We start from the raw sequence: 56,893 nt of genomic DNA on the forward strand, positions 1-56,893 counted from the left end.
TTCCTTGAGCAACATGACGCTCACCCCGGTCGCGGGTGCGCCGTCGGCCCGGGTCAGCCGCCCGGAGATGGTCACCTCGGCGTCGTCCGGAACGCTGCTGCTGGTGGTGGTGCAACCCGCGACGAGCAGGGCGACCAGGGTGGCAACGGTGAACGACCGGCGGAGACGGGCGGGGCGGCAGGGGTGCATGGCGGGATCGTATATACCAGCGCACACCCGCGTGAGGCGTCGTACGGGCGCATGTCAGGATCTGCGTCTGAATGGATCTCCCGCGACGCCTTCGGCCAGCGGGTCGACCCGTAGGCCCCCGCCCCTCGGCACACGAACCCGGAGGAGCCGCACATGCGTGATCGCCCGCATCCCCTGTCGCCGCGGCTGCCCCGGCGGACGCTGCTGCGCGGCGTGGCCGGCTCGGCGGCGCTGCTGGCGACGACCGGGCTGGCCGGCTGCGGCACCCGAGGGGCCCGGCAGACCGAGGCGAGCTGCGCCAGCGAGGACCTCTCCGGCACCGAGAAGACGCTGGTCTTCTCCAACTGGCCGCAATATCTGGACGTGGCGGAGGACGACGAGTCGAGGCGGCCGACCCTGGAGGCGTTCCAGCGGCGGTCCGGGATCCAGGTCAGCTACACCGAGGACATCAACGACAACAACGAGTACTTCGGCAAGATCCGTAACCAGCTCGCCGCCTGCCAGCCGATCGGCCGGGACATCATCGTGCTCAGCGACTGGATGGCGGCCCGGGTGATCAACCTCGGCTGGGTGCAGCGGCTCGACGCGGGCCGGCTGCCCAACGTGGGCCGCAACCTGCTGACCTCGCTGCGCGGCCGCTCCTACGACCCCGACAACGTGCTCGCCATCCCGTGGCAGTCCGGGCTGGCCGGGCTGGCCTACAACGGCCGGGTCACCGGCGAGGTGCGTACCGTCGACGAGCTGCTCACCCGGCCGGACCTGAAGGGCCGGGTGACCGCGCTGGCCGAGATGCGGGACACCATGGGGCTGCTGTTGGCCGCCGACGGGCACGATCCGGCGAACTTCACCCCGGTGCAGTTCGACGAGGCGCTGGAGAAGCTGCGCCGGGCTGTCCAGAGTGGACAGATCCGCCGGTTCACCGGCAACGACTACGCGGCCGAACTGGCCAGGGGCGACGTCGCCGCCTGCGTCGCCTGGTCCGGCGACGTGATCCAGCTCGCCGCCGAGGACGCCCGGGTACGCTTCGTCGCCCCCGACTCGGGGGTGATGCTCTACTCCGACAACATGCTGGTGCCGAACCGGGCGACCCACCGGGCCAACGCCGAGGCGCTGATGGACTACTACTACGAGCCGGCGGTGGCGGCCCAGCTCGCCGCGTACGTGAACTACATCTGCCCGGTGCAGGGTGCACAGGCCGAGATGGAGAAGATCGACCCGGAACTGGCGACCAATCCGCTGATCTTCCCGGACGCCGCGCTCCAGGCCCGGTCGAAGGTGTTCATGTCCCTGGACGAGACCCGGGAACGCGAGTACGAGTCGAAGTTCCAACAGGTCATCGGAGGTTGACGCCGATGGTGGTCGAGGAGCCGTCCGGGGCGCTGCGGCTGGTCGGTCTCAGCAAGCGGTTCGGCGATGTCACCGCCGTGGACCGGCTGGACCTGACCGTGCCGACCGGCGCGTACTTCGCCCTGCTCGGGCCCTCCGGCTGCGGCAAGACCACCACGCTGCGGATGGTGGCCGGGCTGACCGAGCCGACCGGCGGCCGGATCCTGCTCGGCGACGCGGAGATCACCCGGCTGCGGCCGTACCGGCGGCCGGTGAACACGGTCTTCCAGAGCTACGCGCTCTTTCCGCACCTGGACGTCTTCGGGAATGTCGCGTTCGGACTGCGGCGCCGGCGGGTGCGAGACGTGGCCGGGCAGGTGCGCCGGATGCTGTCGCTGGTGCAGCTCGACGGGTACGAGCGGCACCGGCCGGAGCAGCTCTCCGGCGGGCAGCAGCAGCGGGTGGCCCTGGCCCGGGCCCTGGTCAACCGGCCCCGGGTACTGCTGCTGGACGAGCCGCTCGGCGCGCTCGACCTGGCGCTGCGCCGCCGGATGCAGGGTGAGCTGCGGCGGCTGCGTGCCGAGGTCGACGGCACCTTCGTGCACGTCACGCACGACCAGGAGGAGGCGATGACCCTCGCCGACACGGTGGCGGTGATGAACGCCGGCCGGGTCGAGCAGCTCGGCGCCCCGGCCGAGCTGTACGAGTTCCCGGCCACCGCCTTCGTGGCCACCTTCCTGGGCCGGTCCAACCTGCTCGCCGGCACGGTGACCGGGCGCGGCGGCGACGACCTGCTGATCGAGGCGTACGGGCGGCGCTTCTCGGTGCCGTCGGCCCGGGCCAGGGTCGACTCCGGCGCGGCACTGCTCGGGGTACGGCCGGAGAAGGTGCGGCTGGCCGGCACCCCGGAGCAGGTGCCGGCCGGGCACCAGTGGCTGGACGGGACGGTCGGCGACGTCGGCTACCTCGGGGTCGGCACCGAGTACTCGGTGCGGACCGGTGCCGGGGTCGAGCTGTCGGTCTTCGCCGCCGCCGACGGGGAGGCAGCCCGGATCCCGGTCGGTACCCCGGTGGTCGCGCACTGGAATCCCCGGCACGCCTTCCTGCTCGACGGCGGGGACACCTCGGCCCCCGACGCCGGCACGTCCGACCGGCCGGCGCCGGTGCCGGCGGGGCGGGAGTGAGCCGGCGCGGCCGGGCGGTGCCGTACCTCCTGGTGCTGCCCGGGCTGCTCTGGCTGGTGCTCTTCTTCCTGGTCCCGGCGGTGCAGCTCGCCGCGACCAGCCTCTACGACCCGACCGGCTCGCTGACCTCCGGGTACGCGATGACCTGGTCGTTTCACAACTACCCGGACGCGCTGGCGGCGTACGGCGGGCAGCTCGGCCGCTCCTTCGGGTACGCCGGACTGGCGACCCTGCTGGCGCTGCTGCTCGGCTATCCGCTCGGCTACGTGATCGCGCTGCGTGCCGGCCGCTGGCAGCACCTGCTGCTGGTCTGCGTGGTGGCGCCGATGTTCACCAGCTTCCTGGTCCGGACGCTGGCCTGGAAGACCATCCTCGCCGACGGCGGCGCCGTGGTCGGCCTGCTGCGCGACCTGCATCTGCTCGCCCCGGACGGCCGGCTGCTCGCCACCCCGGTCGCGGTGGTGACCAGCCTGACCTACTGCTACCTGCCGTTCATGGTGCTGCCGCTCTACGCCAGCCTCCAGCGGCTCGACCCCCGGTTGCTGGAGGCGGCCGGCGACCTGTACGCCCGGCCCGCCCAGGTGTTCCGGCGGGTCACCCTGCCGCTGTCGATGCCCGGGGTGGTGGCCGGCACGCTGCTCACCTTTATCCCGGCCACCGGCGACTACATCAGCGCCGAACTGCTCGGCACCCCCAACGAATACATGATCGGCAACGTCATCGACGCGGCCTTCCTGGTCCGGCTGGACTATCCGCAGGGCGCCGCCCTGTCGGTGCTGCTGATGGTGGCGATCCTGGCGTTGGTGGTCGGCTGGCTGCGCCGGGCCGGGCCTGCGGAGGTGGGATAGCGGTGGGGGGCAGGTTCGGGCGGTTCGTCGCCGACCACTGGGTGTTGGCGGTCGCCGCGCTGGTGCTCGGCTATCTGCTGCTGCCGGTCGCGGTGGTGGCCGGGCTGTCGTTCAACCAGCCCTCCAGCCGGCTGTCGTACGACTTCGCCGAGTTCACCCTCGACAACTGGCGGGACCCGTGCGCCGGCCCGGGGATGTGCGCGGCGGTGCTGCGCAGCGTACAGATCGGGTTCGTGGCCACGGCGGTCTCCACCGTGCTCGGCACGCTGATGGCGTTCGCGCTGGTCCGGCACCGGTTCCGCGGGCGGGCCGTGGTCAACCTGCTGGTGCTGGCCCCGGTCGCCACCCCGGAGGTGGTGCTCGGCACCTCGCTGCTCGCCCTGCTGGTCGCCGCCGGCATACCGCAGGGCTTCTGGACCGTGGTGATCGCGCACGTGATGTTCTGCGTCTCGTTCGTGGTGGTCACCGTCCGGGCCCGGCTGTCCGGGATGGACAGCCGGCTGGAGGAGGCGGCGATGGACCTGTACGCCAGCGAGTGGCAGGCGTTCCGCCGGGTCACCCTGCCGCTGGTGCTGCCCGGCATCGTGGCCGCCGCACTGCTCGCCTTCTCGCTCTCCTTCGACGACTTCGTGGTCACCAACTTCAACTCCGGCACCACCGTCACCTTCCCGATGTACGTCTGGGGAGCCAGTCAACGTGGCATCCCGCCCCAGGTCAACGTGGTCGGCACCGCGATGTTCACGGTCGCGCTGCTGGTGCTGGCCGCGAGCCGCCTCGGCCGGCGGAGTACCGGCCGCTCTGGCTAGGCTGGGCCGCCATGGAGCACCGTCACCTCGGCCGCAGCGGCCTGCTGGTCAGCGAAATCACCTACGGGAACTGGCTCACCCACGGCGAGCTGGTGGCGAGGGAGGCGGCGCTGGGCTGCGTACGGGCCGCACTGGACGCCGGGATCACCACCTTCGACACCGCCGACGTCTACGCCCGGGGCGCCGCCGAGGAACTGCTCGGCGAGGCGCTGCGCGGAGTACGCCGGGAGTCGGTGGAGATCGCCACCAAGGTCTGCCTGCCGGTCGGCGACGGCCCCAACGACCGGGGCCTGTCCCGCAAGCACGTGCGGGAGTCCTGCCACGCCTCGCTGCGCCGGCTCGGCACCGACTACGTGGATCTCTACCAGGCGCACCGCTTCGACGACCGGACGCCGCTGCCCGAGACGCTGCTCGCCTTCGAGGAACTGGTCCGGCAGGGCAAGGTGCTCTACGTCGGCGTCTCGGAGTGGACGGCGGCGCAGATCCGGGCCGCGCTGGACGTCGCCGGCCAGCTCGGGCTGCGCAACCGGATCGTCGCCAACCAGCCGCAGTACAACATGCTCTGGCGGGTGATCGAGCCCGAGGTGGTGCCGCTGTGCGAAGCGGAGGGGATCGGCCAGATCGCCTTCCAGCCGCTCGCCCAGGGGGTGCTGACCGGCAAGTACCGGCCCGGCCAGGCGCCGCCGGAGGGTTCCCGGGCGGCCAGCGGCGGCCGGGCGCCGACATTCATCCGGCGGGTACTCGGTGACCGGCTGCTCCAGCAGGTCCAGGAACTGCGCCCGCTCGCCGACGAGGCCGGCCTCTCGATGGCGCAGCTCGCGATCGCCTGGACGCTGCGGCGGCCCGCCGTCAGCACCGCGCTGATCGGGGCGTCCCGGCCGGAGCAGGTCACCGAGAACGCGGCGGCGGCCGGGGTACGCCTCGACGACGCGCTGATGCGCCGGATCGACGAGACGCTGGGCGACCTGGTCGAGACCGACCCGGGCAAGACCGCCCAGATGATGGCGGTCAAACCCGACTGGGCCGCCCCGGCACCGGCGCCCGCCGGATAACCCGCCGCCGGACCGCGGCACCGGATAACCCCGCCGCCGGACAGCGATGCCGGACAGCCTGGTGCCGGACAGCGATGCCGGACAGCCTGGTGCCGGACAGCGATGCCGGACAGCCTGGTGCCGCCCCGACGTCAGCCGACGAGTTCGCGGACCGTCCGGGTCACCGTGCTGAATCCGGTGGCGGCGAGGAAGGCCAGGTAGTCGGCCTGGTCGGCGTCGGCGTAGTCGAGCAGCCGGGTCACCTCGCCCAGCCGGAGCCAGACGGCGGCCTGGCCGAGCAGCCAACCGCCGATTCCCTGCCGCCGGTGCGACTCGGCGACCCACAGCTCCCCGACGTCCGCCCAGCCGCCGAGCCGGGACATCCGGGTCCCGGTGTCCAGGTTGGTGTCCACCTCGACGAAGCCGAGCACGGCCTCGTCCCGTACCGCCGAGATCCGGGTGCCGTTGCCGCCGACGGTCCGGACCGGGGCCAGTCCGGGCAGGGGCGGCGGGCCGGGCCGCAGCAGGTCGGCGACGTCGGCCACCAGCACGACTTCGGTACGCCCCTCGGCGCGGAACCCGGCCCGCCGGTAGATCGCGGCGACGTGCGGCCACTGCTCGGGTACGCCGTACACGCCGGGGGCGGGCAGGGCGCCGTCGGCGTACCGGGGGTTGGCGTTCCAGCGGGCGAACTGGGCGAGGCAGGCGGCGGCGAGCAGGTCACCGGCCTCCGCCGCGTCCGGCCAGTACGGCGCCTCCGGCCAGCAGACCAGCCAGCGGATCTCACCGGCACCCCGGTACCGCTCCGCCACGTCCTCGTCGCGCCGATAGCGCAGCAGCAGTGCCGCCGCCACTATCCGGCCGCGCTGCTCGGCGACCAGGGCCACCCGCTCGGCCACCCACGGGTCGACGACGAACTCGCCGGGCTCCCGTTCGAGTTGGCTGAGCAACCCCTGCACCGACACGGAAATGTTGGGGAGTACGGCACCGATGTGCGCGTTGACCAGGGCGGTGACCTGTTCCCGGTCGGAGCGGGCGAACCGGCGTACCGAAATCGACGACATGCGGACCTCCACGCGTGGACACGACGCGAACTGGGAGAACCCGCCACCGGTGCGGTACGCCGGCCAGGATATCAAGCGCGGCGGGTCGTACCCTCGGTGTGCGGGCGGCGCTCGGCGGCCCGGCGCGGCATTCGGCCCGGAGAGGCACGGCATGAAGGTCATCCTGTTCGGCGCGACCGGCATGGTGGGACAGGGCGTGCTCCGCGAGTGTCTGCGCGACCCCCGGGTCGGCAGCGTGCTCGCGGTCGTCCGCACCCCGACCGGCCAGCGGGACCCGAAGCTGCGTGAGCTGGTCTGGACCGACTTCCTCGACTTCACCGGTGCGGCGGAGGAATTCGCCGGGGCCGACGCCTGCTTCTTCTGCCTCGGGGTCTCCTCGTTCCGGATGAGCGAGGCCGACTACACCCGGGTCACCTACGACGTCACGATGGCCGCCGCCCGGGTACTGGCCGACGCCAGCCCCGGGCTGACCTTCGTCTACGTCTCCGGGCAGGGCGCCGACAGCACCGAGCGGGGCCGCACCATGTGGGCCCGGGTCAAGGGCCGGACCGAGAACGAACTGCTCCGACTGCTGCCGAACGGGTACGCCTTCCGGCCCGGCTTCATCCAGCCGCTGCACGGCATCCGGTCGAAGACCCGGTCGTACCGGGTCCTCTACGCGCTGATCGCGCCGCTCGCGCCGGCACTGCGGCGGGCGTTTCCGCGTGCCGTCACCACCACCGAGCAGATCGGGCTGGCGATGCTCGGCGTCGCCGAACGCGGCTATCCCCGGCGGGTGTTGGAGAACCGGGACCTGACCACCTTCGGCGACCGGCCGGACGGCGCACGGGAGTAGCAGACGCGGGAGTAGCGGGCGCGGGAGTAGCGGGCGCCGACCGACGGGACGGCTCAGTCGAACCAGTCGAGGTCGGCCGCCCGGATCAGCGTGGCCAGCTTCGCCCGGTCGTGGAAGGCGGCCTGGAGCAGCCCGCCCAGCCGCCGCAGGGCCTCCGGGTCGGTGCCGTAGGCGACGAAGGTGCCCGCCTCGGGGTCGTAGCCCAGCCGGTCGGCAAGCTCGGGGGCGTCGCTGCGCACCACCGACCTGGCCACCGCCGTCCAGTCGTAGCCGTTGCCGAGGTGCCCCTCCGCCTGGAAGACGTCGGAAACGTCGACCATCCTGACGTCGCTGAGCAGCTGTTGCCTCGACGCCGCTGTCCATGTCCTTACCAGATCGTGATCGGGCCACCCATTCGACCGGAGCGATCCCGGTCACTATTCGGCGCGCCGGTGGTCCACATCGAACTTCCCGGGCTGACCCTGATCAGGGTCCCGCGTACGTCGGTGCCGGCCGCCACCGGTCGCCGCGACCCGCAGGTAGTGGGGACCTGGCTGATGACCCGACTGGCCGATGAAGCCTGGATGCCGCACCCGACGCCGATGACAGTGACCGGCGATCTTTGACACAATCGCCGAATGACACTGCCACCCCGGCCGGCTGCGCCTGAGCCTTCTGATGAGGTTCCGCAGGACGCTGAGGTCGAGGCACCACCGACACCGAAGCGCAAAACCGCAATCATCGTCGGCGTGATCGCCTCGGTGCTGATGCTGTGCCTCTGCGGAGGATGCCTGGTCGTGGTGGGCGCCGTGACAATCTCCAGTCGCGCGGGTACTCCCGAGGCGCGCACTTTCCCCTACTCGGCCGCGCCAATAGAGGCGTCACCATCGAGGACAACCACTCGCCCCACGCCGACCCCGGATCCCACCCGCGAAGCGTTCGAGGGCATCTCGGCCGGCGACTGTCTGGACGCATACATGGATCCGTACGACGCCAGCGAGTGGAGCGAGGACGTGCCGAACGCCGTCGACTGCGACCGCACGGACGCCTACCTGCGGGTGACCAGCGTGGAGGACAGCGCCAGTGACTGCAACTCCGACGCCCTGGACGCGGAAACGTGGTGGAAATACTCCGCCGGAGGGGATGCGATCTACCTTTGCTTGGAGCGTCAACTCCGCGTAGGCGAATGCTTCCTGGCCGAGGTAAGCGAAGAGGATGCGAAACGCGTCGCCATCAGCCGCCACGGCCTGATGACCTCGTGGCAATGCGGCAAGGGCACCGTCCCCAGGGATTTCGACTACATACTCCAGGTCACCGCGCTCACCAACGGCGACTGCCCAAGAAACTCCCGTTCCTGGGACAACTTCCGCGGTGGCAAGCTGTGCGCCCGGATCGTCTGAGGAACCTCGGCGCCGAAACGGCGTCGTCCGTTCTCGCCCTCGGTAGGGCATTGCGGGAATGGCGTCCATAGTCGACGAGCAGGAACCCGATCCCCGCTGATGGCTGGGATGTGATGCTCGCCGGCTGCGACGCCGGGCGGTGCGGGATCAGGGCGTACCCGACTTGAGTCGGTGGATCTGTTGCCGCAGCGTCTCTTCGACCGACGGGGGCTGTAGGTCGCCTCGCTCGCGGCGCCATCGGGCGAACGCCAGGTCCAGCTGTGCGGCGTGTAGGCGTCTCATCCGCGTGTACGCCGCAGGGCTTGTCCACAGTAGGGCATCCAGCCGCATCCGGAACCGACGCGGGGCGTCCACCAGCACGGAGACTTCGGCCGAAGTGATGGTGCCCAGCGGGTTGGCCGCTTCGGCCAGCAGTTGCCGGTGCAGCGACCGGGTTTCTTGGCGTAGCGCCATGATGACGAGGAAGAGCAGGACGGCGAAGGCCGGGCCCTTGAGGACGATCAGATTCACCGGCTGCACGACGAACAGTTGGAGCGTCGGATGGTCCGACTCCCAGTAGAAGTGGCCCATCGCGCAGATGTCCCAGACCAGGTGGACGGCGACGGCGAAGGCGAAGCCGCTAGCGACGCAGATGGCCCGCCGTCGCCAGCCGGTGAGCTGCGTGGCCAGTCCCACGCCGGCGCCGATGATCCCCGTGTACGTGGCGTGGCTGACCAGCAGCCCGGTGACCTGCCGGTACCAGTGCTGGTAGAGGACGGTGTCGAAGCCCTGTGCCATGTAGAGCACCGACTCGGCGAACTGGAATCCGAGGCCGACGCAGGCGCCGACGACGATACCGCCGAGCATGCCGTCGATCCGCCGCCAGGCGAGCAGCACGATCGCGGCGACGCCGGCGCCCTTGACGAGTTCCTCCGGGATTGCGGCGGCTGCCGAGTGGCCGATGATCGTCGCGGGGCCGGGCAGCACCTCCGCCGTGATAGCGATGTGCAGCATGACCTCGACCATCTGGGTGAAGTACGAGGCAACGAAGAGTCCCCAGGCGAAGGCGACGAGGACCAGCCACCACGGTGGCTTTCGGTTGCGCTGCAAGCGACGGAACGTCCACAGTCCAAAGAAGGTCGTGGGAATGCTCAGCAACGCGCCCCGCCAGGCGATCCCGATCTCCAGGACAACGGTGAGGACCATGAGGATCGCGGGCACGCCGAACACCACCCCGCTGCCGAGCACGCACGCCAGGAAGCGGGTACGCCGGGAGCTGCTTGACGCGAAGACGATGGCGACGGCGACCGCGACGCCGCCCGCGGCGAGCAGGGCGATGCCGATCACCACGAGGTTGATCGCGCCGAGGGTTCGGAGCGAGTTGTCGTCGTCCCGGACGACGGCGATGAGTGCTGCGGCGGCGATGAGCGCCAGCAGGCCCCCGCCGATCGCGACGGCGGCTCCGAGGCGGTCGAGCCGGTACGCCGTCGGATCCTGCGGCGTCGACGGCGGCGCGGGCGGTGTGGGTTGGGCGGGCGCGTGCGGTGCGGACAGCAGCGAGGTGGCGGTCGGCCGCGCGTGCACCGAGGGTGAAGGTGGCGCGTCCCCATGGGCCGGCGCGGGGGGCTCGGCTGGCTGCGCGGGGGGCTCGGCTGGCTGCGCGGCGGGCTCGGCTGGCTGCGCGGCGGGCTCGGCTGAAGCGGCCGGGCCGGCCGGCCCGGCCGCTGCCGGGGGCACCGACGGCCGCGGACCAACTGCGGTCATCGCTCGATCTCCACATGCACCCAGGCGAGCACCTCGACCACCCGGTCGTCCTCGACGGTGGCCAGCACGAACTGGTAGTCGCCGGGGGGCACCGCGGAGGTGGTGCTCAACGGCACCGGACCGCTGCGGAGCTTGCCGAGATCCGGCAGGTCGACGCTGTTGGTCTGGTGGCCGAGCGCGTCGTACCAGGTGGCTCGCACGGCTTTCCGGGGACCGGTGTCGACCGCATTCCCTTCCACCGTGGCAACCGGAATCTGACCTTTCTGGAATACCGTCCGTGAGACCTGCGAGAGGCGGCCGTTCGCCGGGTCGTATGCGTAGAACCGGATCGGCAGGTGAGAGGAGCGTTGCGGCGCGGTCGGCCAGCATACGGCGAGGACGACGGTCGCCGCGATGAGGACGACGGCCGCGACCAGGCCGAGGATCGTCATCACGCGGACTGGCGGGTCGGCCTCCGCTGGCTCAGGTCGGTCTGACATAACATCTTTCCCCTCACTCCGGTGGGTTACCCTAGCCCAGTCCGATGACGACTGATGCACATGTATGTCAGGTCAATATCGATATCCGGAACCGGGGGCGGCTGTGCTTCTCGACGTGCTGGCCGACGGTGTACCCATCGACTGCGGCGGGATGGCGGACGGCCTGACCGGCTGCTATGGGAAGCTTCCCGCGATTGGCATCGCCGCGGCCGCTGTGATGGCCGGCGCCGCCGTTGTCGGTCCCGCCGTGCTCGCCGTGTTCCTTCCGCAACTCCTCAACGCCATCGCGGGCGTTCCGGTCCACCCGCCGGAAACACCGCACGCGCCAGCCACCCAGGCCGTCGCCCAGACACTGACCGCCGAAACAGCGGAGAGCGCACCACCGCGCACCGACGTGGCGCAGAAGGGCGCGAAAGAGTTCGACCCGGTGGCACAGCCCAACCAACCGGAGCGCCCGCCCCGCACGACGCCGGCCGCGGGCCAGCTTGCCCCGTCTGCACCAGAGCTCTCGCAGTCCCAACCCGAAGGGGATCTCGACCGGAGCCCGGACGCGCACATCGACAAGCCAGACCTGCCGCAGCCCGATCCGGGGCAGCGTCCGGTGCAGTTCGGTCAGCCGCTCGGCGCGGTATCAGGCAAGCAGCCACCCCTTTTCGACGGCCCAGTAACCCGCGATCAGGTAGTCCAGGGCGACCTTGGTGACTGCGGAACGCTGGCAACGATCGGCGGGGTAGCCGGGCATCGGCCCAGCGACATCACGTCGGCGATCCAGCAGAATCCTGACGGGACGTACACGGTGACATTGCACAAGGCCGTGTTCCTCGCGCCGGATCGCACCGTGCCCACGGGACAGACGCTGGAGCTGACGGTTACGCCGGACGTTCCGGTCTACTCGAGCGACCAGACCCTGTCGGCATATGCCGATCAGACTGAGACTGGCGTCGCCTGGGCCTCCATTATGGAGAAGGCGATGGCGGGGGTGGATCAAACGTGGAATGCGCGGCGGGCGGCTCAGAGTTCGCCGGCGCGCGGATATGAGCGCCTCGACGAAGGAACCAACGCAGGGAATCGGGCGGAACTGCTGACCCAGCTCACCGGCCAGCCGGCGGTGGTTCGATCGTTGAATAAGACCCCGGGCAATGAAGCCGCCGCTGCCGCCGAACTACGAGCGTGTCTCGACAATCAGAAGCCGGTGATCATCGGCGTCCCGTCACCACCGCCGGGCGTTGGTCGTCTCCCGCACGACCTCGTCGGTGGCCACGCCTATGAGGTAACGTCGGTAGAGAATGGAATTGTAAAGATGCGTAATCCATGGGGCTTCAAGCACCCGACGCCGATGACGATGCGCGAGTTTCTGGACAACGTGCGCGACGTTTACACGACTTTGGAGTAGGAGCGAAGATGATTGAGTCAGCCGTACTCCGGCACGGTCGCGTGTGCAACCTCGGCGTCGGTCGCGTCGCGGTGCACTTTCTCAGCAACCCGGCGCTGGACGGTGAGCCGGTGCGGGTGGACCTGGTGGTCGTGCCGCGCAACGGCGTCGAGCAGACGTTGACCTTGCGTGAGGGCGAGCAATTCACCGTAGGTGAGACAGCATGGATCTTGGAAGGGGTCGAGAACGCCGGGACGTACGACTACGTGGTCCGGATAGCCCGCGCCGCCGGATAGAACTCGCGGGCCCCGAGGCGGAGTGATCGCCGTCGCTATTCGGCGCGCAGCCGGTCCAGATCGAAGTCGCCGGGGCTGACCCAGATCAGGATCGGGATATTTGCCGGTATTAGCGCGCCGTCTGGCCGGTCAAGGACAGCCTCAACGGCCAACTCGACCTGGAAGAACACGGCGGACGGACCCTCGCCGGCGTCCCGGTCCGAGTCGCCCAACGCCTGCCGGCCATGGCCGCCCCGATCTGGCACAACAACAAGACCGGCGCCCCGTCACCCGGTCACTGATCGCCTACGACCACTGATCCATTCGGAACCACTCGTCCAGGTGGACTCACCGACACCGGTCACCGGAAGACCTTCTGGAACGCCGCGAGGGTCGGCGTGCCACGCTCCCGGTCCAGCACGGCGAATACCACCCGCTCGAACCACGGACTCTCCCGGAGCGCCTCGGCGAAGGCCGTCGCCACGGTCGCCGGGTCGTTGCCGAAGACGCCGCAGCCCCAGGCGCCGAGGACGAGCTGCCGGTGCCCGTACCCGGCCGCGACCGCCAGCACCCGGGCGGCCCGCCGGCGCAGCATCGCCGGGACGTCCGTGACCCGGCCGGGCTGGTTGCGCCGCATCGCGGAGAGGTTGGGTGCAGCCGAGGTCAGGAACGAGACCGGGTACGGCGCCGCCAGCGGGGTGCCGTGGTCGTCCCGGAACACGGGTACGGCCGGCGAGTAGACGACCCGGTCGCTGTAGCCGAGGTCAGGGTCGGCCCGGTGTGCGAGGTAGAAGTCCCAGGCGGCCCGGAGACACGGGTAGAGCGCCGAGGCGCGGGCGATGCTCTCCTCCTGGGCCTGGGCGCCGTTGAGAAAGCCGCCGCCGGGGTTGCGGGCCGAGGCGAAGACCAGGCAGGCACGGTCCCCGTCGAGCCGGCGGCACGCCGCCAGGCTGGATTCGTCGGTCACCTCGACGGTGAGCGGGTCGGCCAGCGGCTGCGGCGCGGGCAGGGGCTCGTCGGGCAGGTGCAGCCGGGTGCCCGCCACCGCCCGGGCCACCTCGTCGCCGATGGCCACCTGAACGCCCTGCTCGGTCTGGTAGGACCCCCGGTCCAGCACCGCCACCGTCTCCTGGGCGATCGCCCTCAGCCGCCTGCTCACCCCGCCATCCTGCTCGATCCGGGCCGCCATCTCGACTCGGTTTCGTGGACCGGGCGGGCGGCCGGGGCGTCGGTGGACGGCGGGCGGGGTGTGCCCGCCCGCCGTCACCCTGTGCGCCGTCAGGGCTGGCTGCGCGGCCCCTCCGGGTCGAGACTGTCGATGAACTCGTGCGGGTGGTCCGCCTCGACACTGGTCCGGGCGGCCTCCGCCTCCGCCCTCATCTGCCCGGCGACCCGATCGGTCGGCACACCCGCCTGGCGGGCGCCGTCGACCACCTCGGCGTACGCCTGGTCGGCGTAGGCGTGCGCGGCGGCGTACCGGTGGCCGGCCAGGGCCGCCTTGGCCCGGCCGAGCAGCCGGTCCGCCGCCGCCAACTCGTCGCGGGCCCGGTACGACCGGGACGAGTCGAGCACGTCCGCGGCGAGCCGGTTGGCCGCCTCGTTGTACGCGGCCGTCAGGAACCGGTCGCTGTTGTCGTGGTCGAACTGGCTGAAGTCCCAGTTCAGGTCGATGTAGCTCATCATCGAGTTGGTCTGGTCACCGGCGCCCACGAAGTAGAACTCGTCGGCCGGCACGTAGTCCACTCCGGACGCGCTGTCGTAGCCGTCGTGCGGGTGGCTCATCCCGATGTGGTGACCCACCTCGTGGATCAGCGTCGTGGTCAGCCCGTACCCGGCCGCGACGATCTCCGGGGAGATGAACCCGAAGACGTACGTCTGGGTGCCGTCGACGTAGTTGTCGTCGGCGAAGCCGAGGGCCGGGGTGATGGTGCCCTCCGGTACCGCGTAGCTGAACATCGGCAGCTCGTAGTCGACCCGGCCCTGGTCGTCCTGGGTACGGGCCAGCTCCTTGCGGTTCTGGAGGTAGAAGTTGGCGAAGCCGGGGAAGCCGGTCTCCGGATAGCAGGAGACGCCCTCCTCCACCGCCAGCCGGTAGCAGCGCTCGGCCTCACCGCGCAACGGCAGGTCCTGGCTGTCGTAGTCGAGCTTGTTGCGCCAGCGCAGTTCGCGCAGTTCGGAAAGGAGCAGGTCCGGCTTGACGTAGTTCTTCGAGGCGTCCACGCCCGGCCAGCCCTCGTAGACGTTGCTGTCCAGGTTGATCGAGCGCGGGGGCTCGGCCGTGGGCAGCTCCGCCGGATAGAGCGGCGAGCTGGTGAAGAGCAGGTTCAGTGCGACGTACCGGGTGATCAGGCCGAGATCACCGGCGAGCTTGCCCGGCGCCCGGTAGCCACCGGCGGTGTATTCCCAGGTCGGCGGCATCCGGTAGTCCTCGACGCCGTTGCCGTCGAGGTCCGGCTCGTCCACGTTCCAGTTGGAGGTCCAGGACTCCGGGCCGGCCGACAGGTCGTGGAACCAGATCCGGTGGGTGGAGCCGAGCCCGTCCTCCTCGTCCCGCGCGGTGGTGCCGCCCCAGGCGATGATCTTGCGGCTGTCCCGCTCGACGCCGAAGTTGTATCCGGTGTCCGGGTCCGGCTCGTTGGTCTTGGTGTAGACGTGGAACCGGAAGTCGGACCGCCCGTACCAGTTGATGAAGAAGACCGTGTTCCGCCGGGTGTCCACCCCGGCCGGCGGGTTCGTCGCCAGCCACCGCTCGACGCTCGGCGCGTCGATCTGGTGGTTCGCGGTGATGTCGAGGACGTTGCGCTGCTGCGCGTTGTACTCCGCCTGGAGCGTGGTCAGCGGGGCGGGCCGGGACAGCCGGGTGAGTTCGCCGAAGAACCGGTCCTCGTACCGCCGGTCGGCGTAGCTGATCCGGTAGTCGTACGTGTAGTGCAGGCCCAGCTTCTCCCGGACGTCGTAGAGGAGCCGGGACCGGACCACCGGTTCGTAACCGCGCGGCAGCTCGGCCTGGTAGGCCGACCGCGACACCTGGTTCGGCTCGTAGCCGAGGAACACCACGTTGACCGGTACCCGCTCGGTCAGCCGTGGCTGGCCACCGGGGTTGAGGTGCGGATAGCGCGCGTTCGCGGCCTGGCTCGCCGGTGCCAGCGACAGCGACAGCACGGTGAGCACCGCCGTGGCGGCAGCCACGGCGATGGTGCGTCTGGTTCTCATTCCTGACCTTCCGCCGTCGAAGGGGTCGACGGCCCGCGCCGGACCCGGGAGGCGGATGGTGGGCCCGTCCCCGAGCCCGGCGGGCTCGTCGTGGAACTTGCGTCGCCCGAGCGTACGTCCCCTGTGGATGGCAAGCCATCCGTCGGCGTCAGTTTCTCCGGGTCCGGCGGCGTCCCTCGGCGGTCAGTTCGGGCTGCGCGGTGCGAGCATCGCCGCGACCGGCGTCTTCGCGAAGTCGGTGCTGCTGTCGTAGTCGGTACTCCGGCTGACGTCGGCCCAGGCGGTCGCCTCCCGGGAGCGGAACTGCGCCGACTCCTCGGCGAGGCGCAGCGCGTCGGAGCCGAGCAGCAGCCGTAGCGGCGGTACGGCGAGCCCGACGAGATCGGCGATCACCCGGGCGGCCCGCTCCGGGTCACCGGCCTGCTGGCCGTCCATGTCGCGGCGCAGCGCGTGCAGCCGTCCGACGGTCTGCTGGTAGTCCTCACCCACCTCGGCCATCCGCATCGACGCGCCGCCCCAGTCGGTCCGGAAGGCGCCGGGCTCGATGATGGTGACCCGGATGCCGAACGGCTTGACCTCGTTGTACAGCACCTCGGAGAAGCCCTCCACGGCGAACTTCGCGGTCTGGTACGCGCCCAGCCCCGGCGTGCCGCCGACCCGTCCACCGATCGAGGAGAACTGGAGGAAGTGCCCGGAGCGTTGGCCCCGCAGGATCGGCAGGGCCGCCCGGGTGACGTTGACGACCCCGAACAGGTTGGTCTCGACCTGCGCCCGGAAGTCCTCCTCCGGCGTCTCCTCGATCGGCGCGCTGTTGGCGTAGCCGGCGTTGTTGGCCACCACGTCCAGGCCGCCGAAGGTCTCCACGGCGGCCTGCACCGCCGCCCGCGCGGCGGCCGGGTCGGTGACGTCGAGGGCGTACGGCCGCACCTGGTCGCCGTACCGGGTGACGAAGTCGGCGAGCTGGTCGGGCTGCCGGGCGGTGGCGAGCAGGTTGTCGCCCCGGTCCAGCACCTCCTGGCTGAGCGCCCGGCCCAGACCCCGGGAACTTCCGGTGATCAGCCATGTCTTGGCCATGCTGTCGCTTCCCTTCGGCAGGGTCGTCCGGGTGATGCCGTCGACGGCTCCCCGTGCTCGACTCTGCTACGCCCGTCGCCACGGGCGCCGGAAAGCGGCTCGTCGCCACCCGTCCGGCTGATCCGCCGGTCCGTTCGGCCGGCGTGCTGAGCACCCCGCTCGGCACGGCAGCACCTCGGCCGTGCCCGGCGACCCCGGCGCAGTTCGACCTCTCGTTGAGCATGGCCGAGATCGGCGGCGAACTGGTCGGGGTCTGCGGCGCCGCTATCAGGACAGGAACTGGCCGGAATGCCGGCTAGCGTTCCGGCATGGCGAATATCCGGGTACTCGGCCCGCGAGCCCTCGGGCGGGCGACGCTGCACCGGCAACTGCTGCTGCGCCGGGTGGAGCTGCCGGTCGTCCCGGCCGTCGAGCGGTTGTTCGGGCTCAACGCGCAGAGCCCGAACCCGCCGTACCTCGCGCTGTGGAGCAGGTTGCGCGGCTTCACCGTCGCGGAGCTGACCCGGGCGATCGAGGACCGTACCCTGGTCCGCTCGACCCTGATGCGGGCCACCCAGCACCTGTTGTCGGTGCCGGACTTCCGGCTGGTCCGACCGGCCCTGGCAGCCCTGCTCCGCCGGGTGCAGCGCAACGCCTTCGGGAGCCGTACCGCGGGCCTCGACCTCGACGCGCTCGCCGCGCAGGCGCGGCGGCTGCTCGCCGACGGGCAGGTCCTGACCCGGCCGGAGCTGGGCCGGCGGCTCGCCCGGCACTGGCCGCAGTTCGAGCCGAACGCCCTCGGCTGGACCGTGCAGTATCTGGAACCCCTGGTGCACCCGGCCCCCAGCGGTACCTGGAACACCTACGGCGCCACCCCGTTCGCCCAGGCCGACTGGACCGGGGTGGCGGCGGAGCCGACGGCCGAGGGCCTGCGCGAGCTGGTCCGGCGGTATCTGGCGGCGTTCGGGCCGGCGACCGTGGCCGACGCCCGGGCCTGGTCCGGGGTGGCCGGGCTCCGCGAGGTCTTCGCCGGGCTGCGTTCCGAACTGCGGGTGTACGCCGACGAGTCCGGCCGGGAGCTGTTCGACCTGCCGGACGCGCCGCTGCCCCCAGCCGAGCTGCCCGCACCGGTACGGCTGCTGCCGGAGTTCGACGCGCCGCTGCTGGCGTACGCCGACCGGAGCCGGATGATGACCGACCCGGTGCGCCGGCAGGTCTGCGTCGGTGCGGCGGTGGCGCCCACCGTGCTGGTCGACGGCACGGTGGCGGCGATGTGGTCGACGTCCCGGGCCGACGGTACCGCCGCGCTGACCGTACGCCCGCTGCGCCGGCTCGCCCCGGCCGAGTGCGCCGAGGTGGAGGCCGAGGCCGACCGGCTGCTCGGCTTCACCGACCCGGACGCCACCACCCGCCGGGTACGCCTGCTTCCGCCGGGCTGAGCCCGCCGACCCAACCGAGCCGACCCGTCGGCGCCCGCCCCATCCCGGTACGCCCGGCGGATCGGGCCCGCCGAGGAGTTCGACGGCGGACTCGACATCCTGCTGCGCGGACTGCTGGACCCGCCGGCCCCGGTCGACCCGCCGGCCCCGGCTTCGGAGTGAGCCGGCCCGGTCAGCTCAGGGTCGCCCGGACCACCGCGTCCGGCTCGGGTCCCGCCTCGGCGACGACCCTGCCGTCCGGAGCCCAGATCCTCGACCGTCCGGCGGCGTCGGGGTAACCGCCACCGGTGGAGCCGGCGAAGCTGGCGGTCGCCACCCAGACCCGGTGTGCGGCGGCGACCCGACGGGCCCGTTCGTCCTGCACACCCCAGTCCACCGCCGAGTCCAGCACACCCGCGACGTACGCGTCGATGCCGAGCGCGGCGGTGTCGGCCGCGTGCCGGGGTACCCCGGTGTCCTTGCAGACCGCGAGCCCCAGCCGCCAGCCGGGCACCTCGACCACCGTCGGCGCGTTGCCCGGGGCGAAATGTTCCGGCTCGGCCCCGCCGAGCCACATCTTCCGGTACGCCACCCGGGCCCCGCCGCCGTCGACGGCCAGCACGCCGATGTGCGGCCGTCCGGTGTCGCCGGGCACCGGGGCGCCGGCCAGTGCCAGCGAACCGGTTTCGGCGCAGGCCGCCACGACCGGGGCGAGGCGCGGGTCGTCGGCGTCGACCGGGGCGGCGTCGAACTCGTACCCGGTGAGCGACATCTCGGGAAAGACCACCACCCGGGCCCGGGCGGCCCGGATCGCCTCGGCGTGGGCCCGGGCGTTCGCCACCACGTCGTACGCCCGGCAGCGCGGCTGGGCGACGGCGACGATCAGCGGCTCCCGCATCCGCCGATCGTAGTCTCGCCGCGTCGCCGACCGTCCGGGCGATATCCGGGGCCGGCGACACCCGGGGCCGGAGCCGGTGCGGCGTCCGGGCCGGAGGTGGTGGGGTCCGTCCGGCCCGGACGCCGCAGGGGATCAGACCAGAGTGGACCTCGGGGCCCCGGCGGTGACCGGGGTGGCCGCCTCGGGACGTTCGAGGGCGACCCGGGGCAGCCAGCGGCCCAGCCAGGACGGCAGCCACCAGGCGCGGGCGCCGAAGAGCTGCATCACCGCGGGGAGGATCAGGCAGCGGATGACGAAGCCGTCCACGAAGATCGCGACCGCCAGGCCGAGCCCGAACTGTTGCAGCATCCGGCCCGGGTCGAACAGGAAGGCACTGAAGACCACGATCATGATGGCGGCGGCGGCCGTCACCACCCGCCCGGTGGTGGCCAGGCCCTCCCGGATCGCGCCTTCGGCGTCCCGGTGCCGTTCCCAGTGCTCGTGCATCCGGGAGACCAGGAAGACCTCGTAGTCCATCGAGAGCCCGAAGACGATGGCGAAGATCAGTACGGGCACGAACGCCTCGACGGGACCGGGCTGGACGCCCAGGTTGCCGTACTGGAAGACGTAGGTGATCACGCCGAGGGCGGCGGCCACGCTGAGCAGGTTGAGCACCGCCGCCTTGACCGGGATGAGCAGGGAACGGAAGACGAGTACCAGCAGCAGCGCGGAGAGGCCCACCACCACGACCACGAAGAGCGGCAGCCGGTCGGAGATCGCGTCGGCGAAGTCGACCGCCGCCGCCGTACCGCCGCCGATCGAGACCCGTACCCCGGTGCTCCGCTCCACCGGTGGCAGCACCTCGGTACGCAGCCGGTCCACCAGGTCCATCGTCGCCGCGTCCTGCGGGGCGGAGGTGGGGAAGAGCAGCAGGGTGTGCAGTTGCCCCTCGGGCGCCGCGAACGGCGGGGTCACCGAGGCGACCCCCTCGACCCCGGCGAGCGCGCCGCCCACCTCGGTCGCGGCCGGCTGGCCGCCCTCGACGACCACCACCAGTGGACCGTTCTGTCCCGGGCCGAACCCGGTCGAGATCAGGTCGTACGCCTGCCGGCTGGTCGAGGTCGGCGCGTCGCTGCCGGCGTCGGCGAAGCCAAGCCGCATGTCCAGGGCCGGCACCGCGAGCAGCACCAGCAGCGCCGTGGGCAGCAGCAGGGCCAGCCAGGGCCGGCGTTGCACGAACCCGGACCAGCGCCGCCACACCGCGCCCTCGGCCCGCTTCGCCCGCGCCGCGCGGCGCCGGATGGCGCGCTCGACGCGACCGCCGACGATGCCGAGCAGTGCCGGCAGCAGGGTCAGCGAGGCGAGCATCGTGACCAGCACCGTCAGCGCCACCGCCACGGCCACGCCCTGGAGCGAGCCGAGGCCGAGGACGACGAGGCCGAGCAGGGCGATCACCACCGTGCAGGCGGCGAAGAAGACGGTACGACCGGCGCTGTCCAACGCGATCCGGGTGGCGGTGGCCCGGTCGGCGCCGTGCAGCAACTCCGACCGGAAGCGGGAGAAGACCAGTAGCGCGTAGTCGATGCCGACGCCGAGCCCGACCAACGCCATCAGCGGGGCGGTGTAGTCGGCGACCGTCGCGACGTGCGAGGCGAGTACGACCAGGCTGAGCGTACTGCCCACCGCGAAGATCGCGATCCCGATCGGCATCGCGGCGGCGAGCAGGGAGCCGAAGAGGATCACCAGGATGACCAGGGCAGCCAGCAGGCCGGCGCCCTCGGCCGGGCCACCCTCGCTCTCCTCGGCGGCCCGGACCGGGTCACCGGCCAACTCCACCCGCAGCCCGTCCCCGGCTGCCGCCTGGGCGGTCTCGATGACGGCCCGTACGTCGTCGGCCGGCACCTCCTCGCTGGGCCTGTCCAGGGTGACGGTGGCGTACCCGATGGTGCCGTCGGCGGAGACGGCGCGGCTGTCGTCGTACGGGCTGGTCAGCTCGGCCACCGAGGCCATCCCGCGCACCTGGCCGAGCATCGGCTCGACGCGCTGCCGGACCTCGGCGGTGTCGATGCCGCCCGGCTGGTGCAGGACGATCTGGAAGCTGCCCGCCGTCTGCCGTGAGCCGTGTTCCCGGAGCGTGTCCGTGGCGGCCTGGGACTCGGTGCCGGGCAGCGAGTGGTCGTTGTGGTAGCCCGTCCCGGCCGCCTGGGCGGCCACGGCGAGGCCGACCAGCACGACGACCCAGGTCAGCAGGGCAACCCACCGCCGCCGGTACGCCCACCCGGCCACCCGGGCGAAGAGACCGGCACCGGCCGGCCCGGTCCTGCCGGCGACGGCCGTGCCTGTCCCGTCCGGCACCTCGCCGTCGGGCCGGTCGGCAGGAGTTGGTTCGGTCGGCATTGTCGGCTCTCCTCGCGTTCTCGGGTCCACCCACTGGTCGCTCCGGGACCAGCCGTCGATGTGTTAGCAATCTACATGTAGGGTAGCTACATAAGCGAGGACGGTCCCGCTGGAGGCGCACGGGTGGCGGTGGACGGGCCTTCCGGTGCGCGGACGGGCTCGTCTGGGGTGGAGTCGACGGGCGCCAGGGCCGCCGTCAGCCGGTCTGCGGCGTCAGCGGGAGCGCGAGGTGGGTCGGGGTGCGGGGCTCAGCGGGAGGTCGTCGCCGCGCGTGCCGTCGCGAGGCAGCGTGCCCCGTTCAGCGCCACGAGAAGCATCGGCAGGATCAGGACGACCACCGCGATCGGCAGCCGGGCCAGGGCCATCGGGCCGGTGATCGGGCTGAAGGCCGCGAGCATCAGGCCGATCGTGCTGAACGTGGCCGCCACGGTGAAGGCGAAGATCCCGGTGAGCCGGATGCGCCGGGGATTGGCGCCGAGTCGGCGTACCCCGGTGCCGGAGGCCCAGACGGCGAGCAGCGCGACGGTCACCGCCAGCATCCCCAGCCAGCTCACCAGTGTGTCGAGGAACCCGGCCAGCCCCGGCAGTGAGTCCGGTTCGGCTGTCTGCCAGGCGACCAGGTGCCAGATCGGCGGCTGCGCGACGAGGCTGGCGAAGGCCAGCAGCGCCGTCCGCCGGCCCTGGGCCAGCGCGAGTTCGGCCTGGTATCCGGGGGCGATCCGGCAGACCTCGCCGAATTCGTCGACCGCTCGTCGGGCGGCCGCCTCGGGAGTCAGGCCGAGATCCGCGTACGCCTCGGTCGCGTCGACCAGACTGTCCCGGGCCTCCCGGAGCAGGCCGGCCTTGACCCGCCGTGGCCCTCGCAGGGCACGGTCGAGTTCGGCGAGGTATCCGTCTATCGCAGCGGTCACGGCTCACTTTCGCTGGGCACCGGTGTCCCAGTATGCCGGGCACGGCCCGCCGGACAGAACGCCCGCGGCCCCGATATTCCCCTGAACCGCACCCTGACGGCCGAACCGCAGGGCAGTCGGGGCGGTCGCGCCGCCCTGGCGAACGACGCCGACGTCGAGGTGGTCGCGGTCAACGACCTCACCGACGCCCGCACGCTGGCCACCCTGCTCGAGTGGGACTCCATCTTCGGCCACCTCAACGGCGTCGCCTTCGAGAGCGACGCGATCACGGTCCGGGGCAGACACATCATGGTCTTCGCGCAGCCCGACCCGGCCGCCATCCCCTGGGGTGACGTCGGCGCCGACGTCGTCATCGGATCCACCGGCCGCTTCACGGACGGAGTCACGGCTGCGGCGCATCTCAAGGGCGGCGCTAGGAAGGTCATCATCTCGGCGCCGGCCAAGGGGGACGTCCCCACGACGCCCCGCACTCCGACCTGCGCCGGGCCCGCGCGGCCGCCCTTTCGACCATCCCGACGTCGTCGGGCACGGCGAAGGCGATCGGCAAGGTCATCCCCGAACTGGACGGGCGCCTCACCGGCGCCGCGCTGCGCGTTCCCGTCCCGGTGGGCTCGATCACGGACCTCACCGTGGTCTTGCGGCAGAGTGCCGGCGTCGACGACGTCAACGCGGCGTTCCGCGAGGCGGCCGCCTCCCAGCGGCTGCAACGCTATCTGCAGTACTCCGAGGCGCCGCTGGTCTCGGCGGACATCGTCGGCAACCCCTGCTCGTCGATGTTCGACGCGCCGCTGACCGAAGCGGTCGGCAACCAGGTCAAGGTGCTCGGCTGGTACGACAACGAGTGGGGATTCTCCAACCGTCTCGTCGAGTTCTCCGAGCGGATCGCCGCAGTCGCCTGACGTCGGGCCAGGTGGGGCTAGGCATCCGGCGGCGTGCAGCACGTGGCGGGCTGGTCGAGACGCTGCCGATTGCCGCCGACCCGCCGGTGACCACCGGGTTCAGAGGTAGCTGACGCCGGTCAGTTCCTGGGCCGCCGCCCAGAGCCGCTTGCCGACGGCCGGATCGGCGGCCTCCCGGCCGAGCCGGGCCTCGGTGACGCGGCCCCGCGTCTCCCAGAGCCCGGACGGGCCGAAGAACTGACCGCCCCGCACTCCGGGTTCGGTCGCGGCGCGCAACTGCGGGAGCGCGCCCTGCGCCACCGACTGGGTGGCCAGCAGGCCGAGCCACGCTATCAACTGCCCGAACCGGCCACGGTGCTCCCAGGCACGCGGAGTCAGGTTGGTGCGGGTGAGACCGGGATGGGCCAGCACGCTGACGGTCGGCGATCCGGCGACGCGCAGGCGACGGTCCAGCTCGACGCCGAAGCTCGTGGTGGCGAGCTTGGACCGGCCGTAGGCGGCGGCTGCCCGGTAGTCACGCTCGAACATCAGGTCATCGAAGTCCAGGTGCGCGTTCTTGTGGGTGATCGAGCTGAGACTGACCACCCGGGCTTCCCGAGCCGCGGCCAGGTTGCCGAGTAACAGGCCGGTCAGCGCAAAGTGGCCCAGCATGTTGGTGGCGAACTGCAGCTCGAAGCCGTCGGTGGAGGTGCGGCGCGGGCCGAGCAGTACCACGCCGGCGTTGTTGATCAACAGGTCGATCGCCGGGTGGTCGGCGGCCAGCTTCGCCGCGAAGGCCCGCACGGAGGCGAGGGAGGCCAGGTCCAGCTCGCGGACCTCGACGTCGCCCCCGATCCGGCGGGCGGCCTCCGCGCCGGCGGCGGTGTCGCGTACAGCCAGCACGACGTGGGCGCCGTGGCGGGCCAGCTCGGTGGCGGTGACCAGGCCGAGGCCCGAGTTCGCGCCGGTCACGACGGCGACCCGGCCGCGCTGGTCGGGGATGCGGTCGGTGGTCCATCCGGTCATCTGCTGCTCCTGGAAGGGTCGGTGTGCTGGACCCACGACGCTAGGAGCGATCCGGGCCGGCTCGGTGGTTCTCGGTTGCCTAGGTCTCAGGGACCTACCTTCGGCGGTCCGGGCCGCGGCACACTTGCGGCATGAGCAGCCCTCATCCGTACGCTCGTGAGCTCGGTGACTTCCTGCGCGCCCGGCGCAGCCGGCTGCGTCCCCGCGACGTCGGTTTGGAGCCGGGCGGCCGGCGCAAGGTCACCGGGCTGCGGCGTGAGGAGTTGGCCCTGCTGGCCGGGCTGAGCACCGACTACTACCAGCGGATGGAGCAGGGCCGGGAGGTACGCCCGTCCGACGACGTCCTGGACGCGCTCGCCGGCGCGCTCGGCCTCGAGGACGAGGAACGCCGGCACCTGTTCACCCTGGCCCACGCCGCCCGCCGGCCGATGCCCGCCCAGGTGGACCACGGTCCGGAACGGGTGCCGGACAGCACACGGCGGCTGCTGCGGGTGATGGACACCCCGGCGGTCGTGCTCGGCCGGCATCTCGACCTGCTCGCCTGGAACCCGATGTCGGAGGCGCTGCTCGGCGACCCCGACGCCTACCCGCCCGACCGGCTCAACATGCTCCTGCTGATGTTCGACGACACGCTGACCGGCGAGCGGAGCTGCCCGGACTGGGAGCGGCAGGCCCTGGACTACATCGGCATGATGCGCGCCGCCGTCGCCACCGACCCCGCCCATCCCCGCGCCACGGCGATCGTCGGTGAGCTGAGCATTCGCAGCGCCGAGTTCCGGCGGCTGTGGGCCCGGCACGACGTACGCGAGTCGGTCAGCGGCACCAAGACCTTCCGGGTTCCCAAAGTCGGCGACATCGTCCTGGACTGGGACACGTACCCACTGCCGGGCAGCCCCGGCCCGATCATGCTGGTCTTCACCGCCGAGCCGGGCAGCGCCGACGCGGACCGGCTGCGGCTCCTGGCCTCGTTGCACGCCACCCGCTCGGCGCTCACCAACAGGCACTCCTCATAGGAAGACGCCTCCACAGGGAGACTGTCGGCGAGGGAAATCGCAGCACCGCTGAACTTGACCGTGACGTTGCCTGGGTTGAGCTGCGCCGATGCGCGGGCTGACCTCGTGTTCGAGCTGCCAAGGCGGTTGCAGGTCGGCGGTTCCGAACGGTGCTTCGTGCGCTGACGGCCGGCCCGTTGCCGGCGCTCGCACCATGCCCTCCGTATCGGCCAGGACGCATCAGATCCTGCGGGCGAGTTGTCGGAGTGTCCGCATGTCGGACCGGCGTACGTCTCAGGACCGTCTTCGCCGATGCGGTTGGCTGGCCATGTCTGCGCGGTGACCTCGTGTCTGCCAGCAGCGCGCACCGATGAGGTTTTCGCGCAGCGCCCGTCTGTACGTATGAGATCGACTTACGAGAGGCTGGCATGATGCGGAAACTGACCTTCGGCATGAATGTGACCCTGGACGGCTACACCGCCGCGCCCGGCGACGACCTCGGCTGGAGTGGCGGTGAGGGACCGGACTCGTCGCCGAGCGACGAGCTGTTCCAGTGGTGGTCCGACCGGGTGGGTGCGACGGGCCTGGCGCTGTATGGGCGCAAGCTGTGGGAGGCGATGAGTTCCCACTGGCCGACCGCCGACCAGCAGCCCGGCGCCACACCGGCGGAAATCGAGTACGCCCGCCGCTGGCGGGACATGCCGAAGGTGGTGTTCTCCTCGACGACCAGCACGGTCGACTGGAACACCCGCCTGGTCACCGGCGACGCGGTCACCGAGATCACCCGGCTCAAGACAGAGGACGCCGGCCCGATGGACATCAGCGGCGCGACGCTCGCCGGGGCGGCCATGCGGGCCGGGCTGATCGACGAGTACATGCTGGTCACCGTGCCGGTCCTGGTGGGCGGCGGCACGCCGTTCTTCACCGCGCTGGACAGCTGGGTGAACCTGAACCTCGTGGAGACGCGGACATTTCCCGGCGGTGTCGTGCTGACCCGGTACGAGACGAGGCGATGAGCACGGGCCAGTTGCTCGGTTCGTGAGGGCGGGTCGAAATCCTTCCTGACGTTCTTCGGGCATCAAGATGCCCCGCCGGCAACGCCGGCGGGGCGGTGGTGTTCGCGTTGTCGCGTTGGTGTTCAGCTGGTCGGGGTGCTCATTCCGCGGTGACTTCGGTGACGCCGGCCGTGGCGCTGGACTCGTCGACGACGGGGACCTGTCTGATCACAGTGTCGGGGGCAGGTCCAGCCATGGTTTGTCGGTGGCGTCGAATCCGGTGAGCTCGGCGATCTTCCCGTCGACGATGTGCAGGACCGCGATGGCGAATGGCCGGTACTCCGGGTCGTCGGGGGTGCGGAGGTACAGCGCGGCGGCGGGCATGCGGTTGACCGTCGTGGCGATACAGCGCCAGTCGTCGTAGCCGGGCTGGAAGAGCCCACCGGAGACCCAGCCGTCCACCGCGTCCTTGGCCGTGATGACCGAGGTGCCCGCCTCGGGCAGCATCACGAAGCGCAGGTCGTCGCGCAGCAGGGACATCAGCCCGTCGAGGTCGTTGCGCTCATGGGCGTCGATGTACGACTTCACCACGCCGCGCTCGTCATTCGACAGTTCGTGGGCGGCGGGGCTCCGCCAGTCGAGGCGGCGGTCGGGCAACTGCTCGCGCATCGTCACGCGCGCCCGCTGCAGTGCGCTGGTCACCGATGCGATGGTCAGATCGAGGGCGTCGGCGGCCTTCGACGCCGGCCAGCCGACGACGTCGCGCAGGATGAACACCGCCCGCTGCCGCGGCGGCAGGTGCTGGACGGCGACGATGAACGCCAGCTCGATCGTCTCCCGCGCCACCACCGATTCCTGCGGGTCCTCGGGGAGCATCCGGTCGGGGTACGGCTGCAGGTACAGCACCTCGGAGCCGGAGTCCGACAGCCCGGACGGTACGGGTGTGCGCTCATTGCGCTTCTCCAGGAAGTCAAGGCAGACGTTCGTCGCGATCCGGTACAGCCAGGTCCGCAGCGCGGCGTGGCCCTTGAACGACTCCCGCTTGTTCCACGCTCGCAGGAACGTCTCCTGCGTCATGTCCTGGGCGTCCTCGTAGTTCGCAAGCATCCGGTAGCAGTGCACCTGCAGCTCACGCCGGTGGCGCTCCGTGATGAGCGCAAACCGCGCCGTATCGCCTGAGCGAACCACCGCGATGAACGAGGCCTCGTCAGCGCCCAGCGGTCTAGCGTCGGTCATGGTCACCAATCCTTCCACCGGTGCGAGGGGGCTACCAGAACCGACGACGTGGCGGAAGAATTCTGATCGGTGACGCCGCTGACACCGGGCCGTTCGTCAGGGCGGATGGGTCGGGTCGATCCAGGGTAGGCGCTCCAGGTCAGACACAGGCCGCCGTAGTACCCGATGAACACCTCGTCCAGGACCCACATCAGCATCACCCGGGCCAGAAACCTGCCTTTCCACCACGCCATCGTCACCGGGCTAGCAACTTCACGCGGCCGGCGGAAACACTCAGACGAGGTGAGGCCCGATCAGAGTGCCGCACTTCGCAGCGACCGGCGAGTGGGCCAAATCAAAGATACCGCCCGACCCCGCAACCCAGACACCGGAGCCACTTCAGAATGCCGAACCGGGGCCACTTCAGCTTGCCGAAATCAGGCAGGACGCATGCCGGATGAGAGCCACACCAAATTACGGTGGGCAGCCGCGATAGGAGCGATCCCGCCGGTCACCTCGACCAAGCCTGGCCGGGCTGCGGTCGTACCGCCGGTCAACATGTAGCAGCGATCCCGGCGCGTTCCGCGCCCGTACATCGAGCCAACGCGAGGATGCCCCCAGCCGCTCGGCCGGGGGCATCCTTAAACGTCTACTCGAACGCGAAACTGGCCTCTACGATCAGTGATCGGCCGGTCGTGCTGCGCGTTTGCAGTTCTGTGACGTGCCCCCGGCAGGATTCGAACCTGCGCTCCCGCCTCCGGAGGGCGGTGCTCTATCCCCTGAGCTACGGGGGCTCAGCGACCCAGGAAGAGTAGCAGGCGTGGGCGCCCGGGCACGAATCGGTATCCGCCGTGTCTGTCCGGCCCGTCCTACCAGGGAAGACCCCCGTTATCGGCCGCAGCTCGGCAGTGGGTGCAGCACGATCCGGGGCGGGAGTCGGCGGGGCCACTCGGCCCGGGTGAAGGAGCCGTCGACCACGACGTGTACGGCGTCCCCCTCCGTCCCACTGAGCCGGAGCAGGAAGTCCCGGGGGAGGGCCGGATCGACGTTCGGGGTGGTGATGAGGAACCGCACCCGGCCGCGTACGGAGACGGCGGAGAGCACGTCGGCGGCGGGTACCACCCCGTGCAGGCGGGTGCGGCCGATCCAGCACAGCTCGGCCCGGTGCTCCTGGGCGGTGCGCACGATCGCTGGATACTCCCGTTCCACCCAGAGGGCCACCGCGTCGACGCAGAGCCCGCAGGCCCGCTCGGTGGGCTGGCGCGGGCCGAGGCCCCAGGCGCGCAGGTAGCTGCCGATCTCGGCGCTGTCGACGGGCAGGCCGTACCGGTGGTGTACGAGGCTGGCGACGCTCTGCCGGGTCCAGAGTTCGTCGTCCAGCCCGAACGTGTCGGGGTAGCTCCCGCGCAGCGTCTCGATCAGTTCCAGTTCCTGGTCGCGGCTGAGCGTCCCCGCCTCGCCGGACCGCTGTCCGCGTCGGACGGCCGCGACCGCGCCGTCCCCGCCGATGGTGTGTCGACGGCACCAGCTGGTGACCGACCGACGTCCGTCCCGGAGAGCAACCGTCATGTCTAGGACAACGACCACAGATCCCGACTGGTCACGTTATGTATGGAGAAAGCTCGTCAAAGCGGGCAAGTGGCCGAAGACGGGCTTAACGGAAACACCTGGCACCGGGTCGCCGCTGGAAACGGAACCGGCGGCCGTCCCGTCGGACGGCCGCCGGATCAGGCGGAACGGGTGGCGAGGGTCAGCGGGCGCCGATCCTGCCCTGGAGGGTCCGGACCAACTCGATCTCCTTCTTCTGCCCGGCGACCATGGACTCGGCCATCGCCGTCACCTGCTCGTCGCCGGAGAGGTCCAAAATCCCCTCGGCCATGTGGATGCCGCCGAGGTGGTGGTCGAGCATCAGCTTCAGGAAGAGGGCGTCGAAGTCGCGGCCGGTGGCGGCGCGCAACTCGGCCCGCTGGGCGTCGGTGGCCATGCCCGGCATCAGCCCGTTCTTGACCGCGCCCGCCCCGTCCGGCATCCAGGCCATCCGGGGCTGGCGGCCGGTCGGGCTCAGGCCCCACTCCGTCAACCAGGTCTGCATGATGCCGATCTGGGCCTGCTGGGTGAGTGCGATGTCCGCCGCCAGGGTCCGTACGTCCGGGTCGGTGGTCTTCTCGTGGGCGAGGATAGCCATCTCGACCGCCTGGGCGTGGTGCGACGACATGTCCCGGGCGAACCCGGCCTCGGGCGAGCCGTCCCCGGGCCGGAGCAGGCTCGGGGCGAGCAGTCCGCCCGCGAACCCGAGCAGCAGGCCCAGCAGGATGGCGAGGGCCAGCGCGGCGGTGCCGGCGCTCCACCTGCCCGAACCACGACCGGCGACCTCGTCCTCCGGGGCGGCGGCGGTCGCCACCGCCCCCGATTCGGCGGTCACGCCGATCAACCGCCCGCCGGGGGCACCGGCTGCTGCTGGTCACCGGGGACGTTGTCCCGCGGGGTCGTCCCGGTGGCGGTGATGCCGCCGGAGCAGGGGGCGCCCGGCTCCATGCTGGCGTTCTGCCGCAGTGCCTCGATGAAGTCGTCGATCCGGCCGTCGGTGGCGCTGTCGAGCTTGAGCTGGTAGCCCCAGGCCTGCAGCGAGATCGGCCGGTCGAGGTTCTGCACCGGGCTCATCAGCATGAACTCGTTGCCCCGGACCTTGCTGGCCAACTGCTCCACCTGGTCGGCCGGCAGGTCGGACTTGTAGGTGACCCAGACCGCGCCGTGCTCCAGGCTGTGCACCGCGTGCTCGTTGGCGATCGGTGCGTCGTAGACGTCGCCCATGCAGTTCTGCCAGGCGTTGTTGTGCGAGCTGCCGACCGGCGGGTTGACCTTGTAGGTGAGCGGGCCGGCCACGTGGGACTCCTTGCCGGGCAGCGGGTTCACCGCCGAGGGGTCGCTCTCCCGGAAGTTCACGATCCCGTCGATCGCGGCGGCCTTGTCCTCCCACTTCTTGCCGTTCTGGATCACCGCGTACGCGCCGTACCCGATGATCGCGACGGCGACGACGCCGACCGCGACGAAGAGGCCGATGGAGCCCCACGAGCGGCCCTGGCTGACCCTGACCGGGGTGACCGGACGGCGCTGCTGGGGCTTCTTCCCGCCTCCACCGCCGCTGCGTCCGGCCGGCACCCGGGCGCCCGCGCCGGACTTGCCGGCGGCCCCGGCCTTCCCGGTGGAGCCGGACTTGGCGGCCGTCCCCGCGGGCTTGGCCCCGGCCCCCTTCTCACCCTCGGCGGGCTTACCGCCGGCCGGCGCCTTCTTGCCGGTGCTGACCACGGACGGACGGCGTTGTTCGCCGCCCGAGGTGCTGATGCTCATGGTCCCTCGTCAGGTCGGTCGGTCAGGGGATGGCGGGCCGCACATGCGCAGGGTCGCCACCGAGTGACCGAGTCTACCCCCGCTAGCATGGTTCGGTGACTCCCGCCAACCTCGCCGAGGCCGTTCTCGCCGCCGCACACGCCGTCTTCGACCGGCGTGGTCTGGATCACTCGGTACTGCCCGAGTCCGTGCCGCTGGAGCGACCCCGGAACCCCGAGCACGGCGACTACGCCTCCACCATCGCCCTCCAGCTGAGCAAGCGGGTCGGGCTGCCGCCCCGGGAGCTGGCCGCCGCCCTCGCCGAGGAGCTGGCCCGGACCCCGGGCGTCAAGTCGGTCGACATCGCCGGGCCGGGCTTCCTCAACCTCCGGCTCGACCCGGCCGCCGCCGGCCAGCTCGCCCGCGAGGTGGTCCGGGCCGGTCAGGCGTACGGGCGGAGTGACCGGCTCACCGGGCAGCGGGTCAACCTGGAGTTCGTCTCGGCCAACCCGACCGGCCCGATCCATCTCGGGCACACCCGGTGGGCGGCGGTCGGCGACTCGCTGCGCCGGATCCTCTCCGCCGCCGGTGCCGAGGTGACCAGCGAGCACTACGTCAACGACGCGGGCGCCCAGATCGACCGGTTCGGCCAGTCGCTGTACGCGGCGGCGTCGGGCGAGCCGACCCCGGACGAGGGCTACGCCGGCGAGTACGTCAGCGAGATCGCCGAGCGGATCGTCGCGGAGCGCCCCGAACTGCCCGACCTGCCGGCCGAGGAGGCGGTCCCGGTCTTCCGGGACCGGGGCTACCAGCTCATGCTGGACGAGATGCGGGCCAGCCTGGAGCGGTTCGGGGTGCACTTCGACGTCTGGTTCTCCGAGCGCACCCTGCACAGCAGCGGCGCGATCGAGCACGCCCTGGGCCGGCTGCGCGAGCAGGGGCACGTCTACGACGCCGACGGCGCCATCTGGTTGCGCACCACGGCCTTCGGCGACGACAAGGACCGGGTACTGATCCGGAGCAACGGCGAGCTGACCTACTTCGCCGCCGACTCGGCGTACTACATCGACAAGCGGGAGCGCGGCTTCGACAAGTGCGTCTACCTGCTCGGCGCCGACCACCACGGCTACGTCAACCGGCTCCGGGCGATCGCCGCCTGTGCCGGGGACGACCCGGACTTCAACATCGAGATCCTGATCGGCCAGCTCGTCAACCTGGTCCGCAACGGCGTACCGGTCCGGCTCTCCAAGCGGGCCGGCAACATCATCACGCTGGACGAGATCGTCGACGCGGTCGGCGTGGACGCGGCCCGCTACTCGCTGGCCCGGTCCTCGACCGACTCGCCGCTGACCCTGGACATCGACGAGATCACCAAGAACTCGAACGACAACCCGGTGCACTACGTGCGGTACGCGCACGCCCGGATCGCCTCGCTGCTGCGCCGCGCCGTCGATCTCGGCATCAGCCGGGGCGACGAATTCGACCCGGGCCTGCTCAGCCACGAGAAGGAGAACGACCTCCTCAAGTCGCTGGGCGAGTTCCCCGGGGTGGTGGCCACCGCGGCCGAACTGCGCGAACCGCACCGGATCGCCCGCTACCTCGAGGAGCTGGCCGGCTCGTACCACCGGTTCAACGACGCCTGCCAGGTGCTGCCGCTCGGCCGCCAGCCGGTGTCGGAGCAGCTCACCCAGGCCCGGCTCTGGCTGGTCGAGGCGACCCGGATCGTCCTGGCCAACGGCCTGGCGCTGCTCGGGGTCTCCGCGCCGGAGCAGATGTGAGTCATCTCCGGCTCCCGGCGTAGCGGGCCGGTCGGAAGTACGCGCGTGGCGTAAGGAGAACGACAGATGCGCGCTCACGAAGCGGGGGCACTGCACGGCGACCTCGGGGTCCGAGGGCCGGCCTGGCTGCGTACCCCGGAGGACGTCAACGCGCTCGTGCCGCAACTGTGGCCGCGCAACGTGGCGCGTGACGCCGACGGCGCCCTGGTGGTCGCCGGGCTCGGCGTGCGCGAGCTGGCGGAGCGGTTCGGCACCCCGGTCTACGTGCTCGACGAGGACGACCTGCGGTCCCGCTGCCGGGACTTCCGGGCCGCCTTCCCGGACCAGGACATCTACTACGCCGGCAAGGCCTTCATCTGCCGGGCGGTGGTGCGGGTGATCGCCGAGGAGGGCCTGTTCCTGGACGTCTGCTCCGGCGGGGAGCTGACGGTGGCGCTGGCCGCCGGCATGCCGGCCGAGCGGATCGGCTTCCACGGCAACAACAAGTCCCCGGCCGAGCTGGCCCGGGCCGTCGACGCCGGGGTGGGCCGGATCGTCGTGGACTCGTTCCACGAGATCGACCGGCTGACCGCGCTGGCCCGGGAGCGGGGCGTCCGGCCGGAGGTGCTGATCCGGGTCACCGTCGGCGTCGAGGCGCACACCCACGAGTTCATCGCCACCGCGCACGAGGACCAGAAGTTCGGCTTCTCGCTGGCCGGCGGGGCGGCGGCCGCCGCCGCGTTCCGGATCCTCGACGAGGACGTGCTGGAACTGCGGGGACTGCACTCGCACATCGGTTCGCAGATCTTCGACACCAGCGGTTTCGAGGTGTCCGCCCGGCGGATCCTCGGCCTCCAGGCGCAGATCCGGGACGCCCGCGGAGTCGAGCTGCCGGAGCTGGACCTCGGCGGTGGCTTCGGCATCGCGTACACCACCCAGGACGATCCGTCGTCGCCGCACGACCTGGCGAAGCGGATCAACAAGATCGTCGACGGGGAGTGCGAGGGGCTGCGGCTGGCGGTACCCCGGCTCTCGATCGAGCCCGGTCGGGCGATCATCGGCCCGGCGGTCTTCACCCTCTACGAGGTCGGCACGGTCAAGGACGTGGACGGAATCCGGACGTACGTCAGCGTCGACGGCGGGATGAGTGACAACATCCGTACCGCGCTGTACGGGGCGTCGTACTCGGCGACCGTCGCCTCCCGGCGGTCGACCGCCGAGCCGATTCTGGCCCGGGTGGTGGGAAAGCATTGCGAGGCTGGGGATGTGGTGGTGAAGGATGAATTCCTGCCCGCCGACGTGCAGCCCGGAGATCTTCTCGCCGTGCCCGGAACGGGCGCCTACTGCCGGAGCATGGCCAGCAACTACAACCATGTTCCCCGGCCGCCCGTGGTGGCGGTCCGGGACGGCCGCGCGCGGGTGATCGTCCGGCGGGAGACCGAAGACGATCTGCTGGCATTGGATGTGGGTTGACCTTGACGAAGCCTGTCCGTCTGGCCCTGCTCGGTTGCGGCACCGTCGGCGCGGAGGTGGTCCGCCTGCTGCACGAGCAGGCCGCCGACCTGACCGCCCGGGTCGGTGCGCCGCTGGAACTCGCCGGGATCGCCGTACGCCGACTCGGCCGGGACCGGGGCGAGCTGCCGGTCGACCCGGCGCTGTTCACCACCGACGCGCTCGGCCTGGTCAAGCGGGACGACATCGACCTGGTGATCGAGGTCGTCGGCGGGATCGAGCCGGCCCGGGGCTGGCTGGTCGAGGCGTTGCGGGCCGGCAAGAGCGTGGTGACCGCCAACAAGGCGCTGCTGGCCGAGGACGGCGGGGCGCTGCACGACGCGGCCGCCGAGGGCGGGTCGGACCTCTACTACGAGGCGGCGGTGGCCGGCGCCATCCCGCTGCTCCGCTCGCTGCGCGAGTCGCTGCACGGCGACTCGATCACCCGGGTCACCGGCATCGTCAACGGCACCACCAACTTCATCCTCTCCGCGATGGACACCACCGGTGCCGGCTTCACCGAGGCGCTGGACGAGGCGACCGAGCTGGGCTACGCGGAAGCCGACCCGACCGCCGACGTGGAGGGCTTCGACGCCGCCGCCAAGGCGGCCATCCTGGCCTCGCTGGCGTTCCACACCCGGGTCACCGCCGCGGACGTGCACCGGGAGGGCATCACCGAGGTCACCGCCGCCGACATGGCCAGCGCCAAGGCGATGGGTTGCACCATCAAGCTGCTCTGCATCGCCTCCCGGGGACCGGACTCGGCCGGCGCCGAGTCGGTCAGCGTCCGGGTGCACCCGGCGATGATCCCGGTCAGCCACCCGCTGGCCAGCGTCGGTGACGCCTTCAACGCGGTCTTCGTCGAAGCCGACGCCGCCGGTGAGCTGATGTTCTACGGGCGTGGTGCCGGCGGCGCGCCGACCGCGAGCGCCGTACTCGGCGACGTCGTCGCGGCGGCCCGCAACCACCTGGCCGGGGTACGCGCACCGAGCGAGTCGGCGTACGCCGCGCTGCCGATCCGGCCGATGGGTGAGGCGGTCACCCGCTACCACATCAGCCTCGACGTGGCCGACCGGCCGGGCGTACTGGCCGCGGTCGCCGGGGTCTTCGCCCGGCACGACGTGTCGATCGCCACCGTGCGGCAGGCGCCCGCCCCGGCGGGCCCGGCGGACGGGGCGGCCGGACCGGTCGGCCGGGGCGGCGACGCGATCCTGGTGATCGTCACGCACGCCGCACCGGACGCCGCGCTCGCCGCCACCGTCGACGAGCTGCGCCGGCTCGACATCGTCCGGTCGATCGCCAGCGTGCTCCGGGTGGAGGGCGGCGACCGCTAGCCGGGGCGTACCGCCTGATCGGCCCTGTCCCGCCAGATGGTTAGCGGGTGGTGCGGGCACACCGGATCGGCGACCCTGGGTCACCGTGGAGGAGGTGCCCGCCGCCGACGGCCGGGGCGGGACCGCGACGCGAGGAGAGCGACATGTGGCGGGGCTTGATCGAGGCGTACCGGGATCGGCTGCCGGTCAGCGAGGCCACGCCGGTGATCACCCTCAACGAGGGGAACACCCCGCTGCTGCCCGCTCCGGTGCTCTCCGCACGGCTCGGCTGTGACGTCTATCTCAAGGTGGAGGGCGCCAACCCGACCGGCTCGTTCAAGGACCGCGGCATGACGCTGGCGGTCTCCCGGGCGGTCGAGGCCGGCAACAAGGCGATCATCTGCGCCTCCACCGGCAACACCAGCGCCTCGGCGGCGGCGTACGCGGCCCGGGCCGGGCTCACCTGCGCTGTGCTGGTGCCACAGGGCAAGATCGCGCTGGGCAAGATGGCCCAGGCGCTGGTGCACGGCGCCCGGCTGCTCCAGATCAACGGCAACTTCGACGACTGCCTGGCGCTCGCCGCCAAGCTCGCCACGGACTACCCGGTGGCCCTGGTCAACTCGGTCAACATCTACCGGTTGCACGGCCAGAAGACTGCGGCGTTCGAGATCGTCTCGGCGCTCGGCGACGCACCCGACATCCACTGCCTGCCGGTCGGCAACGCCGGCAACATCACCGCGTACTGGATGGGCTACTCGGAGGAGACCGAGGCCGGCAACGCCACCCGCCGCCCGAAGATGTACGGCTTCCAGGCCTCCGGGGCCGCCCCGATCGTCACCGGCGAGGCGGTACGCGAACCCTCCACCATCGCCACCGCGATCCGGATCGGCAACCCGGCGAGCTGGACCAAGGCGGTGGACGCCCGGGACGCCTCCAACGGGCTGATCTCGGCGGTGACCGACCGGGAGATCCTCGCGGCGTACCGGCTGCTCGCCCGCGAGGTGGGGGTCTTCGTCGAGCTGGCCAGCGCGGCCAGCGTCGCCGGGCTGCTGCAACAGGCCGCCGAGGGGCGGGTGCCGAGCGGCTCCACCGTGGTCTGCACGGTCACCGGGCACGGCCTCAAGGACCCGGAGTGGGCGATCTCCACCGCCCCCTCGCCGATCACCATCCGCAACGACGTGCCGACCGCGGCCCGCGCCCTCGACCTGGCCTGACCCCGCCCGGAGATCCCGCCCTCCGGGCACCGGGCACGGCGGAGCTGCTGAGAGGTGGCTGAGCCGGAGTTGTCCCCGGGCCCGGTCGACCCGCACGCTGCGGCCAGCGCCCCGACGCCGGGGCGGAGTTCCGGGTCAGGCAGACTCTCCCCTGCCGCGCCGAGTCGGGACTCGCGCGATCGCATTCTCGCGCCAACTCGATAACAGGAGTGAGCCGCTGATGTCGTTCCTCGCCAGACTCAGTCTCGCCAACCGAGGGCTTGTCGCGCTCATCGCGATCGTGATCACGGCGTTCGGCGTGTACGCCGTACCGTCGCTGAAGCAGCAGCTCCTGCCCTCGCTGGAGTTTCCGGCGGCCTTCATCATCGCGCCGTACCCGGGCGCCGGGCCGGAGGTGGTGGAGGAGCAGGTCGCCGAGCCGATCGAGAACAGCATCCAGGGGATCGCCGGGCTGACCAAGGTCACTTCCACCTCCCAGGAGGGCAGCGCCACCCTCCAGGTCGAGTACGAGTTCGGCACCGACCTGGACGACGCGGTCAACAAGATGCAGACCGCGCTGAACCGGATCGAGGCGCAGCTCCCGGAGAACGTCGAGCCGCAGGTGATCGCCGGCAGCACCGACGACCTGCCGGCGGTGGTGCTGGCGGCGGCCGGCAACGGCGACGAGCGGGCCCTGGCCGACAAGCTCGCCGAGACGGTAGTGCCGGAGCTGGAGTCGATCGACGGTGTCCGTACCGTCGAGGTGACCGGGGCCCGCGACGAGCAGGTGGTGATCACCCCCAACCCGGTCAGGCTGGCCGCCTCCGGCGTCGCGCCGACCGCGATCGGCGAGGCGCTGCGGGCCAACGGGGTCACCATCCCGGCCGGGGCGCTGACCGAGGCCAACCAGACCCGGACGGTCCAGGTCGGCGGCCGGATCGGCTCGGTCGAGGAGCTCGCCGGCATCTTCCTGCCCGGGCGGTCCGGCGGCCAGCCGGTCCGGCTCGGCGATGTGGCCACCGTGCAGCAGCAGCTCGCCGCGCCGACGTCGTTCACCCGGACCGACGGCGTCGACAGCCTCGGCATCATGGTCACCGCCACGCCGGACGGCAACGCGGTGCGGATCTCGCACGACATCCGGGACCGGCTCGCCGAACTCTCCGGCGCCTCCGGTGCCACCCTCACCGTGGTCTTCGACCAGGCGCCGTTCGTGGAGAAGTCGATCGAGAGCCTGACCACCGAGGGCCTGCTGGGCCTGGTCATGGCGGTACTGGTGATCCTGGTCTTCCTGCTCTCGGTCCGGTCCACCCTGGTCACCGCGGTCTCCATCCCGCTGTCGGTGCTGGTGGCGCTGATCGCGCTCTGGGTCGGCGACTACTCGCTCAACCTGCTCACCCTCGGTGCGCTGACCATCGCGGTCGGCCGGGTGGTCGACGACTCCATCGTGGTGTTGGAGAACATCAAACGACATCTCGGATACGGCGAGCACAAACGCACCGCCATCCTCGGCGGGGTACGCGAGGTGGCCGGCGCGGTCGTCGCCTCCACGCTCACCACGGTCGCCGTCTTCACCCCGATCGTGCTGGTCGGCGGCTTCGTCGGGCAGCTCTTCGCACCGTTCGCGATCACCGTCACGGTGGCGCTGCTCGCCTCGCTGCTGGTGTCGCTGACCATCATCCCGGTGCTGGCGTACTGGTTCCTCCGGCCGGCGAACGGTGGCGCGACCGAGGAGGCGGTACGGCGGGCGGCCGAGGAGAAGGAGCTGCGCAGCCCGCTGCAACGCGGGTACCTGCCGGTGATCCGGTTCGCGACCCGGCGGCGCTGGCTCACCGTCGCTCTCGGCCTGGTGGTGCTGCTCGGCACCTTCGGCCTCGCCACCCGGCTGGAGACGAACTTCCTGGACGACTCCGGGCAGGACACCCTGAGCATCAGCCAGGAACTCCCGGTCGGCAGCAGCCTGGCCGCCACCGACGCGGCCGCCAAGCAGGTCGAGCGGGTGCTCTCCGGCACCGACGGGGTGGAGTCGTACCAGGTGACCGTGGGCGGGGGCGGCGGCAACCCGTTCGGCGGCGGAGGCAGCGCCAACGAGGCGAGCTTCTCGGTGGCGCTGGCCGAGGAGGCCGACGCCGGGCAGGTCGAGGATGCGCTCCGGACGGAGTTCGACAAGCTGACCGGCGCCGGTGAACTCAGCTTCGGCGGGGCCGGCGGGCCCGGCGGCGGTGCGGTGAACGAGATCCAGGTGATCGTCCGCGCCGCTGACCAGGACGTACTGGCCCGGGCGAGCGAGCAGGTGAGCAGGGCGATGGCGGAGACGCCCGACGTCACCGACGTACGCAGCAGCCTGGCCGACAGCGCCCCCCGGATCGACGTCAAGGTGGACCGGGCCGCTGCGGCCCGGCTCGGGCTCTCCGAGGCGGCCGTCGGGCAGCTCGTCGCGCAGCAGTTCCGGGGCAGCCCGCTCGGCCAGGTGTCGCTGGACGGCCGGCAGCAGGACGTGGTGCTGCGTACTGGGCAGCCGCCCGCCGGGATCGACGCGCTCCGGGCCCTGCGGGTGGGGCCCCCCGGCCCGGCCGGTGCGGTGAAGCTGGACGACATCGCCGACGTGACCGAGGTGCAGGGGCCGCTCGCGGTGACCCGGATCGACGGCGAGCGCAGCATCACCGTCAGCGGTACGTCGACCGGCTCCAACCTTGGTGCCACCACCACCGCGCTGCGGGAGAAGCTGGACGGGATCGAGGTGCCGGGGGCGACGTTCGAGATCGGTGGCGTCAGCGCCGAGCAGCAGGAGGCCTTCGCCGACCTGGGGCTGGCGGTACTGGCCGCGATCGCGATCGTCTTCGTGATCATGGTGGCCACCTTCGGCAGCCTGATCCAGCCGCTGATCCTGCTGGTCTCCATCCCGTTCGCGGCGACCGGCGCGATCGGCCTGCTGCTGGCCACCGGCACGCCGCTGGGCGTACCGGCGCTGATCGGCGTGCTGATGCTGGTCGGCATCGTGGTCACCAACGCGATCGTGCTGATGGACCTGATCAACCAGTACCGGGCCCGGGGGATGGGCGTGGTCGAGGCGGTGGTCGAGGGTGGCCGCCGCCGGCTGCGGCCGATCCTGATGACCGCGATCGCGACCATCTTCGCCCTGCTGCCGATGGCGCTCGGGCTGACCGGCGAGGGCGGGTTCATCTCGCAGCCGCTGGCGATCGTGGTGATCGGCGGCCTGATCAGCTCGACGCTGCTGACCCTGGTGCTGGTGCCGACCCTCTACACGATGGTGGAGAACACCAAGGAGCGGATCCGGCGGCGCCGGTCCGGGGCGGGGTCGGCCGGCGGCGACGAGGCGGGCGTACCGGCCGGGGAGCTGGTGCCGGTCGGTGCCGGCGCCCGCGCCGGTGGTTCACCGGGCCCGGTGCCGGCGCATCCCGCGCCGTCCGGCGCGCTGATCGACGGTACCGACCAGTTCGAGGTGCTCCGGCTGCCGAAGAGCCGGAGGTCGCCGTTGCCGCCGACGGAGAGCTGACCGGTCGGAGAGCTGGCTGGTCGGAGAACTGATCGGTCGGAGAACTGATCGGCTGAGCTGATCGGTCGGAGAGCGCACGACGAGGACCGGTCCGCAGGGTGGCCCTGGATACCGCCACCTGTGGACCGGTCCTCGTCCGTGCTCGGGGGCCCGGCACCGGGCGGGTAGGGTTCTGGTACGTGTCGCCTGCCGTTTCAGTCCTTACCCGGAATCGAGACTTCCGCCGCCTCTTCACCGCCGAACTCGTGGTCTTCGGGGCCGACTGGTTCGTGATGGTGCCGCTGCTGGTGCTCCTGCCGGAGCTGACCGGCAGCGGGGTGTGGGGAGCCCTGGTGCTCGCCGTCGACAACGGCATCCTCGCCCTGCTGCTGCCGTACGCCGGCACGGTCGCGGACCGGCTGGACCGCAAGCGGATCCTGATCGCCTCGAACCTCACCGCGCTGGCGGCGATCGTGCTGCTGCTCGGGGTACGCGGTCCCGGTACCGCCTGGCTGGCACTGGTGGCGGTCGGCGCGGTGGCGGTCGCCAAGGCGTTCTACTCGCCCGCCGCCTCGGCCGCGCTGCCGAACGTGGTGGACCCGGAGGATCTGGCCGCGGCGAATGCGGTCGCCGGTTCGGCGTGGGGCACGATGAGCATCGTCGGGGCCTCCCTCGGCGGCGTGCTGACCGCCGCCGTCGGCCCGTACACCTGTTTCTGGGTGGCCCTGGGCGCCCTGGCGGTGGCGGCGGGCCTGACCTGGCTGATCCGCCGGCCGATGCAGCAGCCGCGCGACCACGACCTGCCGGCGCCGAACCCGTGGGCGGCGCTCGGCGAGTCGATGCGGTACATCGGGCACCGCCCCCGGGTGCTGGCGCTGGTCACCGTGAAGAGCGCGGTCGGTCTCGGCAACGGCGTGCTGACCGTCTTTCCGCTGCTGGCCACCCTCTACGGGGTCGGCCCGATCGGCACCGGCCTGCTCTTCGCGGTACGCGGTGCCGGCGCGCTGGTCGGCCCGCTGCTGATGCGTCGGGTGCTGAAGCACCGGTCCTGGCTCTTCACCGGCCTCGCCCTGTCGATGTCGCTGTACGGGCTCGGCTACCTCGGTGTGTCGGTGACCCGCTGGTTCCCGCTGGTGCTGGTCCTGGTCTTCGTCGCGCACCTCGCTGGCGGCAGCAACTGGGTGATGTCCAACTACGCCTTGCAGGGGGAGGTGCCGGACCGGTTGCGGGGCCGGGTCTTCGCCACCGACATGATGCTGGCGACCGTGGCCATCGCGCTCAGCCAGCTCGCGGTGGCCGGGGTGGTGGACCACGTCGACCAGCGGGTGGTGCTGGCCGGTTGCGGCCTGACCACCCTGGTGTACGCGCTCGGCTGGTGGGTCGCCACCCGCCGCCTCGACCCGTCCGAAGACGAGAGCCCCGCCCCCGCCGCCGGTACCCCCGTCACCCCCGCCGACCCACCCCGCGCGGCCTCCTGACTGTCTCGCCCGCGCGGCCTCCTGACTGTCTCGCCCGCGCGGCCTCCTGACTGTCTCGCCCGCGCGGCCTCCTGACTGTCCCGCCCGCGCGCCGCCTCCTGACTGTCCCGCCCGCGCGCCGCCTCCTGACTGTCCCGCCCGCGCGCCGCCTCCTGGCCGTCCCGCCCGCGCGCCGCCTCCTGGCCGTCCCACCGCGCGGGGCTCCCTGTGGGGTGAGTATCCGGGGAACGGGTGGGTAGAAGGGGGCATCGATACGGTGACGGGTGTTCGGGCGAGCAGCCGCCTCGCGCGGTGGCGCGGTGGCCGGGTACTGCATCCGCGCGGGCTATCGTTCACCGGCGAGGTCGAGCTGTCGGGGCCGCTCGCCGACCGCCTGGCCGGCGGTTCCGGCCGGTACCCGGGGACCGTGCGGCTCTCCCGGGGTACCCCGACCCCGGAGGGCTGGCCGGACCTGCTGGGGCTCGCCGTCCGGCTGCACGTTGCCGGTGGCCCCTTCGACCTGCTGCTTTCCAGCACCGGCCGGCCGCCGCTGCTCCGGCACCTGCCCGTGCCGCGCCGGGACTTCGCCGGACCGTACGGGAGCCTGCTGGCGTACCGGTTCGATGGTCGTCGGACGTACCTGCTGGCGCGTGCCGACCGTCCCCTCGGGTCTTCCCTCGACGAGGTGGCCGAGGTCGCCGCCCGCGACGAGGCCCGGCTGGAGCTGCTGGCGGCCGGGGTACGCGGCCCGTGGCGGGCCTTCGGCCGGGTTGTCTTCGGCACCCGGTTGCCCGCCGAGTTGGACGCCGCGCTCGCCTTCGACCCGGACGGCCGGCGCGGCTCGGAACTGCGGCCCAGGGGCCTGCTCCAGCGGCTGCGGGTGGTCAGTTACGCGGCCTCGCAGCGGGGTCGGGACGCCGCCGAGGACCAGACCCGACTGCCCTGACGACGTTCTGCCGGCCCGGTGTCGGAGTGGACTCTCTGCCGGCCCGGTGTCGGAGTCGACTCTCTGACAGCCCGGGGCCGGGTCGACGCGGTGGCGCTCGTTCGATATCCTAGTGATATCACATCGCTAGCAGGGAGATGTCATGGAACGAGCCGCCTTCCGGATCTCCGGGTTCATTCCGACCGCGCTCATGCTGGTCCTCGCCGCCGCCGGGGTGGCGAGCATCGTGCCGGTGCTCGACGAGCCGGGTGTCGACCTCCGGATCACGGTGGTCGCGGTCGGCTACGCCCTCCTCGCCGCGGTGGTCGCCACCGGATACACGGTGGTCAACCCGAACGAGGCTCAGGTGGTGCAGTTCTTCGGCCGCTACGTGGGCACCGTCCGGCAGGCCGGCCTGCACTGGACCTGGCCCTTCACCGCGCGGCAGAAGGTCACGCTCCGGGTGCGCAACTTCGAGACCGCCCGGCTCAAGGTCTCCGACGCCGACGGCAACCCGGTGGAGATCGCCGCCGTCGTCGTGTGGCAGGTGGTCGACTCCGCCAGGGCCGCCTTCGCGGTCGACGACCACGTCGAGTACGTCGCCGTGCAGTCCGAGGCGGCCGTCCGGCACCTGGCCACCAGCTATCCGTACGAGGCGCACGACTCCGGCCGGGCCAGCCTGCGGGACAGTGCGGTGGTCAGCGACGAGTTGACCTCCGAGCTGCGCGAACGGGTGGAGTTGGCCGGCGTGGAGGTGCTGGAGTCCCGGATCACGCACCTGGCGTACGCCCCGGAGATCGCCCAGGCGATGCTGGCCCGCCAGCAGGCGAGTGCGATCGTGGGTGCCCGGTTCAAGATCGTCGAAGGCGCGGTGGGTATGGTCTCGAACGCGCTGGAACGGCTGCGCGAGGAGCACGTGGTCGAGCTGGACGAGGAACGGAAGGCGCAGATGGTGGCGAACCTGCTGGTCGTGCTCTGCGGTGACCGGGCCGCCCAGCCGGTGGTGAACACCGGTTCCCTCTACGGCTAGGTTCGCGCGCCCATGGCGGAACGCAAGAAACTTCTGCTCCGGCTCGACCCGCAGGTCTACGAGGCGATCGCGAGATGGGCCGCGGACGACATCCGCAGCGTCAACGCCCAGATCGAGTACGCCCTGCGGCTGGCCCTGCGTTCGGCCGGCCGGGCGGCGAAGCCGGCCCGGGCCGGTGGCCCGGCCGGGCCACCGGCGGAGCCGGACAGCACCGGCCCGGACAGCAGGCAGCCGGACAGCAGGCAGCCGGACAGTACGGAGCGGGGCAGCGGGGTGCCGGAGGATTCCGAGCCGGCCTGACCTGCACGCCCGGTCCCGGGACGGTCGGCGCCGTCCCAGGTCCGGACGGTGGAGCCCGGCGCCGGCCCCGGGCCGCCTAGCATGAGCCGATGCGGCCGACCTTCGTTTCCGAACCGGTCCGGGTCCGGGTGCCGGCGACCAGCGCCAACCTCGGCCCGGGCTTCGACGCGCTCGGCCTGGCGCTGGCGCTCTACGACGACGTCAGCGCCCGGACGGCGCCGGGCGGCTGTCGGGTCGAGGTGACCGGAGAGGGCGCCGACGAGCTGCCGACCGGCGACGACCATCTCGTCGTCCGGGCCATGCGGGCCGGCTTCGACGCTCTCGGCGGTCAGCCGCCGGGGCTGGCCGTGGAGTGCGTCAACCGGATCCCCCAGGCGCGCGGCCTGGGCTCCTCGTCGGCGGCGATCGTCGCCGGGATCCAACTCGCCCGGGCCCTGGTCGAGGACGGGACGCGGCAGCTCGACGACGCGGCGGCGCTGCGGCTGGCGGCCGAGTTGGAGGGACATCCGGACAATGTCGCGCCGTGCCTGCTCGGCGGGTTCACCATCGCCTGGACGGAGTCGGACGGTACGGCCCGGGCGGTCCGGTTGCCGGTCGCGTCGCAGCTCCGGGCCACGGTCTTCGTACCCGAGGAGCGCGGGCTGACCGCGACGGCCCGGGCGGCGCTGCCGGCGACGGTGCCGCACGCCGACGCGGCCCGCAACGCCGGTCGGGCCGCCCTGCTGGTACACGCCCTGACCACCGATCCGGAGTTGCTCTTCGAGGCGACCGAGGACAGGCTGCACCAGCCCTACCGGGCGGCCGGGATGCCCGGCACCGCCGCGCGGCTCGCCGAGTTGCGTGCGGCTGGTGTGCCGGCTGTGGTCAGTGGGGCGGGCCCGTCGATTCTCGCGCTCACCGGCAGCGACGAGAATTTCCCGGCGGGAATGGGTTGGACTGCGCAAAGGTTGCCCATAGACGTAGCCGGGGCCTGGGTCGATAGGGGTAGACTGGGACACGCCGAGCGGGACCCTGTTGCCGCAGGTCGGAAGAGTTGATTACGCTCTAGACTTAGCACAGCCGCGAAGCAATGCGACTCCTGCGGGTCGGTGCACCCCCGAAGCTCTCGGCGGTCAGCCCGTCTCACCCCTGCCTAGGTCTACGCCGCACCGCAGTTTCCACAGGTCGCCGCAGGCGGCGAGACCTGCCCACCGATGTTGGTGGGTCGGGAAACCAACCGGCTGCTGTGTTACAGACTCCCGTGACGCGTCAAGCGAGACGGGTGTACCGAGGCCGCCCGGCCAGCCAGCACTTCGGGCCACGGGCAGCCCCGGCCTTATCGAGGGAAGGAATCCATTGAGCGACACCACCGACGTGACGTCGGATGTTTCCAACGTCGCTGGCGAAGCCACCGCAGGCGCCACCCGTCGTCGGCGGACCGGCACCGGGCTGTCGGCGATGCTGCTGCCAGAGTTGCAGAGCCTGGCCGCGTCGCTCGGCATCTCCGGTACGGCCCGGATGCGCAAGGGCGAGCTGATCGCCGCCATCTCGGAACGGCAGGCTGGTGCCACCAACACCACGGGCGGCGGTGCGCCACGCCCGCGTGCCGAGGTGTCGGCCGCGGCCGCACCGGCTCGCGAAGAGGTCCGGGCCGAGGTGCGGGACAGCGCCGACCGGCCGGACGGTGAGCGCCGGGCCGCCGAGCAGGTGCCCGCCACCGCCACCGCCGCTGGCGGCGAGGGTCGGGCCCGGACGTCGCGCCGGTCCAGCCGGGGCGCTACCGCCACCGCCGAGGTGGAGACCGAGGCGGCACCGGCGGAGCGGGCCGACCGTCCGGAACGGGCCGAGCGCGGTGACCGCGCGGAGCGGGCCGAGCGCGGTGACCGCGCGGAGCGGGCCGACCGCGGTGACCGCCAGGAACGGGCCGAGGGTGCCGAGCGGACCGACGGTGGCGAGCGCGGAGACCGTGCCGACCGGGGCGAGTCGCGCAACGGCCGGGACCGCAACGAGCGGAACGACCGGGGCGAGCGCGGCGAGTCGCGGAACGACCGTGGACAGCGTTCGGCGGACCGGGACAACGACGGCGACGACGACGGTGAGGGCGGCGGCCGGCGCAGCCGGCGGAGCCGCTTCCGGGACCGGCGCCGGGGCCGGGGCGACCGGGCGGAGAACGGCGAGGGCGCTGGCGGCCGGGAGCCGCAGGTCAACGAGGACGACGTACTCGTCCCGGTGGCCGGCATCATCGACGTGCTGGACAACTACGCCTTCGTCCGGACCACCGGCTACCTCTCCGGCCCGAACGACGTCTACGTGTCGATGTCGCAGGTCAAGAAGTACGGCCTGCGTCGCGGTGACGCGGTCACCGGCGCGGTGCGCGCGGCCCGGGACGGCGAGCAGCGGCGGGACAAGTACAACCCGCTGGTCCGGCTCGACACCATCAACGGGATGGACCCGGACGAGGCGAAGCGGCGTCCCGAGTTCTACAAGTTGACCCCGCTCTACCCGCAGGAGCGGCTCCGGTTGGAGACCGAGCCGCACATCCTGACCACCCGGGTCATCGACCTGGTGACGCCGATCGGCAAGGGTCAGCGGGCGCTCATCATGTCGCCGCCGAAGGCCGGTAAGACCATGGTGTTGCAGGCGATCGCCAACGCGATCACCCACAACAACCCCGAGTGCCACCTGATGGTCGTGCTCGTCGACGAACGGCCCGAAGAGGTCACCGACATGCAGCGCTCGGTCAAGGGCGAGGTCGTCGCGGCCACCTTCGACCGTCCGCCGCAGGACCACACCACGGTCGCCGAGCTGGCGATCGAGCGGGCCAAGCGCCTGGTCGAGCTGGGCCACGACGTGGTCGTACTGCTCGACTCGGTGACCCGGCTCGGCCGGTCGTACAACCTGGCCGCACCGGCCAGTGGTCGGATCATGTCCGGCGGTATCGACTCCACCGCGCTCTACCCGCCGAAGCGGTTCCTGGGCGCGGCGCGGAACATCGAGAACGGCGGCTCGCTGACCATCCTCGCCACCGCGTTGGTGGAGACCGGTTCCGTGATGGACACGGTCATCTTCGAGGAGTTCAAGGGCACCGGCAACGCGGAGCTGAAGCTGGACCGGAAGATCGCCGACAAGCGGGTCTTCCCGGCCATCGACATCCACACCTCCGGCACCCGTAAGGAGGAGATCCTGCTGGCCCCGGAGGAGTTGGCCATCACGCACAAGCTGCGCAAGGTGCTGCACTCGCTCGACTCGCAGGCCGCACTGGATCTGCTGCTGGACCGGCTCAAGCAGTCCCGGACCAACATCGAGTTCCTGATGCAGATCGCGAAGTCGACGCCGGGGGAGTGACACCTCCGACACCCTGAGGGCACGTTCGTGGGGCCCGGCCGAGTTCGGCCGGGCCCCACGGTGCGTTTCCGGGCCGGTTCAACGGAGCAGCAGGTCGATCACTCCCGTGTCACTCTCCGCGCCGTGCCCGTCGGCGAGCCGGCGCGCCATCAGGTCCAGGTACGGCGTCAACAGTTCCGTGCTGACCCCCTGCTCCCGGGCTGTGGTCAGCAGGGTCTCGTTCGCGGCCACCATCATCGCGAGGTTGGACTCGGTACCGGTGACGTAGTCGCCGCTGGCCAGTTGCGCCGCGGCCAGGCGCACGAACGGGGCCATCCCGGTGAGCCAGCCCTCCAGCAGCGGGGCGAAGTCCTTCGGCGGGATCTCCTCCCGGCGGATCAGCGCGAAGGCGTGCGCGACTCCGGCGAACATCCCGGTCATCGCGCTGAGCAGCGCCACGTCGTGCAGGGCGGCGAAGCCGGGATCCGCGCCGACGTACCGGGTGTCGGCCGGTACGGCGAGCACGTCCCGGTGTGCCTCGAAGAGGTCCCGGGAGCCGCTGTAGAAGACGTAGCCGCCGGAGCTGGCGACGCCGATCATCGGTGGTACCGCCATGATCCCGCCGTCCAGCAGCCGGGCGCCGCGCTGGTGCGCCCAGTCCGCGAGGGCGCGGGCCTGGCCGGGTGTACTGGTGGTGAGGTTGACCAGGTCCCGGCCGGTCAGGTCGGCGTCGGCCAGCGCCTGCCGGACCGAGACGTCGTCGAGCAGACAGGTGACGACGAGGCCGCTCGCGGCCACCGCCTCGGCAGCGGTGCCGGCGACCCTGGCGCCGTCGGCGGCCAGCGGTTCGGCCCGGGCTGCGGTGCGGTTCCAGACGGTCAGCGGATGCCCGGCGGCGAGCCAGGCGCGGGCTAGGGCGGTACCCATGGCACCGAGCCCGAGCAGGGTCAGCGGAGTTCTCGCGGCGGTGTCCTGTTCCATGCTCGTAGACTTGCCGCCGCCCGCCGGGCGCTCAAGTACGCACTGTGAAGTGGGTGGTTACCCCGGGGGAAGTGAGCTGGTGGGGAGGGGTGGCGATGCCGACGGTACGGCGGCCGGGAGCGCCGGGGGTGTACGTCTGCGGGATCGACGCGGCGATGGCCGTGGTCGGCGGCAAGTGGAAGGTGCTGATCCTCTGGGCACTCGGCGAACAGGTGTGCCGCTTCGGCGAGCTGCGCCGGCTGGTGCCGGGGGTGACCGAGAAGGTGCTCGCCTCGCACCTGCGGGAGCTGGAGGCGGACGGCATCGTGCACCGCGAGGTCTACGACGAGGTGCCGCCCCGGGTCGAGTACTCGCTGACTCCGCTCGGTGTCTCGCTCAACGCGGCGCTGGAGCCGCTCGGCGCCTGGGGCCGGGAGCACGTCCTCGGCGGCGGGTACCGGCCGGCCGGCGCCGACGTGTCGTCCGGTAACGGGACCCTGGGCGGCTGATGGAATTTTCCTTCGGTTCAACCGTCAACTATTGAAACTTCTATACGACGTCCGGTTGACTACCGGGCATGGTGACCCGCCGCCGAATCGCCCGCCTCGCCGGGCTGCTGCTCCTGGTGCCGTCCCTCACCCTCGTCGGTCCGGTCCCGGCGTACGCCGAACCGGTGCGGGTACCGCCGCAGCCCGTGCCGGCCGCCGGCACCGCGCCGGAGGAGGCTCCGGCCGCATCGTCGTACCCGGCACCGTCGTCCGCGCCGGTCCCGGCCGCCGCCGACGACGGGCTGGTGACCGACACCCGGACCCGGCCGGTCGCGCCCGGGCTCCACCTGACCTCCTTCGACCGGTACGACGCGAACGGCTGGCTGCGGGCCGACGCACTCACCGCCGACCTGACCGGCGGGCTCACCGTCGACTACGTCAACTCCGGCGAGGTCGCCCGGGCCGAACCGCTGCGCCGGGCCGTCGACCGGGCCGGTGCGGTGGCCGCGGTCAACGGGGACTTCTTCGACATCAACAACTCCGGCGCGGCCCAGGGCATCGGCATCCGCGACGGTGAGCTGGTCCAGTCGCCGGTCGCCGGGCACCACGAGGCGGTCGGGGTGACCGCCGAGGGTGTGGGCCGGGTGGTCCAGGTGCACTTCGACGGCACCGCCACCCTGCCGGCCGGACCGGTCACCCTCACCCAGTTCAACAACATGGTCGCGCCCGGCGGCGTCGGCGTCTTCACCCCGCTCTGGGGGTCGTACTCCCGGACCCGGGCGGTCGAGGGCGCCAGCCGGGTCACCGAGGTCACCCTGGTCGGCGGGCGGGTCGGCACGGTCACCCCGGCCGCCGGCAGCGGCCCGATCCCGGCCGGTACGACAGTCCTGCTCGGCCGGGAGGCCGGTGCCGACGCGCTCGCCGTACTGCGCCCCGGCGACCCGGTCGACCTGCGGTACGCGCCGAAGCCGTCGGACGGCAGCACGCTGCGCGCCGCGGTCGGCGGCAACCGGGTACTGGTCCGGGACGGTGTCGTGCAGGAGATCGGTGACGTCAACCCCGAACCCCGGACCGCGGTCGGGTTCTCCGCCGACGGCCGGAAGATGTTCCTGCTCACGGTGGACGGACGCCAGGCGGACAGCCGGGGCGTGACCCTGACCGAGCTGGGCCGGATGATGGCCGAACTCGGCGCGCACAACGCGCTCAACCTCGACGGTGGCGGTTCGTCGACGCTGCTCGCCCGCGAGCCCGGCCAGCCGGCTGTCCGGGTCGAGAACAGCCCGTCGGACGGCTCGGAGCGGCCGGTGCCGAACGGGCTCGCGCTCTTCGCCCCGCAGGGGAGCGGACGGCTGCGGGCGTACTGGGTGAAGACCGTGCTCGACCCGGTGGCGGCGCCGGGCGTCGGGCCGGTGCGCGGTGGACGCCCGGACCGGGTCTTTCCCGGACTGACCCGGCGGCTGTCGGCGGCCGGCTACGACGAGACGTACGGCCCGGCGGCCGGTGCGCCGAACTGGCGGACCGAACCGTCGTCCCGGGGCACCGTCGACTCCGCCGGAGTCTTCCGGGCCCGGCGCCCCGGCGAGGTGACCGTCAGCGCGTCCCGGGGCCGGGCGCGAGGCGAACTGCCGCTGACCGTGCTCGGCCCGCTGGCCCGGATCGACGGCACGGTCGACAAGGTCGGGCTGGCCGGCACGGGCGGCACCGGGTCGTTCGGCGTGGTCGGCTACGACGCCGAGGGGAACATCGCGCCGATCGAGCCGGCCGACCTGCGCCTGGAGTACGACCGGGACCTGCTGGAGGTCACCCCGGCCGCCGACGGCAGCCTCGCGGTGAAGGCCAGGGTGGACAGCGGGGCCGGGCTGGTCACGGTACGGGTCGGTGCGGCCAGCACGGTGCTGCCGGTGACGGTCGGGCTCACCGACGTACCGGTGGCGATGTTCGACGACGCGGCGAGCTGGCGGTTCAGCGCCGCCCGGGCTACCGGCTCGGCCACGCCGGTGCCGGGCCGCACCGGCACCGGCCTGAAGCTGGCGTACGACTTCGGCCAGTCCACCGGCACCCGGGCCGCGTACGCCGATCCGCCCGCGTACATCCCGGTGGCCGGGCAGCCGCAGTCGTTCGGGATGTGGATATACGCGAACGGGCACGGCGAGTGGCCCAGCCTGCACCTGCACGACGCACTCGACCAGCAGCACGTGCTGCGCGGCCCGTACCTGGACTGGACCGGCTGGCGCTACGTCGAGCTGGCCGTACCGGCCGGAGTGGTGTACCCGGTCCGGATCCGCCGGTTCTACGTGGCCGAGACCGACGCGGCGGCGGCGTACACCGGGGAGGTGGTGATCGACGACATCGTCGCCCGGGTGCCGTCCGAGGTGACCGCGCCGGCCGAGCCGCTCCGCACCGACCGGGTGGTGCTGACCGACGGCACCGCCGACCGGGCGCCCTGGCGGTTCGCGGTGCTCTCCGACGCCCAGTTCGTGGCAGCCGATCCGGACAGCGACCTGGTCGCCCAGGCCCGCCGTACGCTGCGCGAGGTGAAGGCGGCCCGGCCGGACTTCCTGGTGATCAACGGGGACTTCGTCGACACGGCCTATCCGGAGGACTTCGCGCTGGCCAAGCGGATCCTGGACGAGGAGTTGGGCGGCGCGCTGCCGTACCACTACGTGCCGGGCAACCACGAGATCATGGGGGCGCCGATCACGAACTTCCGGTCGGTCTTCGGCCAGACCTACCGGGTCTTCGACCACACCCCGCGCCGGGGCGGCACGCGGACCCGGTTCGTCACCCTGGACACCTCCACCGGCAGCCTGCGCGGCGGCGGCATCGGGCAGGTACTGGCGCTGCGTACCGCCCTGGACGGCGCGGCTCGCGACCCGGCCGTCGGCTCGGTGGTGGTACTGGAGCACCACGCGCCCCGGGACCCGACACCGGCCAGGGCGAGCCAGCTCGGCGACCGCAAGGAGGCGGCGCTGCTGGAGCGGTGGCTCGCCGAGTTCCAGCGCGAGACCGGCAAGGGGGCGCTCTTCGTGGGCGCACACGTCGGCAGCTTCTCCGCCGACCGGGTCGACGGGGTGCCGTATCTGATCAACGGCAACGCCGGCAAGAACCCGTCGACCGCGCCGCACCTGGGCGGGTTCAGCGGCTGGACGATGTTCGGGGTCGACCCGGTCAGTCCGGCCGAGGCGGCGGCGGCCCGGCGCGACCCGCTGGCCGAGGGGCCGGAGTGGGTGAGCGCGCAGACCCGGGCGCACGTGGACGGGCTGACCCTGGCCGCCCCGTCCAGCCTGGCGGCAGGGTCGACGGTCGCGGTCACCGCCACGGTGACCCAGCCCGGTGGCCGGCAGGTGCCGGTCGCCGCCCCGCTCTCGGCCGACTGGTCCGGCTCGCCGAACCTCCACATCGGACCGTCGCGTGGCCTACGGCCCTGGCACGCCGCCTGGTTCGACCCGGCCACCGGCCGATTGACCGGGCTGCGCCCCAGCGGTGCCGTCCAACTCGCCGTCACGGTGAACGGGGTGACCACCCGGACGGCCGTTCCGCTCACCCGCCGGTAGCCGGACGGCCGTTCCGCTCACCCGCCGGTAGCCGGACGGCCGTTTCGCTCACCCGCCGGTAGCCCGGCAGACGCGGGTGACGCTCCCCTCCACGCTCAGCATCCAGACGGACCTGGACACCAGAGGCGTTATCCGGCAGCGGTAGCGCCTCTGGTGTCCAGGTCGGCGGCGGGCGTCCGTGTGTGGCGGCGTGCGAGGGTGGGTGGCGGCGGGCGTCCGTGTGCGGCGGCGTGCGAGGTGGGTGGCGGCGGGCGTCCGTGTGTGGCGCGCGCGAACGTGTGTGGTGGTGGGCGTCCGAGGCAGCGGCGCCGGCCGTGCGTGGTGGGCGGCCGGTCGACGGGCTAGAAGTCGCCCTCGGCGACCTGGAAGACGGTCAGGCCGAGGCCGCGCCACATCTTGACCACCTGCATCCGGTCGTCGAAGACCCCGACCACCCGGTAGCGGTCGCGGATCTCCCGGTCGAAGATCTCCCGCTTGACCACCGAGTCGCGGCGCTGGTCACCGACCGCCCGCATGTGCAGGGCGAGGTACGGCACCCCGACGTGCTCGGCCAGCCACTGCTCGGTCGGCTCCCGGCAGGACGCGTCCCGCCCGGTGCAGAAGACCACCCCGTACCCGGCCGCGTGCATGGCCCGGACCGCCGAGATGACGGCGGGGTTGGGCCGGTCCTCGCCGACCCGGGTCATGTCGTACGGGCTGCGCCCGGACATCAACGCGACCGTGCCGTCGATGTCCACCAGTACGATCTCCGGCGCCTCGTCCGACGGCGGGGTGTAGACGGCCGCCGGCCCGCCCGGCTCGACGGTCGGTACCGGCAGCGGCAGTGCCCGCCCGGCGAGGTACCGCTCGTGCAGCCGCCGGATCGCCTCCTCGCCGACCCGGTCCTGCTCGGGCCGCTCGGCGTCGCGCCGGACGCACTCGTCCACCGGTACGTCGGTGAAGTCGTGCACCTCGAAGTCGGCCCCGAACCGCGCGGCGAGCTGCGCCCAGTCCCGCAGGGACCGGGACCGCAGGTTGGTGTCGTCGACGCAGACGTCCGCCCCGGCCCGCAGCAGCGCCTCGACCTGGGCCCGCTGCACCACGGTGACCTGGCCCTCGGCCCACTGGGTGAAGAGCCGTTCCCCGTGCAGCATCCGGCGCAGGTCGTCGCGGTTCACCCGGACCACCCCGGGTTGCAGCTTCCGGGCGAAGGTGGTCTTCCCGGAGGCGGGCAGCCCCCGGGTGACGATCAGTCGCGTCATGCTTCTTCCTTACTCCGCTCGTCGCCATCATGACCCCTGTCGACCGAGCGTCTGCGCCGACCTCGGGAACCCGTTTGCGTCGACCTCGGGCATCGGTTCAGCTGACCTCGGGAACCCGTTTGCGCCGGCCTCGGGCACCGGTTCAGCCGACCTCGGGAACCGGTTCACTCGCCGTGGTGCGGCGTCCAGTCTGCCGGCGGGCGGGCCTGCTGCCAGAGCAGTGGGCGGTAGTCGCGGCCGTCGAGACGCAGGAAGAGGAAGGCACGCTCCGGGTGCCGGGCGGCCCGCTCGGCGAAGTCGCGGCGGGTCCATCCGACGGGCAACCCGGCCACGAGCTCACCGTACGCCTGCTCGATCTTCGTGGCCCGGGCCTCGACGGTCGCGGTCAGCTCGGCCACGACGGAGTCGACCCAGCGGTGGAACTCGTCCGGCAGCGGCGCGACCCGGGCGGCGAGGTCCTGCTCGGTGACGAGGCACTCCCAGACGACCCGGGCGTTGAGCCCGAAGGTCAGCCGGTGCAGCAGGACGTACTCCGGATATTTGATCTTGACTCGTTCGTCGGTGTCCGGCCAGTGCACCACCAGCCCCTCCCGGCCGTCCCGGGCCGGCGCGGCCATCGCCTCGGCCAGCGTGCCGTAGGGCAGCCGCTCGACCACCGGGCCGGGCCAGTCCGGCACCGTCTCCGGGCCGAAGCTGCGCCCGGTGGCGATCTCCACCGTGCCGAGCAGTACCAGGTCGTCCAGGCCGCCGTAGTCGAGCACGATCCGGTTCGCCGGATAGACGATCTCGACCAGCACGGTCCGCCCCGGCGGCGGGGTGAAGCCGGGGTAGCGGGTCCGGAGTACGGCGGTGGCGTGCCGGGCCTGGTCGGAGGCGAACGAGCCCCGGGTGGCGACCGCGAAGCCGTCGCCGTCCGGATACAGCACACCGAGGCTTCCGTCGGCCTTGTCCGTTATCACCGCCGGTGCGTCCGGCCGGAGCGCAGGTGCGCCGGGCTGGTCGTGGTTGAAGAACTTCGGGTACGGCCGCGCCAGCACCGTCCCGGTCGAGTCGTCCACGATCAGCCCTCGGCAGGCCAACGTCACCGGCGTCCAGTTTTCCGCGTAGGTGCACGCCTCGGTGTAGTTGTAGATCGCGAGCGGGCGTTCCGGATGCCGCTGGACCCGCACCTGGCCGTCGGCGAGCGCGGCGGCCAGCGCCGCCGGATCGAGGATCTCGGCGAGCCGGGTGGCCGGGGCGAGCAGGGTGGGATCGGACGCGGAGGTGACCACGGGGTGTGCCTTCCGGCGGGGTGGGAATGCGGGAGGGAGGAGTGACGTTATCCGTCACGGATCACGTGTGCAGCCCGATTTCGGGGTGGCCCACCCGCCATGGCACACTGGTCAGTCGGCCACCGGTTCCGGTTCACGCCCGAGTCCGTCATCGCCCCGCGAGATTCCGATGTCGCGGTCGACGGATGCCGAGGGCGACCCGGCGACCATCCACGAAAGGACCGAGGCGACATGAAGCCCAACATCCACCCCGAGTACGCGACCACCGAGGTCACCTGCTCGTGCGGACACACCTTCACGACCCGCAGCACGGCGAAGGGCGGCTCAATCCACGTCGAGACCTGCAGCGCCTGCCACCCGTTCTACACCGGTAAGCAGCGCGTGCTCGACACCGCCGGCCGGGTCGCCAAGTTCCAGCAGAAGTACGCCAAGGTTCAGGCGAAGAAGGCCAAGTAGCCGCGTCGACGGCGCCCGCCTCCGGTTCGTCGCCGGGGGCGGGCGCCGTCGTGCCGTTACCGCCCGTCCCACGTTCCGGCAGAAGGAGTACGAGCATGAGCGGCGATCGGCTGGCCGGTCTCCTTGCCGAGTACGCGGAGTTGGAAGGGCGGCTCGCCGACCCGGCGATCCATTCCGACCAGGCCACCGCCCGCCGGGTGGGCCGACGGTTCGCCGAGCTGACCCCGCTGCACAAGGCCGCCGGTGAGCTGGAGCAGGCTCGGGAAGACCTGGCCGCCGCCCGCGAACTGGCCGCCGAGGATCCGTCGTTCGCGGCCGAGGCGGAGTCGCTGGCAGCGGCGCTACCCGCCCTGGAGGGCCGGCTCGCCGAGCTGCTCATCCCGCGCGACCCGCACGACGCCAAGGACGTGATCCTGGAGATCAAGGCCGGTGAGGGCGGCGAGGAGTCCGCGCTCTTCGCCGGTGACCTGCTCCGGATGTACCTGCGGTACGCCGAACGGCACGGCTGGGCGACCGAGGTGCTGGACGCGCAGGACTCCGACCTGGGCGGGGTGAAGGACGTCTCGCTCGCGGTCAAGGCCAAAGGGGTGCCCGAGGGCGGCAACGGGGTCTGGTCCCGGCTCAAGTGGGAGGGCGGCGTGCACCGGGTGCAGCGGGTGCCGGTCACCGAGTCACAGGGGCGGATCCACACCAGCGCGGCCGGCGTACTGGTGCTGCCGGAGGCCGAGGACGTCGACGTCACCATCGACCCGAACGAGCTGCGGATCGACGTGTTCCGGTCGTCCGGGCCGGGTGGTCAGTCGGTGAACACCACCGACTCGGCGGTGCGGATCACCCACATTCCGACCGGGATCGTCGTCTCCTGCCAGAACGAGAAGTCCCAGTTGCAGAACCGGGAGCAGGCGATGCGGATCCTCCGGGCCCGGCTGCTCGCCAACGCCCAGGAGCAGGCCGACGCCGCCGCCTCGGACGCCCGCCGCTCCCAGGTGCGTACGGTCGACCGGTCGGAGCGGATCCGGACGTACAACTTCCCGCAGAACCGGATCACCGACCACCGGATCGGCTACACGGCGTACAACCTCGACCTGGCGCTCGCCGGTGAGCTGGACGGCGTGCTGGACGCACTCGCCGAGGCGGACCGCTCGGCCCGGCTGGCCGGCGAGACGGAGCTGTCCCGCCGCTGAGCCACGCCCGGCTCACCGGGCTGGCGAGCCACGCCCGCCCGCCGCTGAGCCACGCCCGGCTCACCGGGCTGGCTGTCAGCTCACGCCGCGGCCGCGGCCCTGGCCCGGAGCATCTCCCGGTCGGCCAGCTCGAAGGCGACGCTCAGCGGGTCCCGCAGCTCGGTACCCGGACCGTGTACCTCGGCGAAGCCGACGCTCACCCCGACCGGCGCGCCCGGGACGATCGACTCCCAGTCCTCGGCGGCGACCGCCGCGCTGATCCGCCGGCCGACCTCACCCGCCTCGGTCATCCCGGCGCCCGGCAGCACCACCACGAACTCGTCGCCGCCGTACCGGGCCACGAAGTCGCCGCGCCGCATCACCCGGTTGATCACCCCGGCGATCCGTTGCAGCACCAGGTCACCGGAGTGGTGGCCGTGCGAGGTGTTCACCGCCTTGAAACCGTCGAGGTCGACCACGCCGATCACCGCCCGCTCGCCCCGGCCGACCATTCCGGCGACGTACCGCTCCAACCGGCGGCGGTTCGGCAGCCCGGTGAGCGGGTCGGTCAGCGCCTCGCCCTCGTAGCGGGCCGCCTCCCGGCGCATCTCCTCGTGCTCGATCCGAGCCGCGATGCCGTCGACGTAGACGTCCCGGAGCCGGTC

General features: G+C 72.0%; 49 protein-coding genes, 1 tRNA gene and 2 pseudogenes (2 of these 52 cut by a window edge). 29 read left to right on the top strand and 23 right to left on the bottom strand.

Translation table 11 applies throughout. From position 1 onward, the window contains the following. On the bottom strand, positions 1 to 189 hold the start of the coding sequence (locus tag ACQEVC_RS15270; RefSeq protein ID WP_432877569.1) for a discoidin domain-containing protein. It extends 1,044 nt beyond the left edge of the window; 189 of the gene's 1,233 nt are visible here — the first part of the coding sequence; the start codon lies at positions 187 to 189; its stop codon lies beyond the left edge, outside the window. Positions 190 to 342: 153 nt separating this feature from the next. Between ACQEVC_RS15270 and ACQEVC_RS15275 the strand changes: the two genes are divergently transcribed. Genes ACQEVC_RS15275 through ACQEVC_RS15295 form a run of 5 tightly spaced genes read left to right on the top strand, consistent with a single transcriptional unit; the run spans position 343 to position 5,405 of the window. Continuing rightward, the gene (locus ACQEVC_RS15275) at positions 343 to 1,536 is read left to right on the top strand and encodes an ABC transporter substrate-binding protein (protein ID WP_432877572.1); all 1,194 of its coding nucleotides are present in this window, start codon (positions 343 to 345) and stop codon (positions 1,534 to 1,536) included. Between the two features lie 5 nt (positions 1,537 to 1,541). Next, complete coding sequence (locus tag ACQEVC_RS15280; protein ID WP_432877575.1) at positions 1,542 to 2,699, top strand: ABC transporter ATP-binding protein; 1,158 nt, start codon at positions 1,542 to 1,544, stop codon at positions 2,697 to 2,699. After that, positions 2,696 to 3,547 carry an ABC transporter permease gene (locus tag ACQEVC_RS15285; RefSeq protein WP_432877578.1) on the top strand — a complete coding sequence of 284 codons (852 nt, stop codon included), beginning with the start codon at positions 2,696 to 2,698 and terminating at the stop codon, positions 3,545 to 3,547. Before ACQEVC_RS15280 ends, ACQEVC_RS15285 begins: the two co-directional genes overlap by 4 nt. Before the next feature lie 2 nt (positions 3,548 to 3,549). Beyond that, positions 3,550 to 4,353 carry an ABC transporter permease gene (locus tag ACQEVC_RS15290; RefSeq protein ID WP_432877580.1) on the top strand — a complete coding sequence of 268 codons (804 nt, stop codon included), beginning with the start codon at positions 3,550 to 3,552 and terminating at the stop codon, positions 4,351 to 4,353. A gap of 11 nt (positions 4,354 to 4,364) precedes the next feature. Continuing rightward, complete coding sequence (locus tag ACQEVC_RS15295) at positions 4,365 to 5,405, top strand: aldo/keto reductase family protein (protein WP_432877583.1); 1,041 nt, start codon at positions 4,365 to 4,367, stop codon at positions 5,403 to 5,405. Between the two features lie 131 nt (positions 5,406 to 5,536). Here the strand turns inward: ACQEVC_RS15295 and ACQEVC_RS15300 are convergent, their stop codons facing one another. Beyond that, complete coding sequence (locus ACQEVC_RS15300) at positions 5,537 to 6,448, bottom strand: GNAT family N-acetyltransferase (protein WP_432877586.1); 912 nt, start codon at positions 6,446 to 6,448, stop codon at positions 5,537 to 5,539. Between the two features lie 151 nt (positions 6,449 to 6,599). On the opposite strand from ACQEVC_RS15300, the gene ACQEVC_RS15305 reads away from it, so the two are divergent. After that, positions 6,600 to 7,283 (top strand): epimerase, encoded by a 684-nt coding sequence (locus tag ACQEVC_RS15305; RefSeq protein ID WP_432877588.1) that lies wholly within the window; start codon positions 6,600 to 6,602, stop codon positions 7,281 to 7,283. 53 nt (positions 7,284 to 7,336) lie between these two features. On the opposite strand, the gene ACQEVC_RS15310 is transcribed toward ACQEVC_RS15305, so the two are convergent. After that, positions 7,337 to 7,657, bottom strand: coding sequence for an immunity 51 family protein (locus tag ACQEVC_RS15310; RefSeq protein WP_432891416.1), 321 nt, complete (start codon positions 7,655 to 7,657; stop codon positions 7,337 to 7,339). A 243-nt stretch (positions 7,658 to 7,900) separates the two neighbouring features. Here ACQEVC_RS15310 and ACQEVC_RS15315 point away from each other — a divergent pair, with 243 nt between their 5' ends. Further along, entirely contained in the window at positions 7,901 to 8,662 is a 762-nt protein-coding gene (locus ACQEVC_RS15315) for an LppU/SCO3897 family protein (protein ID WP_432877591.1), read from the top strand. A gap of 147 nt (positions 8,663 to 8,809) precedes the next feature. Here the strand turns inward: ACQEVC_RS15315 and ACQEVC_RS15320 are convergent, their stop codons facing one another. Both ACQEVC_RS15320 and ACQEVC_RS15325 read right to left on the bottom strand, forming a co-directional pair. Next, positions 8,810 to 10,225 (bottom strand): PrsW family intramembrane metalloprotease, encoded by a 1,416-nt coding sequence (locus ACQEVC_RS15320; protein WP_432877593.1) that lies wholly within the window; start codon positions 10,223 to 10,225, stop codon positions 8,810 to 8,812. 176 nt (positions 10,226 to 10,401) lie between these two features. Continuing rightward, positions 10,402 to 10,836 (bottom strand): hypothetical protein, encoded by a 435-nt coding sequence (locus ACQEVC_RS15325; RefSeq protein WP_432877596.1) that lies wholly within the window; start codon positions 10,834 to 10,836, stop codon positions 10,402 to 10,404. A 151-nt stretch (positions 10,837 to 10,987) separates the two neighbouring features. On the opposite strand from ACQEVC_RS15325, the gene ACQEVC_RS15330 reads away from it, so the two are divergent. Together ACQEVC_RS15330 and ACQEVC_RS15335 are read left to right on the top strand one after the other, a co-directional pair. Beyond that, positions 10,988 to 12,277 carry a C2 family cysteine protease gene (locus tag ACQEVC_RS15330; protein WP_432877598.1) on the top strand — a complete coding sequence of 430 codons (1,290 nt, stop codon included), beginning with the start codon at positions 10,988 to 10,990 and terminating at the stop codon, positions 12,275 to 12,277. A gap of 8 nt (positions 12,278 to 12,285) precedes the next feature. Beyond that, positions 12,286 to 12,552: a DUF6406 domain-containing protein gene (locus ACQEVC_RS15335; RefSeq protein ID WP_432877601.1), complete on the top strand. Its 267-nt coding sequence runs from the start codon at positions 12,286 to 12,288 to the stop codon at positions 12,550 to 12,552. A 35-nt stretch (positions 12,553 to 12,587) separates the two neighbouring features. Here the strand turns inward: ACQEVC_RS15335 and ACQEVC_RS15340 are convergent, their stop codons facing one another. Further along, on the bottom strand, positions 12,588 to 12,722 hold the full coding sequence (locus ACQEVC_RS15340) for a hypothetical protein (RefSeq protein ID WP_432877604.1): 135 nt from the start codon (positions 12,720 to 12,722) through the stop codon (positions 12,588 to 12,590). Here ACQEVC_RS15340 and ACQEVC_RS15345 point away from each other — a divergent pair. Next, positions 12,681 to 12,850 (top strand): annotated as a pseudogene (locus ACQEVC_RS15345) (IS982 family transposase); the annotation flags it as partial. The gene ACQEVC_RS15340 and the pseudogene ACQEVC_RS15345 sit on opposite strands and share 42 nt — an antisense overlap. A 42-nt stretch (positions 12,851 to 12,892) precedes the next feature. Here the strand turns inward: ACQEVC_RS15345 and ACQEVC_RS15350 are convergent. The 3 genes from ACQEVC_RS15350 to ACQEVC_RS15360 all read right to left on the bottom strand — a co-directional run bounded on the left by ACQEVC_RS15350 (position 12,893) and on the right by ACQEVC_RS15360 (position 16,818). After that, positions 12,893 to 13,690, bottom strand: coding sequence for a TIGR02452 family protein (locus ACQEVC_RS15350; protein ID WP_432877606.1), 798 nt, complete (start codon positions 13,688 to 13,690; stop codon positions 12,893 to 12,895). Positions 13,691 to 13,809: 119 nt separating this feature from the next. After that, the gene (locus ACQEVC_RS15355) at positions 13,810 to 15,744 is read right to left on the bottom strand and encodes a hypothetical protein (protein WP_432877608.1); all 1,935 of its coding nucleotides are present in this window, start codon (positions 15,742 to 15,744) and stop codon (positions 13,810 to 13,812) included. A 183-nt stretch (positions 15,745 to 15,927) separates the two neighbouring features. Further along, the gene (locus ACQEVC_RS15360; RefSeq protein ID WP_432877610.1) at positions 15,928 to 16,818 is read right to left on the bottom strand and encodes an oxidoreductase; all 891 of its coding nucleotides are present in this window, start codon (positions 16,816 to 16,818) and stop codon (positions 15,928 to 15,930) included. Positions 16,819 to 17,126: 308 nt separating this feature from the next. Here ACQEVC_RS15360 and ACQEVC_RS15365 point away from each other — a divergent pair, with 308 nt between their 5' ends. Continuing rightward, positions 17,127 to 18,236: a winged helix DNA-binding domain-containing protein gene (locus tag ACQEVC_RS15365; RefSeq protein ID WP_432877613.1), complete on the top strand. Its 1,110-nt coding sequence runs from the start codon at positions 17,127 to 17,129 to the stop codon at positions 18,234 to 18,236. Between the two features lie 172 nt (positions 18,237 to 18,408). On the opposite strand, the gene ACQEVC_RS15370 is transcribed toward ACQEVC_RS15365, so the two are convergent. From ACQEVC_RS15370 to ACQEVC_RS15380, 3 genes are all read right to left on the bottom strand, one after another. Further along, positions 18,409 to 19,113 (bottom strand): carbon-nitrogen hydrolase family protein, encoded by a 705-nt coding sequence (locus ACQEVC_RS15370; protein WP_432877616.1) that lies wholly within the window; start codon positions 19,111 to 19,113, stop codon positions 18,409 to 18,411. A 132-nt stretch (positions 19,114 to 19,245) separates the two neighbouring features. After that, entirely contained in the window at positions 19,246 to 21,489 is a 2,244-nt protein-coding gene (locus ACQEVC_RS15375) for an MMPL family transporter (protein WP_432877619.1), read from the bottom strand. 248 nt (positions 21,490 to 21,737) lie between these two features. Further along, entirely contained in the window at positions 21,738 to 22,400 is a 663-nt protein-coding gene (locus tag ACQEVC_RS15380) for a permease prefix domain 1-containing protein (RefSeq protein WP_432877621.1), read from the bottom strand. A 75-nt stretch (positions 22,401 to 22,475) separates the two neighbouring features. Between ACQEVC_RS15380 and ACQEVC_RS15385 the strand changes: the two are divergent. Beyond that, positions 22,476 to 23,299 (top strand): annotated as a pseudogene (locus tag ACQEVC_RS15385) (type I glyceraldehyde-3-phosphate dehydrogenase). Between the two features lie 99 nt (positions 23,300 to 23,398). Here ACQEVC_RS15385 and ACQEVC_RS15390 read toward each other — a convergent pair. Beyond that, positions 23,399 to 24,304, bottom strand: a complete 906-nt coding sequence (locus tag ACQEVC_RS15390; RefSeq protein ID WP_432877624.1) for an oxidoreductase — start codon at positions 24,302 to 24,304, stop codon at positions 23,399 to 23,401. A 131-nt stretch (positions 24,305 to 24,435) separates the two neighbouring features. On the opposite strand from ACQEVC_RS15390, the gene ACQEVC_RS15395 reads away from it, so the two are divergent. After that, positions 24,436 to 25,317, top strand: coding sequence for a helix-turn-helix transcriptional regulator (locus ACQEVC_RS15395; protein WP_432877627.1), 882 nt, complete (start codon positions 24,436 to 24,438; stop codon positions 25,315 to 25,317). Positions 25,318 to 25,724: 407 nt separating this feature from the next. Continuing rightward, complete coding sequence (locus tag ACQEVC_RS15400; protein ID WP_432877629.1) at positions 25,725 to 26,312, top strand: dihydrofolate reductase family protein; 588 nt, start codon at positions 25,725 to 25,727, stop codon at positions 26,310 to 26,312. 207 nt (positions 26,313 to 26,519) lie between these two features. Here the strand turns inward: ACQEVC_RS15400 and ACQEVC_RS15405 are convergent, their stop codons facing one another. The 6 genes from ACQEVC_RS15405 to ACQEVC_RS15430 all read right to left on the bottom strand — a co-directional run bounded on the left by ACQEVC_RS15405 (position 26,520) and on the right by ACQEVC_RS15430 (position 30,854). Continuing rightward, the gene (locus ACQEVC_RS15405; RefSeq protein WP_432891419.1) at positions 26,520 to 27,527 is read right to left on the bottom strand and encodes an RNA polymerase subunit sigma-70; all 1,008 of its coding nucleotides are present in this window, start codon (positions 27,525 to 27,527) and stop codon (positions 26,520 to 26,522) included. Between the two features lie 2 nt (positions 27,528 to 27,529). Next, on the bottom strand, positions 27,530 to 27,766 hold the full coding sequence (locus ACQEVC_RS15410) for a hypothetical protein (RefSeq protein ID WP_432877632.1): 237 nt from the start codon (positions 27,764 to 27,766) through the stop codon (positions 27,530 to 27,532). Between the two features lie 462 nt (positions 27,767 to 28,228). After that, positions 28,229 to 28,300: transfer RNA gene (locus ACQEVC_RS15415), tRNA-Arg, on the bottom strand. Positions 28,301 to 28,394: 94 nt separating this feature from the next. Further along, a complete protein-coding gene (locus tag ACQEVC_RS15420) occupies positions 28,395 to 29,075 on the bottom strand; it encodes a winged helix-turn-helix domain-containing protein (protein WP_432877634.1) in 681 nt (226 codons plus the stop codon). A 181-nt stretch (positions 29,076 to 29,256) separates the two neighbouring features. Next, on the bottom strand, positions 29,257 to 29,928 hold the full coding sequence (locus ACQEVC_RS15425) for a DUF305 domain-containing protein (protein ID WP_432877637.1): 672 nt from the start codon (positions 29,926 to 29,928) through the stop codon (positions 29,257 to 29,259). Between the two features lie 5 nt (positions 29,929 to 29,933). Continuing rightward, positions 29,934 to 30,854, bottom strand: coding sequence for a DUF3105 domain-containing protein (locus tag ACQEVC_RS15430; protein ID WP_432877639.1), 921 nt, complete (start codon positions 30,852 to 30,854; stop codon positions 29,934 to 29,936). 95 nt (positions 30,855 to 30,949) lie between these two features. Between ACQEVC_RS15430 and argS the strand changes: the two genes are divergently transcribed. The 11 genes from argS (at position 30,950) to rho (ending at position 47,116) form a co-directional block, all read left to right on the top strand. Further along, positions 30,950 to 32,611 (top strand): arginine--tRNA ligase, encoded by a 1,662-nt coding sequence (argS, locus tag ACQEVC_RS15435; RefSeq protein WP_432877642.1) that lies wholly within the window; start codon positions 30,950 to 30,952, stop codon positions 32,609 to 32,611. 66 nt (positions 32,612 to 32,677) lie between these two features. Further along, a complete protein-coding gene (gene lysA / locus ACQEVC_RS15440) occupies positions 32,678 to 34,063 on the top strand; it encodes a diaminopimelate decarboxylase (protein ID WP_432877645.1) in 1,386 nt (461 codons plus the stop codon). A gap of 2 nt (positions 34,064 to 34,065) precedes the next feature. Then, positions 34,066 to 35,415 (top strand): homoserine dehydrogenase, encoded by a 1,350-nt coding sequence (locus ACQEVC_RS15445; protein ID WP_432877648.1) that lies wholly within the window; start codon positions 34,066 to 34,068, stop codon positions 35,413 to 35,415. A 143-nt stretch (positions 35,416 to 35,558) separates the two neighbouring features. After that, positions 35,559 to 36,608 (top strand): threonine synthase, encoded by a 1,050-nt coding sequence (gene thrC, locus ACQEVC_RS15450; RefSeq protein ID WP_432877651.1) that lies wholly within the window; start codon positions 35,559 to 35,561, stop codon positions 36,606 to 36,608. A 220-nt stretch (positions 36,609 to 36,828) separates the two neighbouring features. Next, entirely contained in the window at positions 36,829 to 40,101 is a 3,273-nt protein-coding gene (locus ACQEVC_RS15455) for an efflux RND transporter permease subunit (RefSeq protein WP_432877654.1), read from the top strand. A gap of 179 nt (positions 40,102 to 40,280) precedes the next feature. After that, positions 40,281 to 41,558, top strand: coding sequence for an MFS transporter (locus tag ACQEVC_RS15460; RefSeq protein WP_432877656.1), 1,278 nt, complete (start codon positions 40,281 to 40,283; stop codon positions 41,556 to 41,558). 256 nt (positions 41,559 to 41,814) lie between these two features. Continuing rightward, positions 41,815 to 42,483 carry a phosphodiesterase gene (locus tag ACQEVC_RS15465; protein ID WP_432877658.1) on the top strand — a complete coding sequence of 223 codons (669 nt, stop codon included), beginning with the start codon at positions 41,815 to 41,817 and terminating at the stop codon, positions 42,481 to 42,483. A gap of 142 nt (positions 42,484 to 42,625) precedes the next feature. Beyond that, positions 42,626 to 43,492 carry an SPFH domain-containing protein gene (locus ACQEVC_RS15470; protein WP_432877660.1) on the top strand — a complete coding sequence of 289 codons (867 nt, stop codon included), beginning with the start codon at positions 42,626 to 42,628 and terminating at the stop codon, positions 43,490 to 43,492. Between the two features lie 12 nt (positions 43,493 to 43,504). After that, the gene (locus ACQEVC_RS15475; protein WP_432877663.1) at positions 43,505 to 43,792 is read left to right on the top strand and encodes a hypothetical protein; all 288 of its coding nucleotides are present in this window, start codon (positions 43,505 to 43,507) and stop codon (positions 43,790 to 43,792) included. A gap of 89 nt (positions 43,793 to 43,881) precedes the next feature. Then, complete coding sequence (gene thrB / locus ACQEVC_RS15480; protein WP_432877665.1) at positions 43,882 to 44,829, top strand: homoserine kinase; 948 nt, start codon at positions 43,882 to 43,884, stop codon at positions 44,827 to 44,829. A gap of 298 nt (positions 44,830 to 45,127) precedes the next feature. After that, on the top strand, positions 45,128 to 47,116 hold the full coding sequence (gene rho / locus ACQEVC_RS15485) for a transcription termination factor Rho (RefSeq protein ID WP_432877668.1): 1,989 nt from the start codon (positions 45,128 to 45,130) through the stop codon (positions 47,114 to 47,116). A gap of 78 nt (positions 47,117 to 47,194) precedes the next feature. On the opposite strand, the gene ACQEVC_RS15490 is transcribed toward rho, so the two are convergent. After that, the gene (locus ACQEVC_RS15490; protein ID WP_432877671.1) at positions 47,195 to 48,076 is read right to left on the bottom strand and encodes an NAD(P)-dependent oxidoreductase; all 882 of its coding nucleotides are present in this window, start codon (positions 48,074 to 48,076) and stop codon (positions 47,195 to 47,197) included. A gap of 71 nt (positions 48,077 to 48,147) precedes the next feature. Between ACQEVC_RS15490 and ACQEVC_RS15495 the strand changes: the two genes are divergently transcribed. Both ACQEVC_RS15495 and ACQEVC_RS15500 read left to right on the top strand, forming a co-directional pair. Further along, positions 48,148 to 48,564 carry a winged helix-turn-helix transcriptional regulator gene (locus ACQEVC_RS15495; RefSeq protein ID WP_432877673.1) on the top strand — a complete coding sequence of 139 codons (417 nt, stop codon included), beginning with the start codon at positions 48,148 to 48,150 and terminating at the stop codon, positions 48,562 to 48,564. Positions 48,565 to 48,632: 68 nt separating this feature from the next. After that, positions 48,633 to 52,097 (top strand): phosphodiester glycosidase family protein, encoded by a 3,465-nt coding sequence (locus ACQEVC_RS15500; RefSeq protein ID WP_432877676.1) that lies wholly within the window; start codon positions 48,633 to 48,635, stop codon positions 52,095 to 52,097. A 341-nt stretch (positions 52,098 to 52,438) separates the two neighbouring features. On the opposite strand, the gene ACQEVC_RS15505 is transcribed toward ACQEVC_RS15500, so the two are convergent. Then, complete coding sequence (locus ACQEVC_RS15505; protein WP_432877679.1) at positions 52,439 to 53,338, bottom strand: AAA family ATPase; 900 nt, start codon at positions 53,336 to 53,338, stop codon at positions 52,439 to 52,441. 164 nt (positions 53,339 to 53,502) lie between these two features. Further along, a complete protein-coding gene (locus ACQEVC_RS15510; RefSeq protein WP_432877681.1) occupies positions 53,503 to 54,609 on the bottom strand; it encodes an RNA ligase in 1,107 nt (368 codons plus the stop codon). A gap of 231 nt (positions 54,610 to 54,840) precedes the next feature. On the opposite strand from ACQEVC_RS15510, the gene rpmE reads away from it, so the two are divergent. Further along, the gene (gene rpmE / locus ACQEVC_RS15515; RefSeq protein ID WP_432877683.1) at positions 54,841 to 55,065 is read left to right on the top strand and encodes a 50S ribosomal protein L31; all 225 of its coding nucleotides are present in this window, start codon (positions 54,841 to 54,843) and stop codon (positions 55,063 to 55,065) included. A 95-nt stretch (positions 55,066 to 55,160) separates the two neighbouring features. Then, positions 55,161 to 56,249: a peptide chain release factor 1 gene (gene prfA, locus ACQEVC_RS15520; RefSeq protein ID WP_432877686.1), complete on the top strand. Its 1,089-nt coding sequence runs from the start codon at positions 55,161 to 55,163 to the stop codon at positions 56,247 to 56,249. Positions 56,250 to 56,329: 80 nt separating this feature from the next. Here the strand turns inward: prfA and ACQEVC_RS15525 are convergent, their stop codons facing one another. Beyond that, positions 56,330 to 56,893: the end of a GGDEF domain-containing protein gene (locus tag ACQEVC_RS15525; RefSeq protein WP_432877689.1), read on the bottom strand. It continues 990 nt past the right edge of the window; the window shows 564 of its 1,554 coding nt (coding positions 991-1,554); its start codon lies beyond the right edge, outside the window — the gene reads right to left on this strand; the stop codon is at positions 56,330 to 56,332.

Origin of the sequence: Plantactinospora sp. CA-294935, from assembly GCF_050936445.1 — a bacterium.
Lineage (GTDB): Bacteria > Actinomycetota > Actinomycetes > Mycobacteriales > Micromonosporaceae > Plantactinospora.

Bases quoted from the DNA above. Each gene is read 5' to 3' on its own strand.
- ACQEVC_RS15275 (WP_432877572.1), top strand. From the start codon at position 343: ATGCGTGATCGCCCGCATCCCCTGTCGCCGCGGCTGCCCCGGCGGACG.
- ACQEVC_RS15280 (WP_432877575.1), top strand. From the start codon at position 1,542: ATGGTGGTCGAGGAGCCGTCCGGGGCGCTGCGGCTGGTCGGTCTCAGC.
- ACQEVC_RS15295 (WP_432877583.1), top strand. From the start codon at position 4,365: ATGGAGCACCGTCACCTCGGCCGCAGCGGCCTGCTGGTCAGCGAAATC.
- ACQEVC_RS15300 (WP_432877586.1), bottom strand. From the start codon at position 6,448: ATGTCGTCGATTTCGGTACGCCGGTTCGCCCGCTCCGACCGGGAACAG.
- ACQEVC_RS15305 (WP_432877588.1), top strand. From the start codon at position 6,600: ATGAAGGTCATCCTGTTCGGCGCGACCGGCATGGTGGGACAGGGCGTG.
- ACQEVC_RS15315 (WP_432877591.1), top strand. From the start codon at position 7,901: ATGACACTGCCACCCCGGCCGGCTGCGCCTGAGCCTTCTGATGAGGTT.
- ACQEVC_RS15325 (WP_432877596.1), bottom strand. From the start codon at position 10,836: ATGACGATCCTCGGCCTGGTCGCGGCCGTCGTCCTCATCGCGGCGACC.
- ACQEVC_RS15335 (WP_432877601.1), top strand. From the start codon at position 12,286: ATGATTGAGTCAGCCGTACTCCGGCACGGTCGCGTGTGCAACCTCGGC.
- ACQEVC_RS15355 (WP_432877608.1), bottom strand. From the start codon at position 15,744: ATGAGAACCAGACGCACCATCGCCGTGGCTGCCGCCACGGCGGTGCTC.
- ACQEVC_RS15360 (WP_432877610.1), bottom strand. From the start codon at position 16,818: ATGGCCAAGACATGGCTGATCACCGGAAGTTCCCGGGGTCTGGGCCGG.
- ACQEVC_RS15365 (WP_432877613.1), top strand. From the start codon at position 17,127: ATGGCGAATATCCGGGTACTCGGCCCGCGAGCCCTCGGGCGGGCGACG.
- ACQEVC_RS15370 (WP_432877616.1), bottom strand. From the start codon at position 19,113: ATGCGGGAGCCGCTGATCGTCGCCGTCGCCCAGCCGCGCTGCCGGGCG.
- ACQEVC_RS15375 (WP_432877619.1), bottom strand. From the start codon at position 21,489: ATGCCGACCGAACCAACTCCTGCCGACCGGCCCGACGGCGAGGTGCCG.
- ACQEVC_RS15390 (WP_432877624.1), bottom strand. From the start codon at position 24,304: ATGACCGGATGGACCACCGACCGCATCCCCGACCAGCGCGGCCGGGTC.
- ACQEVC_RS15395 (WP_432877627.1), top strand. From the start codon at position 24,436: ATGAGCAGCCCTCATCCGTACGCTCGTGAGCTCGGTGACTTCCTGCGC.
- ACQEVC_RS15400 (WP_432877629.1), top strand. From the start codon at position 25,725: ATGATGCGGAAACTGACCTTCGGCATGAATGTGACCCTGGACGGCTAC.
- ACQEVC_RS15405 (WP_432891419.1), bottom strand. From the start codon at position 27,527: ATGACCGACGCTAGACCGCTGGGCGCTGACGAGGCCTCGTTCATCGCG.
- ACQEVC_RS15420 (WP_432877634.1), bottom strand. From the start codon at position 29,075: ATGACGGTTGCTCTCCGGGACGGACGTCGGTCGGTCACCAGCTGGTGC.
- ACQEVC_RS15430 (WP_432877639.1), bottom strand. From the start codon at position 30,854: ATGAGCATCAGCACCTCGGGCGGCGAACAACGCCGTCCGTCCGTGGTC.
- lysA (WP_432877645.1), top strand. From the start codon at position 32,678: ATGCGCGCTCACGAAGCGGGGGCACTGCACGGCGACCTCGGGGTCCGA.
- thrC (WP_432877651.1), top strand. From the start codon at position 35,559: ATGTGGCGGGGCTTGATCGAGGCGTACCGGGATCGGCTGCCGGTCAGC.
- ACQEVC_RS15455 (WP_432877654.1), top strand. From the start codon at position 36,829: ATGTCGTTCCTCGCCAGACTCAGTCTCGCCAACCGAGGGCTTGTCGCG.
- ACQEVC_RS15470 (WP_432877660.1), top strand. From the start codon at position 42,626: ATGGAACGAGCCGCCTTCCGGATCTCCGGGTTCATTCCGACCGCGCTC.
- ACQEVC_RS15475 (WP_432877663.1), top strand. From the start codon at position 43,505: ATGGCGGAACGCAAGAAACTTCTGCTCCGGCTCGACCCGCAGGTCTAC.
- thrB (WP_432877665.1), top strand. From the start codon at position 43,882: ATGCGGCCGACCTTCGTTTCCGAACCGGTCCGGGTCCGGGTGCCGGCG.
- ACQEVC_RS15490 (WP_432877671.1), bottom strand. From the start codon at position 48,076: ATGGAACAGGACACCGCCGCGAGAACTCCGCTGACCCTGCTCGGGCTC.
- ACQEVC_RS15500 (WP_432877676.1), top strand. From the start codon at position 48,633: ATGGTGACCCGCCGCCGAATCGCCCGCCTCGCCGGGCTGCTGCTCCTG.
- ACQEVC_RS15505 (WP_432877679.1), bottom strand. From the start codon at position 53,338: ATGACGCGACTGATCGTCACCCGGGGGCTGCCCGCCTCCGGGAAGACC.
- rpmE (WP_432877683.1), top strand. From the start codon at position 54,841: ATGAAGCCCAACATCCACCCCGAGTACGCGACCACCGAGGTCACCTGC.
- prfA (WP_432877686.1), top strand. From the start codon at position 55,161: ATGAGCGGCGATCGGCTGGCCGGTCTCCTTGCCGAGTACGCGGAGTTG.